At 31.5% G+C, this 52,561-nt stretch carries 39 protein-coding genes and 1 pseudogene; 14 read left to right on the forward strand and 26 right to left on the reverse strand.

The window, feature by feature from the left end; all coding sequences use genetic code 11:
- Positions 1-57: 57 nt before the first annotated feature.
- From ACPDHL_RS12265 to ACPDHL_RS12280, 4 genes and pseudogenes are all read left to right on the forward strand, one after another.
- Positions 58-3,666: pseudogene (locus ACPDHL_RS12265) on the forward strand (hypothetical protein); the annotation flags it as partial.
- Between the two features lie 19 nt (positions 3,667-3,685).
- The gene (locus tag ACPDHL_RS12270) at positions 3,686-6,103 is read left to right on the forward strand and encodes a hypothetical protein (RefSeq protein WP_430533051.1); all 2,418 of its coding nucleotides are present in this window, start codon (positions 3,686-3,688) and stop codon (positions 6,101-6,103) included.
- A gap of 911 nt (positions 6,104-7,014) precedes the next feature.
- Positions 7,015-7,416 carry an SMI1/KNR4 family protein gene (locus ACPDHL_RS12275; protein ID WP_430533052.1) on the forward strand — a complete coding sequence of 134 codons (402 nt, stop codon included), beginning with the start codon at positions 7,015-7,017 and terminating at the stop codon, positions 7,414-7,416.
- A gap of 83 nt (positions 7,417-7,499) precedes the next feature.
- Positions 7,500-7,988 carry a DUF6998 domain-containing protein gene (locus ACPDHL_RS12280; RefSeq protein WP_430533053.1) on the forward strand — a complete coding sequence of 163 codons (489 nt, stop codon included), beginning with the start codon at positions 7,500-7,502 and terminating at the stop codon, positions 7,986-7,988.
- Between the two features lie 50 nt (positions 7,989-8,038).
- Here ACPDHL_RS12280 and ACPDHL_RS12285 read toward each other — a convergent pair whose 3' ends face one another.
- The 20 genes from ACPDHL_RS12285 to ACPDHL_RS12380 all read right to left on the reverse strand — a co-directional run bounded on the left by ACPDHL_RS12285 (position 8,039) and on the right by ACPDHL_RS12380 (position 30,744).
- Entirely contained in the window at positions 8,039-9,277 is a 1,239-nt protein-coding gene (locus tag ACPDHL_RS12285) for an McrC family protein (RefSeq protein ID WP_430533054.1), read from the reverse strand.
- 7 nt (positions 9,278-9,284) lie between these two features.
- On the reverse strand, positions 9,285-11,858 hold the full coding sequence (locus ACPDHL_RS12290; protein ID WP_430533055.1) for an AAA family ATPase: 2,574 nt from the start codon (positions 11,856-11,858) through the stop codon (positions 9,285-9,287).
- Positions 11,859-12,860: 1,002 nt separating this feature from the next.
- Positions 12,861-13,388, reverse strand: coding sequence for a hypothetical protein (locus ACPDHL_RS12295; RefSeq protein ID WP_430533056.1), 528 nt, complete (start codon positions 13,386-13,388; stop codon positions 12,861-12,863).
- Positions 13,389-13,414: 26 nt separating this feature from the next.
- Positions 13,415-14,035, reverse strand: coding sequence for a hypothetical protein (locus tag ACPDHL_RS12300; RefSeq protein ID WP_430533057.1), 621 nt, complete (start codon positions 14,033-14,035; stop codon positions 13,415-13,417).
- 6 nt (positions 14,036-14,041) lie between these two features.
- A complete protein-coding gene (locus ACPDHL_RS12305; protein WP_430533058.1) occupies positions 14,042-14,782 on the reverse strand; it encodes a hypothetical protein in 741 nt (246 codons plus the stop codon).
- A gap of 46 nt (positions 14,783-14,828) precedes the next feature.
- The gene (locus ACPDHL_RS12310) at positions 14,829-16,355 is read right to left on the reverse strand and encodes a DndE family protein (RefSeq protein WP_430533059.1); all 1,527 of its coding nucleotides are present in this window, start codon (positions 16,353-16,355) and stop codon (positions 14,829-14,831) included.
- Positions 16,356-16,366: 11 nt separating this feature from the next.
- Positions 16,367-18,346 (reverse strand): DNA sulfur modification protein DndD, encoded by a 1,980-nt coding sequence (gene dndD, locus ACPDHL_RS12315; protein ID WP_430533060.1) that lies wholly within the window; start codon positions 18,344-18,346, stop codon positions 16,367-16,369.
- Between the two features lie 6 nt (positions 18,347-18,352).
- Positions 18,353-19,060 (reverse strand): HNH endonuclease, encoded by a 708-nt coding sequence (locus ACPDHL_RS12320; RefSeq protein WP_430533061.1) that lies wholly within the window; start codon positions 19,058-19,060, stop codon positions 18,353-18,355.
- Positions 19,044-20,354: an AAA family ATPase gene (locus ACPDHL_RS12325; RefSeq protein ID WP_430533062.1), complete on the reverse strand. Its 1,311-nt coding sequence runs from the start codon at positions 20,352-20,354 to the stop codon at positions 19,044-19,046. The genes ACPDHL_RS12320 and ACPDHL_RS12325 overlap by 17 nt, the downstream gene beginning before the upstream one ends.
- Positions 20,341-20,526 carry a DNA modification system-associated small protein gene (locus tag ACPDHL_RS12330; protein ID WP_430533063.1) on the reverse strand — a complete coding sequence of 62 codons (186 nt, stop codon included), beginning with the start codon at positions 20,524-20,526 and terminating at the stop codon, positions 20,341-20,343. Before ACPDHL_RS12330 ends, ACPDHL_RS12325 begins: the two co-directional genes overlap by 14 nt.
- A 5-nt stretch (positions 20,527-20,531) precedes the next feature.
- Positions 20,532-21,905 (reverse strand): hypothetical protein, encoded by a 1,374-nt coding sequence (locus ACPDHL_RS12335; protein ID WP_430533064.1) that lies wholly within the window; start codon positions 21,903-21,905, stop codon positions 20,532-20,534.
- A gap of 12 nt (positions 21,906-21,917) precedes the next feature.
- Positions 21,918-24,644 (reverse strand): restriction endonuclease subunit M, encoded by a 2,727-nt coding sequence (locus ACPDHL_RS12340; protein ID WP_430533065.1) that lies wholly within the window; start codon positions 24,642-24,644, stop codon positions 21,918-21,920.
- A gap of 4 nt (positions 24,645-24,648) precedes the next feature.
- The gene (locus ACPDHL_RS12345) at positions 24,649-24,846 is read right to left on the reverse strand and encodes a helix-turn-helix transcriptional regulator (protein WP_430533066.1); all 198 of its coding nucleotides are present in this window, start codon (positions 24,844-24,846) and stop codon (positions 24,649-24,651) included.
- A 157-nt stretch (positions 24,847-25,003) separates the two neighbouring features.
- Positions 25,004-25,597 carry a hypothetical protein gene (locus ACPDHL_RS12350; protein WP_430533067.1) on the reverse strand — a complete coding sequence of 198 codons (594 nt, stop codon included), beginning with the start codon at positions 25,595-25,597 and terminating at the stop codon, positions 25,004-25,006.
- 303 nt (positions 25,598-25,900) lie between these two features.
- Complete coding sequence (locus tag ACPDHL_RS12355) at positions 25,901-26,698, reverse strand: hypothetical protein (protein WP_430533068.1); 798 nt, start codon at positions 26,696-26,698, stop codon at positions 25,901-25,903.
- A gap of 143 nt (positions 26,699-26,841) precedes the next feature.
- Positions 26,842-27,618, reverse strand: coding sequence for a hypothetical protein (locus ACPDHL_RS12360; protein ID WP_430533069.1), 777 nt, complete (start codon positions 27,616-27,618; stop codon positions 26,842-26,844).
- A 27-nt stretch (positions 27,619-27,645) separates the two neighbouring features.
- On the reverse strand, positions 27,646-28,839 hold the full coding sequence (locus ACPDHL_RS12365) for a hypothetical protein (protein ID WP_430533070.1): 1,194 nt from the start codon (positions 28,837-28,839) through the stop codon (positions 27,646-27,648).
- 326 nt (positions 28,840-29,165) lie between these two features.
- Positions 29,166-29,468 (reverse strand): IceA2 protein, encoded by a 303-nt coding sequence (locus tag ACPDHL_RS12370; protein WP_430533071.1) that lies wholly within the window; start codon positions 29,466-29,468, stop codon positions 29,166-29,168.
- 68 nt (positions 29,469-29,536) lie between these two features.
- Positions 29,537-30,439 (reverse strand): helix-turn-helix transcriptional regulator, encoded by a 903-nt coding sequence (locus ACPDHL_RS12375; protein ID WP_430533072.1) that lies wholly within the window; start codon positions 30,437-30,439, stop codon positions 29,537-29,539.
- Positions 30,440-30,528: 89 nt separating this feature from the next.
- Entirely contained in the window at positions 30,529-30,744 is a 216-nt protein-coding gene (locus ACPDHL_RS12380; protein ID WP_430530170.1) for a hypothetical protein, read from the reverse strand.
- Positions 30,745-30,881: 137 nt separating this feature from the next.
- Between ACPDHL_RS12380 and ACPDHL_RS12385 the strand changes: the two genes are divergently transcribed.
- Together ACPDHL_RS12385 and ACPDHL_RS12390 are read left to right on the forward strand one after the other, a co-directional pair.
- On the forward strand, positions 30,882-31,238 hold the full coding sequence (locus tag ACPDHL_RS12385; RefSeq protein ID WP_430533073.1) for a DUF2493 domain-containing protein: 357 nt from the start codon (positions 30,882-30,884) through the stop codon (positions 31,236-31,238).
- A gap of 131 nt (positions 31,239-31,369) precedes the next feature.
- Entirely contained in the window at positions 31,370-31,582 is a 213-nt protein-coding gene (locus ACPDHL_RS12390) for a DUF6140 family protein (RefSeq protein ID WP_430533074.1), read from the forward strand.
- A 122-nt stretch (positions 31,583-31,704) separates the two neighbouring features.
- On the opposite strand, the gene ACPDHL_RS12395 is transcribed toward ACPDHL_RS12390, so the two are convergent.
- Both ACPDHL_RS12395 and ACPDHL_RS12400 read right to left on the reverse strand, forming a co-directional pair.
- On the reverse strand, positions 31,705-33,822 hold the full coding sequence (locus ACPDHL_RS12395) for a hypothetical protein (protein WP_430533075.1): 2,118 nt from the start codon (positions 33,820-33,822) through the stop codon (positions 31,705-31,707).
- Positions 33,823-34,045: 223 nt separating this feature from the next.
- Positions 34,046-34,891 carry an RteC domain-containing protein gene (locus tag ACPDHL_RS12400; RefSeq protein ID WP_430533076.1) on the reverse strand — a complete coding sequence of 282 codons (846 nt, stop codon included), beginning with the start codon at positions 34,889-34,891 and terminating at the stop codon, positions 34,046-34,048.
- A gap of 183 nt (positions 34,892-35,074) precedes the next feature.
- Between ACPDHL_RS12400 and ACPDHL_RS12405 the strand changes: the two genes are divergently transcribed.
- The 6 genes from ACPDHL_RS12405 (at position 35,075) to ACPDHL_RS12430 (ending at position 39,293) form a co-directional block, all read left to right on the forward strand.
- The gene (locus ACPDHL_RS12405; RefSeq protein WP_155092812.1) at positions 35,075-35,395 is read left to right on the forward strand and encodes a hypothetical protein; all 321 of its coding nucleotides are present in this window, start codon (positions 35,075-35,077) and stop codon (positions 35,393-35,395) included.
- Positions 35,392-36,030 carry a hypothetical protein gene (locus tag ACPDHL_RS12410; protein ID WP_430533077.1) on the forward strand — a complete coding sequence of 213 codons (639 nt, stop codon included), beginning with the start codon at positions 35,392-35,394 and terminating at the stop codon, positions 36,028-36,030. The genes ACPDHL_RS12405 and ACPDHL_RS12410 overlap by 4 nt, the downstream gene beginning before the upstream one ends.
- Positions 36,015-36,761 (forward strand): sensor histidine kinase, encoded by a 747-nt coding sequence (locus tag ACPDHL_RS12415; RefSeq protein WP_430533078.1) that lies wholly within the window; start codon positions 36,015-36,017, stop codon positions 36,759-36,761. The genes ACPDHL_RS12410 and ACPDHL_RS12415 overlap by 16 nt, the downstream gene beginning before the upstream one ends.
- On the forward strand, positions 36,758-37,402 hold the full coding sequence (locus ACPDHL_RS12420; RefSeq protein ID WP_060873512.1) for a response regulator transcription factor: 645 nt from the start codon (positions 36,758-36,760) through the stop codon (positions 37,400-37,402). Before ACPDHL_RS12415 ends, ACPDHL_RS12420 begins: the two co-directional genes overlap by 4 nt.
- A 73-nt stretch (positions 37,403-37,475) precedes the next feature.
- Complete coding sequence (locus ACPDHL_RS12425) at positions 37,476-38,948, forward strand: MauE/DoxX family redox-associated membrane protein (protein WP_430533079.1); 1,473 nt, start codon at positions 37,476-37,478, stop codon at positions 38,946-38,948.
- Between the two features lie 51 nt (positions 38,949-38,999).
- Positions 39,000-39,293, forward strand: a complete 294-nt coding sequence (locus ACPDHL_RS12430) for a DUF6520 family protein (protein ID WP_283829013.1) — start codon at positions 39,000-39,002, stop codon at positions 39,291-39,293.
- A gap of 80 nt (positions 39,294-39,373) precedes the next feature.
- Here ACPDHL_RS12430 and ACPDHL_RS12435 read toward each other — a convergent pair whose 3' ends face one another.
- From ACPDHL_RS12435 to ACPDHL_RS12445, 3 genes are all read right to left on the reverse strand, one after another.
- Positions 39,374-41,965, reverse strand: a complete 2,592-nt coding sequence (locus ACPDHL_RS12435) for an alpha/beta hydrolase family protein (RefSeq protein WP_430533080.1) — start codon at positions 41,963-41,965, stop codon at positions 39,374-39,376.
- Positions 41,955-43,253: a RagB/SusD family nutrient uptake outer membrane protein gene (locus tag ACPDHL_RS12440; RefSeq protein WP_430533081.1), complete on the reverse strand. Its 1,299-nt coding sequence runs from the start codon at positions 43,251-43,253 to the stop codon at positions 41,955-41,957. Before ACPDHL_RS12440 ends, ACPDHL_RS12435 begins: the two co-directional genes overlap by 11 nt.
- Before the next feature lie 78 nt (positions 43,254-43,331).
- Positions 43,332-46,400 (reverse strand): SusC/RagA family TonB-linked outer membrane protein, encoded by a 3,069-nt coding sequence (locus ACPDHL_RS12445; RefSeq protein WP_430533085.1) that lies wholly within the window; start codon positions 46,398-46,400, stop codon positions 43,332-43,334.
- A 1,205-nt stretch (positions 46,401-47,605) separates the two neighbouring features.
- Here ACPDHL_RS12445 and ACPDHL_RS12450 point away from each other — a divergent pair.
- On the forward strand, positions 47,606-47,899 hold the full coding sequence (locus ACPDHL_RS12450) for a helix-turn-helix domain-containing protein (RefSeq protein ID WP_430533082.1): 294 nt from the start codon (positions 47,606-47,608) through the stop codon (positions 47,897-47,899).
- Between the two features lie 35 nt (positions 47,900-47,934).
- Here ACPDHL_RS12450 and ACPDHL_RS12455 read toward each other — a convergent pair whose 3' ends face one another.
- Positions 47,935-48,231, reverse strand: coding sequence for a hypothetical protein (locus ACPDHL_RS12455; protein ID WP_430533083.1), 297 nt, complete (start codon positions 48,229-48,231; stop codon positions 47,935-47,937).
- A 605-nt stretch (positions 48,232-48,836) separates the two neighbouring features.
- On the opposite strand from ACPDHL_RS12455, the gene ACPDHL_RS12460 reads away from it, so the two are divergent.
- Positions 48,837-51,881 carry an AAA domain-containing protein gene (locus ACPDHL_RS12460; protein ID WP_430533084.1) on the forward strand — a complete coding sequence of 1,015 codons (3,045 nt, stop codon included), beginning with the start codon at positions 48,837-48,839 and terminating at the stop codon, positions 51,879-51,881.
- Positions 51,882-52,561: the final 680 nt, after the last annotated feature.

A 52,561-nucleotide genomic window follows, 5' to 3' on the forward strand; every position in this document is an offset into this window, starting at 1 on the left:
CAATACACTTATACCAATGAAGCAGGTGTAGCAGTTGTGATTGACGTACAAGCAGATGTGATCAACAACTTTGAAGAGATCATCAACCAAACAGATGTACAGGAAATCATCAACAACATTATTAAAAATGTAGGGGGTAACGTTCACTATGACGGAAATTCCTTTACGTATGTCAATGAAGATGGAGATACAGTTACCTTGGATATGTCAACGATTATCAAAGCTAACGAAACCATTACTACTTTAGTAAAAGATCCATCAGGTAACGGACAATACACCTATACCAATGAAGCAGGTGTAGCAGTTGTGATTGATGTTCAGGCTGATGTGATCAACAACTTCGAAGACATTATTAATAATACGAATGTTCAAGAAATTTTAAATCAATACCTTACAGAGAATGCGGGTAACGTACATTATGACGGAAATTCCTTTACCTATGTCAATGAAGATGGAGATACGGTTACCTTGGATATGTCCACAATCATTAAGGCCAATGAAACTATTACCACGTTAGTTAAGGATCCATCAGGTAACGGACAATACACCTATACCAATGAAGCAGGTGTAGCGGTTGTGATAGATGTACAAGCAGATGTGATCAACAACTTTGAAGACATCATCAACCAAACAGATGTACAGGAAATCATCAACAACATCATTAAAAATGTAGGAGGAAATGTTCACTATGACGGAAATTCCTTTACGTATGTCAACGAAGATGGAGATACAGTTACCTTGGATATGTCAACGATTATCAAGGCGAATGAAACTATCACTACTTTAGTAAAAGATCCATCAGGCAACGGACAATACACCTATACCAATGAGGCAGGTGTAGCAGTTGTGATAGATGTACAAGCGGATGTTATCAACAACTTTGAAGACATCATCAACCAAACAGATGTACAGGAAATCATCAACAACATTATTAAAAACGTAGGGGGTAACGTTCACTATGACGGAAATTCCTTTACGTATGTTAATGAAGATGGGGATACTGTTACCTTGGATATGTCAACAATAATTAAGGCGAATGAAACGATTACCACCTTAGTTAAAGATCCATCAGGCAACGGACAATACACCTATACCAATGAAGCAGGTGTAGCAGTTGTGATTGATGTTCAGGCGGATGTGATCAACAATTTTGAAGAGATCATCAACCAAACCGACGTTCAAGAGATCATCAACAATATTATTAAAAACGTAGGAGGAAATGTTCACTATGACGGAAATTCCTTTACGTATGTCAATGAAGATGGAGATACAGTTACCTTGGATATGTCAACGATTATCAAGGCGAATGAAACTATCACTACTTTAGTAAAAGATCCATCAGGCAACGGACAATACACCTATACCAATGAGGCAGGTGTAGCAGTTGTGATAGATGTACAAGCGGATGTTATCAACAACTTTGAAGACATCATCAACCAAACAGATGTACAGGAAATCATCAATAATATCATTAAAAACGTAGGAGGAAATGTTCACTATGACGGAAATTCCTTTACGTATGTCAATGAAGATGGAGATACGGTAACCTTGGATATGTCAACGATTATCAAGGCGAATGAAACTATCACTACTTTAGTAAAAGATCCATCAGGCAACGGACAATACACTTATACCAATGAAGCAGGTGTAGCAGTTGTGATTGACGTACAAGCAGATGTGATCAACAACTTTGAAGATATCATCAACCAAACCGATGTACAGGAAATCATCAATAATATCATTAAAAACGTAGGAGGAAACGTTCACTATGACGGAAATTCCTTTACGTATGTCAATGAAGATGGAGATACGGTAACCTTGGATATGTCAACGATTATCAAGGCGAATGAAACTATCACTACTTTAGTAAAAGATCCATCAGGTAACGGACAATACACCTATACCAATGAGGCGGGTGTAGCTGTAGTAATTGATGTTCAGGCTGATGTGATCAACAACTTCGAAGACATTATTAATAATACGAATGTTCAAGAAATTTTAAATCAATACCTTACAGAGAATGCGGGTAACGTACATTATGACGGAAATTCCTTTACGTATGTCAATGAAGATGGAGATACAGTAACCTTGGATATGTCAACGATTATCAAGGCGAATGAAACCATCACTACTTTAGTAAAAGATCCATCAGGTAACGGACAATATACCTATACTAATGAAGCAGGTGTAGCAGTTGTGATAGATGTACAAGCAGATGTGATCAACAACTTTGAAGATATCATCAACCAAACAGATGTACAGGAAATCATCAACAACATTATTAAAAACGTAGGAGGTAACGTTCACTATGACGGAAATTCCTTTACGTATGTCAATGAAGATGGAGATACAGTAACCTTGGATATGTCAACGATTATCAAGGCGAATGAAACCATCACTACTTTAGTAAAAGATCCATCAGGTAACGGACAATACACCTATACCAATGAGGCAGGTGTAGCAGTTGTGATAGATGTACAAGCAGATGTGATCAACAACTTTGAAGATATCATCAACCAAACAGATGTACAGGAAATCATCAACAACATTATTAAAAACGTAGGGGGTAACGTTCACTATGACGGAAATTCCTTTACGTATGTCAATGAAGATGGAGATACAGTTACCTTGGATATGTCTACAATCATTAAGGCTAATGAAACAGTAACAACCCTAGCAAATGCAAATGGAGTTCTGACGTATACGAATGAGGCTAATGTCCCAGTAGTAGTAGATATTCCTGCTTTAGTTAAGTCTAGTGAAACGTTAACGGTTCTTGAAAATATAGTAACGCAAGAGAGCGAGGAGAGTGGAGAAATTGTTGATATTTATACGCTAACCTACAAAGATGAAGCGGGAGATCTACATCCAATCGATATTAAAGTGTTAGTGAAAGGAACAGAGACAGTAACTACCTTGGTTTATGATCCAATGGAGCATGTATTAACCTATAAAAATGAAAAAGGGGAAGTTACTAACTTAAAATTAACAGATTTAGTTGGTGATGGAGAATCGTTAACTAAGTTGGAATTTGATGCAGCGACCAATTCTTTATTATATACAGATGAGGATGGAATTATTCATACGATTGAAATCGAATCAATTAATAAACATCCTTGGTTGGATTCCTCAACACATAATGTCGCTACTAGTAGTACAGCTGATATTTATACTAAAGGATGGGTTGGAATTGGCTTTACTGAACCATCTGGCGCTCCTAATGAGAAGTTAAGAGTAAATGGAAGTATCACAGCTGTAAATAGTTACTATGCAGATTATGTGTTTGAAAAATATTTTGATGGATATTCGTCTTTAAAATATGATTATAATTTTAAAGGTTTAGATGCTGTTGAAGATTTTATTAAAGAAAATCGTCACTTACCTGGGATAACGCCTATTCATGAATTGAGTAAATCAGAGGACGGCTATTCTTTTAATGTTTCAGAATTATCAATTCAACTTTTAGAAAAAACAGAAGAATTGTATTTGCATATTATTGAGCAAAATAAAGAATTAGAGGAAAAGGAGTCAAGAATTAAAGAATTAGAGCAAGTTAACCAAAATGTTCAGAAAAAAGTAGAGCAATTAGAGCAAGTTAACCAAAATGTTCAACAAAAAGTAGAGCAATTAGAGAAAATGCTTCTAGACTTCATGCACAAAAACTAACTTTTTAAAATTATTAATTATGCGTTATAATAATACGATATACAAGGGAATGAAAGATATAATTTCATTACTACTGATCCTTTTTATAGGTATCTTTTCCAGTATGGCCCAAACTAATATGACTAAAATTAAAGATGGTACTATTTCTGGATCCGCTGCTATACCTGGTTTGGGAGTAATACTTGAACTAGAAAGTGTTAATAAAGGATTTTTGACTCCAAGATTGACCACACAACAAAGAGATGCAATTGCAGTTGCCAATAGAACTGATGGTTTATTGATTTACAATAAAACAACAGGCTGTTTTAACTATTGGAGTGAAGTACAAGATACCTGGTTGAGTTTATGTGGTACGCCGCCTCCAGCTGTATTTGAAATTAGTTCAATACAATGTTCAGAGATAACGGTAAATGGAACATTTAAACAAGGAGAATATTTGAAACCTTCAAATTATTTGACTATACCTGTAACAGTAACACAAGCAGGTACCTATGATATTTTAGCTGCAACAAATAATGGTTATTATTTTTCAACTAAAGGAACTTTCCCAACCTCAGGAACATATACTTTGATTGCAGAAGGAGTAGGAACTCCTAATGTGGGCTATAATGTTGGTGAGAATGGAGATTTATTGACTATCTCATTAAACAATAAGCCTAGTACATGTGTTACTAAGTATGTTTTTGTAGACAAAGCAAGTGTTAGCTACGAAATAGATTGTAATGGTGCAATAGTTCAAGGTGACTATATGATCGGTAGATCGTTAGATGGGAATAATAAGATTGTTTTAGAGGTTGACGTGCAATCAGTAGGATATTGGAGTATATCAACTAATACAGTCAATGGTTATTCATTTAGAGGATCTGGGACATTTACGCAAATTGGAGGTCCTCAAACCATAGAATTATTGGGAACTGGAACACCAATAGTTTCAGGCTCAAATTCATTTAATTTGACTTCAAATTCTGATGCTGGTACAAGTACAAGTTGTACGGGTGTTCAAGTTGTAGTACAAGCTATTAAGTATACCGTAGACTGTTCTCAAGCAATTGTTGCTGGAGTGTATAAACAAGATGAAGCTATGACAGCTTCTAATACAGTAACGATAAAGGCTAATGTACAAGCAACTGGTGAAACCACAATTCGTACAAATACTGTGGGCGGTATTTATTTCACTTCAGGGCCACTTTCTTTTGATTCACTAGGTGAGAGGGATGTTGTATTAACAGCTGTTGGAACACCAACTACTCCGGGTGTAAATACCTTTACTTTAGATGCATCACCAGGTATGGTTGCTACTTGTGGATTTGATGTTACAATAACAGGACAACCTGTAGCTTATAGTTTAACTTGTTCTACTATAGTGGTAAATGGAACGTATGCTCCTAATATAGCCATGAATGCTACGAATACAATGACATTAAGTGTAAACGTTCAATATCCAGGTGCTTATACTATATCTACCAATACAGTAAATGGAGTGACGTTCTCAGCAAGCGGTACATTTACTTTGAGCGGTACACAAGATGTAACATTACAAGCTTCAGGTACAGGTCTAACAGGAGGTACTCATCGATTTACAATTACATCAAATAGTAGTTTAGGAAGTAATACATGTAATAAAAATGTAGAGTTTGTTTATCGCAAAATAAATGTCCTTGGATTAGGAGGTGGTACCTATCAACCTGGAACGGCTAGTAATACGCAAAGTACAAGAGCTATATTACAATCACCTGCGAATTTTGGACCTACAGGAAAAGTTCAAGTAGATGGTATTACGATTGTTAATGGAGGTACAGGACAAGGAGCTACATTGAGAAATAACATCAATAATAATAAAATTGACGTAATTGTAATTGGTTATAATTACTTACCATCAGCAGCATCGATTGCCATTTTAGAAGACTTTGTTAAAAATAAGAAAGGTGTATTGATTCACTCTCAAGAGAATGATGCTACAGGGGCTAGAAATTTAATTAATGCAATAGCAAACTCTGCAACTACTGCTGTATCAGGAACTGGAACCACCTATATTAATCCAATTTTAAATATAGATAATATATTGCTAAATGGGCCTTTTGGAGACATTCGAAATAAAGCAGGAGGAAGTGATGTGAATAATTCTTATTACGTAACAGGTTTTTCGAATGAATATACTAGCTTTTCTCATCAACAAGGTAATACTTCTCGTTCTTGGTTGATTAAGCACAATACACTAGGATATATTTATGTTGGTGATTCTGGATGGACCTCTGGTGATGCTACTAATAGTTCGACAACTATTTGGCCAGCTGCTATGACAGCAGGAGGATTGCCAATCTCTAAAGCATATAATGGAGGTACTTTGGTTTATAATAGTATTTTATACGCTAATATTATGACTTGGGCTATCCAATATGTACAAGAGAATACAAATGTAGATTATATAGTTCCATAGTGGATATAATGAAGAACAATTAAAAAAATAAGCTTGATTTAATCAAGCTTATTTTTTTTGTATTAAATAAATCATTATAGTGCTAAATCCTCTTGCGTAAGCTTTAATTCTTTTCGCTTTTGTTTTACAAATACTTGTATTGAGTCCATATCTATACCTTTTTAGGTATAAATATAAAAAAAAGAAACAATACCCTTTCAGGTATAGTTTGTGTTAAATTTAATGTTTTATACCCGATAGGTGGTATTTTATGAATTAAATAGAACGTGTTTTTCCTTCAAATAGTCCATTAAGATACTAATCCTATTAATTTTTCAAGAATTGTCCATGATTATTCAAATGACAACAAAGGTTTTATTAGTTGGAAAGGCCTATTAGAAGAGCGATTGACCTAAGGATGTCCAAATTTTAGTGCTATAAATAAGTATATTTGATGCCTAATATGACCTCTAACTACTTTTTTTATAATCCCTTCCTATTTCTTGGTATTTTTGAATGATGATAAGTTTTACACAAGCAAAAGAGATAATTGTTTATCTGATAATAGATAGGAGTGTATTTTGCTTTTTTTTAATCGTTTCATCGAGTAAAATGTTAAACCTCGCGATACAATAATTTACATCCTAGCATTCATAGGGGGTTACACCGATTTTGCTTGCTTTTACACAACACTTTTTTCAAAATAATTCAAACGAAAATCAACTATGTTTTTTTAACAGATTTATCGGAGGGAATGGGGGAGTTTGGTGGATATACTGTAATGAATAGTTTTCTTTTTTTATGACATTTTATCTAATAAATTTAAGTCAAAGTTCCTTTTACCTCATTCTAGATTAGAAAGAAATTACATCAAAAATACTTTGCTATATTTACAAGTGAGTAAATAACCATTCATTAAAAAAATAAAGATTATGCCTTTTCCAATTGAATCTAAATATATTATACAAACAGAAGACGAATTAGGTGTTTTGTTTCCCAATCGTTTTAAAGCAAAAATGATGCAAGAGAATGGGGGAGAGCTATCAACCAAAGAGGATGATTGGCAGCTATATCCTTTTTTTGATCGATTGGATAAAAAAAGAATGAGTCGTACGTGTAATCATATTGGTTTAGAAACGGAACAAGCCAAAGAGTGGCGCAATTTTCCGGCTAATGCAATAGCTATTGCTTCCAATGGGAGTGGAGATCATCTAATCCTACTACCAGAAACTGATAATGAAAAACAACTGAGTGAGGTGATTTATGCTTGGTGGCATGAGGAAGGGATTCCGAAACAAGTGGCAGATAGTATTGAGGATTTACTTAATGAATAAAAAAGGAGTTTTTGTTTGTCTTTTCTATTTATGAAGCAGAATAATTAGTTTTAATTGTAATTATAGTTGTACTTTTCAAAAGAATGAAAAAAACAACGTTAAATATGAGTATTGAATTTAAACAGCTTGCTGCGCTTTGGAAAAAATATAATAAGACAAGTACTGCATTAGTTGAGGCGATGGGAGGGACTGCGAATGAAGTGGGAGAATTTGCAGAACTTTTAGTTGCGAATTATTATAAAGGTAGACAATTATCAGCTTCATGTAAAAGTGCAGATGTAGAGACGAAAGAAGGAAAACTTATTCAGGTTAAATCTAGAAAACTAGATAAAATTAAATCTACTAGTTTAAACGTATTTAGAAGTTGGGATTTTGATTTATTAGTTGTTGTGATATTTGATAAGCAGGGAGGGATACTTAAAGCAATTGAGTTAAATGTAGCAGATGCTAAATCCTTATCAAAAAGTAATAAACATCAAAATGGGCATATTCTAACGACGAATAAGAACTTGCTTGAACATGTTAATGTTATTGATTTAACTAAAGCCTTTAAATCATTAATAAAAGGATAAAAAGAACGTCGTATATTCAATGCACACGATGATTGGGTTCTTAAGTAGAATTAGACACCAAGATAAGTTTGTATATTTTTGACAATCTCCTCCTGCCAAGTTTGAATTGTATCACCTGTAGCAATTTGCATCATGCTACATTCTTTATCTGATAGTTCATCTTGGATAGCTGAATTAAAATAGTTTCCTTTTCTAATTAGGTGCTTATCTGAAGGATATAGTAAAACTACCTTATTGGCTCGATAAAAACGATGATAGACGTACATTTGACGTAAATCTTCAGAGGAAGGGTTCGACTGGTTTATATTCTTCCATTTGGTGTCGAGGACAATGATTTCTTTTGATTCATCGTGCTGTATTACAATATCAGGTCGTAGGGTAGAGGAATAACCTTCAATAGGTTTCCAAAACTTTTTGGATACTTGAGCGGAAACCTGATGTGTTTTTAGTTTCTTTTTTAGCGTTACAAAAATAAATTGCTCCCATAGCTTATTCATGTCAAACATGAGGGCTAAAACATTATTTCTTCCTTTGACCACATCAGGATGATAATTGAGAAGTAATAGTTTAGCAATTTCAATTGCTTTTTCATAAGGCTTATTTTTGCGGTCAAAAACAAGCTTATCAAAAGTTGGTGCCTTGATTTTGCAATCCTTCATTTCAGGAAAGTTCAGCATTAGAGAAGCGATCCTGCCCTTCAATGCAGGGTTTGTATTGGTATTAGCTAGTAATTTGATCGTTTTAAAGAGAATTTCATGTAAAATATGTTCCGTTGAATATAGGGTGTGTCTGACATAAAAACGCTCCTTATGTACAAGATTCTGAGCGATGTGTTTTGAAAATTGTAAAGACCCTTTTAAAGTCGTTTGATTTCCTTCATATTTGCGATATTTTTTAATTAACCCTCTGTGAATCAAGTATTCTACCTCGGAAATAAATAGTTCGAAATACAGCTCTAAAATTGAATTTGACTTCAGTTTTAGAGTGCTAGACCCCGTTGTTTTTACATCAAATCCCCAAACCGTTTTGATCATTCCGATTAACAGGTTTCTCCATTTCTCTTCTCCCGATTGATCGGCTTTAGGTAGAACCTCAATTGTTGTTTTTCCAACTTGAATGACCCCAACATGTTCATTGAATTGCACACCGTTTCGAATTAGTTTAAAGAACGGAGTGCCATCGCCATGATACAATTCCAAAGCATCATGCAATGCTTTTTCGGCTGTATTGTTTAAATTAAATACGCGCTTTTCATGTTCAAAAACGATGATTTTATTTTCTTTATTCACGGTGTAATTAGTTCATTAGTGAGTTAATAGCTTCTCCAAATGCTTCCGTATTATTTTTGTGATCGATTATCTTATAAGATTCTCTTTCTTCAAATTGTGAATAATCCCCTGAATCTGCAGAATTGAATTTGGCAAAAACAGATTCATTTTTAATTGCTTCAACAAATCCATCGCCCAAGACCAATCCAATTTTTCCATAATCGCCAAAGAAGTACTCTTGAAGCAAAGGAATAATGTTTTTATAGAAAGAAGCTATAATCGTTGTTTCATCTTTGTTGATAAAATAAGCATGGCCAATGAGGTGATCGCGATCTAATAATTTTTCGATTCTCTTATTGAGCGTTTTTAATATTTCGGAAGCAGTATAACCATACAGGTCTTGTTGCAATTCTTTTAAATCATATTTTGGAGGCATTTCTTCGAAAACAAAACGTCTACGTAAGGCAGTATCTAGTGCTTCCACACTTCGATCTGCAGTATTCATGGTTCCTATAATATAGAGATTAGAAGGCACTCCAAAAGGCTCTTTTGAATAGGGGAGAGTAACTTTTATTTCTTCATCATTGCCTAAACGTTTATCTTCTTCGATTAAGGTAATTAGTTCTCCGAAAATATGAGAAACATTACCACGATTGATTTCATCAATGATTAAGACATATGGATTTTGTGGCAATGAGTGATCTGTTGCTAGTGATTTTTTTCCACCATTAATTTTATTGTTGATGTAATTCAATACAGCCCAATAAGCTGTAGAATTTGAACCACCGATTACAGCTCTGAATTCTTTGTCTATGTTTCGTACAACAGATAGGTCAGGGAAGGCCTTTTGTAATTTTTCTGCACGAGAATAAGAAACGGTATATTCTTTTGCATCATCAGAATAAATGGGCTTTAGAATTAAATTTCCTTTATCTGAAATACCAACTATTTTCAAACCTAGATTTTTGGTTTGAATAGGCAAGAATAATTGCTCGTTAAGCTCAAATTGTTGATTGGCTTCTAAAACAAGGTCGTTAAATGCATCATCAAAAGTATAGACAACTAATTCCTCAGATTTTTTAAAATGAGGTTGTAGTGCCTGTTTTGAGATCGTTTTAAATATACCATCTTTTACGTCATAAATAACGCTTTTTCCTCCTTCTTCATTTTCTTCTATAACGGGTTTAATTCCTTCAATAAAATCCTCGTAGGTCATACTTTGATGAAAAGTAGTGAATACAATTTGTCCTTTGTCTACTAATCTTTTGTATTCCTCTTTGAGTTTATTTCTGTTTTGGGTTAAGTCAAATTCTGGGTTAGCAATTGCAATGGCTTTATTGATGGTATGGTACGTTTTTCCTGTACCAGGAGGGCCATAAAGTATTTGGTTTAAAGGGTGTTGTGTGTTTTTAGCCATCTTATATTTTTCTGTAATTTCTAGTTTAATTTTGGTGTTTTGAATCAAAAAATCTCGAATATCTTGACCTATGATTTTATCGAACTCAATAAAACTCTGTATCATTTCGTGTATGCTTTCTACAGAAGTGATTTCTTCTTCCTCTAATGAAAAAGATTTATGATAGCGGATGGATTGAAAATAATTTTTTTGATTAGGTTTGTTTGCCCAATCAATCCAAAGAATTGTCTGTTCATCATACTTTTTATCAAGTAAATGAGTGTATAATTCCTTTAAAAGTGCTGTTATTTCTTTCGGTTGATCTTCATTCTCTAAATGTAAATCGACGTAAATCGTAGATTTCTCACAATAAAGTTCATAGTGTATATAATTGCTGCCAATAAGACCGAATTTATCTTGTATACGTTGAAAATTCTTGTCGTGATTACTTCCTACAGTTATTGGAAAACCATGATTTTGATTTAATTGTTCATTAAATACTGTTTTAACTTCAGCAAATAATTCGTAATTACTATTGTCTTTCTCCAGCATGATATATAAAAAATCTTGCGTTAGTAGATTATAACTAGGATCGGTATAGCTTCCTTCTGGTAAATTTTTCTTTATGAGCTCATGTAGATCCTTATCACTTTTGATGAATTTATTCTTTATAAGTTCTGCTAATTCTAGGTAATGAAGATATTTTTTATTCTTGGGAGCACTTTTTATTCCCAGGAGTTTACATAATCTCGAATAGAAAGAATATTTATAAAGAAAATAGGTTTCAGGATATTTAAAGCTCAATAAGAGTGACATAGTTCTTTCATCGTGATGGTGCGCTAGATTAGGTATTAATTCGCGATATAGCGCTAAGATGTCCTTATCAAAGGTTTTGATTCTCTCTTGTAAACTTTTTTGTTCATCATAAAAAGCAAGTAGAATGCTAGCATATTGTTCTTTTCGATCTTGTCTTAGATGTTTCATGACAGCTAAGGCATTATAGTATAATAAATTACTGTAGTTTAAAGAAGCAAGTTCATCTACAATGGTTTGTGAATTTAAATTTGGAAGACCTTTTTGTTTTTCGAATAAAAACCATTTGTCTTTTTCTTCATTTAATCCGCCATTTTGGAGGTGAATTTTATACTTATCCAGTAATGCAGTAAGTTCTGGTCGCTTGTTTTCTATTATTTGCTGTAAATCCATTACAAATACGTTTTCCTAATCTTTTTGTTGGTGGTGATCGTTGATTGATGCATCTTGTTAAACTAAAATCTTATAAGCTAAGTTTTTCGTCAAAGTGCATTTCTTTTCTAATCGAAATAAACTATTATTTAATTGTATTCAAATAATAGTTTGTCAATTTTTATAAAAAGTAAATATACGAAAGCATAGGATAAGAATGTAATGGATGATGGTGAGTTAGATCTTTTTTTGAGTAAATGTGCTTTAGAAATCTTGGAGTAGCTATTAGCGTAATTGATGGTATTGAATGATAATAATAGAGGGGGAAATAGATGTAGGTTATTCTATTTTGGGGTTTCAAATTTATTAGCTTTCTAGCTAGGGGGTAGTAGCCGTTCTTCAGTTTTGATTTTTAATTCATAAGTAATTGAATTTATGAATGGTACGAAATAAAGCGGATAAGGGAAAGTGCTAATGCGTTATTTTATTCAAAAAAATGAAAGAGGAATGGGGGAGTAGAAGTATGGAACGATATGACTCAAGGGGATGAAGATAGTTTTCATCGGTTAATTCTCTTTTATAAATCTTTAGGTTTTACCCGTACCTTACTTGATAACTAAACTGGTGACATGGGGAACAATAACAATGTATTTTGACTATTGTACGCAAGACTGGAAAGCAGGGGAGATTTAGCAAATCCTTACTACAATCTATCAAAAACACAAAGCCAAGGAGGACTTTTTCATACTCTTGGCTTTAATATTTATAGGTTTAATCTTCAAATTGAAATTCTGGTGTAAAAGGGAAAGTTTTTTGTTTATCGATATAATATCTTACATTCCTTTGTTTATTTATTAGGAGTTGAAAAGGATTGTGTGATGTGAATGTGGTGAGAGTTAATATCGTTTTTTTATCTCTTTATCTACTATTGATAATAACTTTAATAAAAGTTGGTTTAAATCATAAGTAAAGGTTAACGACTAATATATGACAGTTTCTAAAAGTGTAATAGGTAAGATTATGTTATAATTTATCAGCAATATATTCCATAAAACCATAGTAAGACTTTCTAGAATTTTCATTTTGATTTTCGTTTTCAAATATTTTTTTTACTTGTCTTAAATTTATATTAGCTATTATTCCATACTCCCATGCTCTCCAAATTTCGGGCGGTAATCTCTTGTTTTTATACCATAAGTATTCTTCACTGCATAGATTAAAGTAGTCAATTATAAGTAATATGTCTTTTTGATTAATTTCTTTTCCGTCATTTAGACGTAGATCATTAAATAATTTATTTAATTTAGTATCATACCGTGAATTAAAATGATTAAATAACTCAAGGAATAATTTATCATCATCATAGTTTTGTTTAATCATTCCTATATAAATGGTTAATAGAGCGACTGTAATAGCAGATGCTATTTTTTGATCCAAAATTTTAATGTAAAAAATTAAAAACACTATTAAAAGAATAATTGCAGCCCAGAATATTCTTCCAGGGTTTCTTGATATAAAACTTAATGTTTTATTTTTAATTTTATTAATCATAACCAATATTTTTCACTTTCTTATTCCTATAGCCCATTTTTAATTACAATGGAATCGATCTTTTTATTAGTACATTTCTGTATGAAATCTTCAAGATTAGTTCTTATATCTTCTTTAGTTAAAAAACTATTTAGATTATAAGCAGAAGCATAAATATACTCTGATGTATTAATGATACCATCGTACTCATTGCTATGAGTGCTATATATAGCTTCAAATTCTAAGTCTTCTTTTGTATCTTTATTTTTAAACCAATTATTCTTACCTATACAGAATATAACTTTAGACACTGATTGATTTACATCGCCAAATTGGTCAATATCCAATTTGGTTTTCTTTGAAGTGTCATAGAAACCTGTATCTGATATTGTTATTATAGAAAAACTAATATTTGTTTCTGTATTAACTCCAAAGTGGAATTCATAATTATACATTGGTAACCAGTCCCAAGCCCATTTATTTAATCGCGCTCTAGTCTTATCAGTTGCAATATTACTAAATTGAGTGTGTCCAGATATATAACTGTGTCCTTCTAGAATTGAGTCAATATATTTCATGATATCTTTTACTCTATCTATGTATATATAAAGATTACGGAACGATTTTCTGCTATCTAATAAAAAGTTATTTAAGTGTTCTTGATTCATAGTGTTTTATATTAATTTAAAAGATGACAATTTGTAATCCTTAACTCGATACTCTGAATAAGTTATATCTATAAAATGCTTTAAACGATATATTTTATGTATTTCAAAATATTCTATAACATCATTTAAGATTCGAAGTGTAGCGTGATTGTTATAATCATTGATACTCTCTAATGTATACTTATGATTTAAACATGCTTTTAGGAGTGTCTTCCATTGTAATTGTGTAACCGTAAACTCACATTGATAATTATTAGGAAGTGATTTTTTTGTAAAACTACTTATCTCTATAGGTACTTTTTTATCTTCAGAAACTCCTCCTAAAGCTATAAAAATAACATCTTTATTGTTATTCACATCACAATATTCATTTTGATAGGAGATTAACTCCTGTTTCCATTGTTGCTCATTTTGTCTTCCTCCATCAGCCTTCTTAGCCTCTATTATAATATGGTAATTAGAAGTTTGTATAAAAACATCTGGTTCTACAAAATTTGTATTATCAGTGTATTCCGAAGACCACGAAGGCCAAAAGATAAAATCTTCAATAGGTTCCTCTATAGACATAATACTGTATCCAATAGCTTGGTTTAAGATAGTCCATAATGTGGTATGTGGTAGATACAAGAGTGTACCTACCACAGAAGAAGTTAATGAATCCTCAGAGCTTTCAAACAAAGTATTCCATTGTATCTCTGTTCCTTTAAAATTACGTCCTGCTTTCTTATTCTTTATTGCTTGCAGCATTTTTTTAAATTTTTAGCTAATCGTAAAACACCTATAAACAAGAAATCTAATAATTCTTATAAAATGCTTCACCTGAAAATTTGGAATATTCTTCAGTGTTTGAATTACTTCTGCATATAACTTGGAAAGGCTCTAATCTTGCTACTTCAGTTTGAAGGTCTTTAGCTGTCTTAGGGCTACAACCCAAAATGTCTTGTAATGCTTTGGCACTTGCTCCCTCGCATTGGAAAATATATGAGAACTCTAATAATTCTTGGAAATTAAAGAATTTTTGTTGGTAATCTTGTGGCGATTGAGATGCAAAGAATACTACAATACCTTTCGATCTACCCTCTCTAATAATTTTTTCCAAGAATATATTCTTTTGACCTAAGTAATTATGTGCTTCATCAATTACTAAAATTGTACGAATCGTTCTTCTACCGTCTTTTATTTCACTATCAGGTAATGAAGCCATTTCTTTATACAATCTTTCAATGATTAAGTAACCTACCAATTCTTTTAAAACAGGCATTTTATGTAAATCAATAATCATAGTTCGATTACTCACTTTCTCTAAAGGAGGAATTGAAGAACCGTGCGACCAGAATAGATTAAAATTGGCTAAATCTCTTAGAATTTCAATTAAAGTATCGTCTTTCTTACCTTCTTCTTCGTATGATGCTAGAGCAATTTGAAGAATATCATTAAAATCAGGGAAAGGATTTGATTGCTTTTCTCTTGCTTGATAACCTGCCATTATTGTTTCGGTTAAAGTTCCCTTTTGTACAGGACCAAACTTAGCATTGATCGAAGCAAAACTTTCAGCCTTTTCTCTTGCTGATAATTGAATATCTTGATCTGAATAAGAATTTAATAGGAATGGATTAATAGGTAATGTTTCCGTTCCTTGCATTAATTTGTAAGTGCGAGACTTCGTTACATCTACAAATGTTTGATTATCCACTACATCCCCTTTGTAATCAAAGAATATGAAATTGGTTTGATAATCTGATTGTACTCTAATATCAGCTAAAAGCTTTAATAAGAATTGAGTTTTACCAACCCCTGGTTTACCCATTATGGCTAAATGAGAGTTTGCGTGTTTTGTTGTATCATTTAAATTAAGAATCAATTCTTGATTATTTAAAACAGTTCTTCCAATAAAAATATCTAAGTCTTTTGCTTTTACCTTCTTGTTACTTGACATTTTTATTGTAGAAACTAATTCTAAGTACCAACGATTGATATCTTCACCATTCTTAGTGAATAATTCCCAAAGTAAAATTGCACCATCATCAATGTGATTTTTAATGATTGATTTATTACTGTATAAATCGTTTTCTTCAATATTCGTTATACTGTAGGTATGTTTGATTATAGTTTTAATGAACAATTCATCATTACCAAAAAATGATGTGCGTTTCATTTCACCTCCAGAAAAGTTTGAGCTATTTGCTATCTCTTTACCCTTTAGAGAAATGGAATATGTAAAAGCAATACGAGCAATTGTTGCCTTATCTAATTTTGAAAACGCTCTTAACGAACTAATTATTTCATCTGTTTTTAGTGCTGTATATAATCTATCTGCCATAGCTTTTAATTTTACCAGAAATACCCCTGGTTAACTGTTGTAATTTGATTAATCGGACTAAACTCTAATCTTGCTGCACCTGTTAAATTAGGTTTTAATTGATTAAAGTAATTACTATCAATTTCCGTATCGGTAGATAAAATAATTACTTGAGAAGCAGCGTTAGGAAAATAATTGTTGATGATGTTATCACGATGCACACTATCCAAACGAGATAATGGTGTATCAATTATAATAGGTAACTTTATTTCAGAAGTTTGAGCTAATCCCCATAAAAGAGAAATTGCAAAAATCTCCTTTTCTCCCGCAGATAAACCTGATTTTTTAATGGCAGAATTGTTTCTATCTGTAATGGTAATTTCGAATGTTTTTTGATTTATTGTTAATTCTTTCAATAATGAAGATTTGCTTGAAAGTAGCTTATACATTTCAAACGTTTTGTTTTGTAAACTTTCAATCTTATTACGTCTAAGTTTGGCTACATACGACATTAATAATTTTGATATTGTATCACACTCTTCGATGAATAAAGCTCTATCTCTCGACACTCCGTGCTTATCGTATAATTTAGAAAGTTCTAATTCGATATCATTGATTCTCTTTTGAATGAAAACCATATCATCTTTAGCATTCGATAGTTTAACAGCAATACGTCCAATTTGTGTATTGCAACTTTCAATAGTATTCTGTAATTCTTCGAATGTTTCTTTATCAACGGTATTCGTTAATGAAGCAGAAGTATATTCTAAATTTTTAAACTCAAGTTCTAATTCTTCTTTTTCTTGAATTAAATTGGTTAAATCTAAGACATCACTTTGTTCAATTTCTTCAATTTTATTAAGCACCTTTGCTGTATCATTATTCGATAAATTATGAATTAATGTTACATCATCTTGTTGATTACTTTCAAAGACATTTAATAATCTATTCTTTAATTGCGCTTTTTGGTCCTCATTTAATTTTACCTCTGTAATTGGAAAAGGTTCATTGAATTGAATGATAATTTTTTCAATTAATTGAGATGCATTTTCTGAAACCGCACTGTTTTTATTATAATTAGCCTCAATTTCTAATTCAGATTTTATCGCATCAAATAAATTGGCTCCTAAAGCAAAAGGAAGAAAATCTTCCGTAAGATTTTTAATCGTTAAATCTAATTGAGAAATTTTAGAAGATAATTGTATCTTTCTTTTTTCCTGTTGTTTGATGTGTTCTGAATTAACAGGATCGATATTGAAAATAGCTTTGAATTGATTTTGAGCATCATCTTTTTGTTCTTTGAAAATGTTCAACTCTTCTTCTAACTCTATAATCTCTTTATTTTTATTTTCGAGGTTTTTGTTTTCTTTCTTTAGTTCACTTTCTTTGAAAGCAATATCTTCATCTGAAATATCTACAAAGCCTTTCTTTTCCTCTTGTCTTAGCGTCACAATATCTTGCGTTAATTGCGTCACGAAATTAATTCCTAAAGCAGCTTCTAATGATGATTTAAGTTTTAATTCGGTGTAATTATCTCCAGCAATTTCTTGAATTTTTTCACCATCAAAAAAGAAAAATTGAGTAATCGGTTTTGGAATAGTGGTATTGATATAGTCTTGCCACAAATCTTTATTTTGGACTGAAACTCTTTTACCATCTTTTACCACAACTAATTTCTCTGATAAATCTTTAGATTTTGGAGTAGCTGTAGATCCTGCGGACCAAGATCTATTCACGATAATATTTTCATTTTCCTCTGTTTCAAATTCTAATTCGATTGAAACAAAAGCATTTCCTTTTTCAAGCTCTTTGGTGTTGATGCAGTTGTAAATTTCATCTAATTTAGCACCGTATAAACAAATGTTTATCGCCTCTAAAAGTGAAGTTTTACCAGCACCATTCATTCCTCCAATTAGGAAAATAGATTTTCCTTCCTCGTTGTGCGGAAAGTTAAGTACCGTTGGGTATTGGAATGATTTATAGTTTTCTATGGTTAGTTTAATAAATTTCATAATGTGTTAGATTTGGCCGTTAGGTCTAACTACTCTTGTGGTTGTATCTGGTTGATATTCAAAATATGTATTAAATCTTTCTTTCCAGAAATTAATTAATTCTTCTACAACTAAAGGATAATATTCATATACTTGTAACCATAATGATGGAAATCCAATTTTACTTTCTCTACATATACTCCTAATCATTCTGTCTATTGAAATTTGATCAGGATTTGTTTTTAAAAATTCAACAAAATCATTATAACTTTCCATAGCAGTAAACATCACTTCTGTTCTTACAACCCATCTGGTATCAGCCTCAGTAGGTGTATTAACACTATTTGGATATTTATCTAATCCTGTTAGTCTAATTAGATTATTCGCTATGGTTTTTACATTTTGTGGTAAACTATCTTTTACTACTACAGGTTGAAATAAAGAATACTCGAATAATAAATCAGTATTATCTATATCAGGCCAAAAGTAATTTCTTCTATCTTGGTTGTGGTTAGATTTATTTGTATTGCAATATTTACAAGATAATAAAAAATTATCCCATTCTAATTTATCTCCACCGTTTGCAACAGGTTCTATATGTTCAACTTCAATCATATTATTTGTTCCCATTTCACAGTAAGAACAATAATAACCTAATCTTGTAGTTAAATAAGCGCGAGCTTCTTTATAAGAATTGAAATCTCTTGGTTTTAATCCTTTATTTACTGCTCTCATTTTTATTCTTTAGATATTCTTGTATAACTTTCTTTTTATCAATGATTGCCATATAAGCTGAATCGTTTGCAAAAACATCAAATACATTGTCAAATTGTTTTTGTAATTCATCTGTAATATTATCATTTAAAGCTGCTTCGAAATATTTAGGAGCAATTTTATACAATTCTTGACGTTTTGTACTCCATTGCGGATTCTCAACTTTTTGATGCATTTCTGCAATATCTTCGATACTCATATTTACACCACTATTATTTTCACGAATTTGGTTATCTCTAATAATCAATAACTCATTTTCTTCTGTCGCTTGAATAATAAATGGAGAATGGGTTGTACAGATGAATTGTATTTTAGGGAAAGTCTTTTTTAAAGCTTCTACAATTCTACGTTGCCATTCAGGGTGAAGGTGTAAATCTAATTCATCGATTAAAACGATACCTTCTGTCTCTAATAAGGCTCTTTCTCTTAAATGTGGGTTAAGTGTAACCGCTTTATAAGCTATATCTGAAATAAGCGCAAAGAAATTACGCGTACCATCACTTAAATAAGTAAAAGGTAATATCCTACCATCTGTTAACTCAACTTTTAATCCTTGAGGTTTGTCTGGATCAAACTCGAAGTAAAAGTTTCTACAGTTTGGTATATTATTGATTACAGCTTCTTGCACTAAATTTAAAGCAATGTCTTCAGTACGTTTTTGAATACGCGAAAGTTCTTTTGCTTTAAACCATTTGTGAAATTGTTTATAAGTCGATTTAGATTCTAAACATTTATCATACGCACGGAATCGTGAAGCAATGTGAACTTTTGGTTCATCTACTTTTTTAGATTCCACATCTCTTGCCTCATCAAACAAACGACCTGTAGCATAATAGGCTAATAGTGGTAAGTTTACATTTTCACCTGAAGTTATAATATGTTGTAGATCACTTGCGTAATCTTGAACTTCTTTTGCATCTTTTGTAGTTGTACGACTATTACCTAATCCATTTAAAGCTCTGCTCCAACATAAATCAACCCCATTAATATTACCACAAGCAGAAACTTCTACAGGAAACTGATATTCTTCGGAATATTCGTAAGTCGCTATACGCACGTCATTTTTGTAAATACCTCTTGCATAGACATTTCTAATGCCAAGAAAATAAGATGACATTGCTACAGTTAAAGCCTGAAGTAATGCCGTTTTACCGCTTCCGTTATCTCCAATAATAAGGTTGAAATGAGGTTGCAAATCAACTTTTAAATCAGTATAGCCTCTGAAGTTTTTGATATGTAGTTTATTTATTTTCATTTTTTAAATCAGATTTAATGATTTCTTTTAATGCTTCGTAAATACCAATTCTACGGTCTTTGAATTGGTATTCTTTGACCGTAGCTAATAACTGATTTACTTTTTCGAAAGAAATTTTATATTCTTGGCAAAGCTGTTCTAAAAGTTCTTTGTCTGTTTGGTTTGTGCTCATCTTATTTAGTTTTGATTCGCTTGATTTTCTATTAAGTCTACCACTTGTTTTTTAGCTTCTTCTAAAAGTTGAATGGATAGTTTCTTGCAATTTATAGAATTACGAACTAATTCTGTAATTGATGAATGAAAACCTTCTGAAACATAAGGAATATAGATATTAGAAATATTTTTATTTGTTATATGACCTACTGTTGAAGCAATAGTCATATCTCGTAATAATTGTGATTGTCCTATTCTACTATTAATTATAAAACTAACATACTCAGAAGATAATGGACTAATGTCCTTTTTAACCAAATGAGCAACTCTTTGATTAATTAATAAATCATCTTCTAAAATACTTGAATAAAAGTAATTTACACCATCCATGCCTACTACAATGTCATTAGGCTTACCTTTTGGCGAGTTTATATTTTTTGTGTAACTATATGGTAAAGATGTTAAATTTTTAGTTATAATAAATGTAGGTTTAATATCTCTGATTCTTACAACTAAATCTTCGGAATTATCATTAATGAATTTAGCACTATTCCAAGGATAACCATTTTTAATAAAAAAAACATCTTTTACTCTATAATGGGAAAATGTTTTTATCTTTTTTAATATTGATTTTACTTCAGGATTATAATATTCAGCATCAAGTCTTCTACCATTAATAACTTCTTGGAATGAACTTATGTAATTAGTAGAATCTATAATTGAATCATCTAACTCAATATTAAACTCTTTATCTAAAATAATATTAGCCTGTTTTAATGATTGTAAAGATTGATTTTGAAGTTCAAAAGATCTCCTTAATAAATCACCAATTTCTTTCTGATACTTAAGTAAAAATTCAGGAATAATGAATTTTGAAATGTCATATGGATAAATCTCTATTTGTCCACTTGAACCCCTAAAGTTTTGATCAAATTGTTGTGCCCCAAATTTTGTATTTAAAAATACAGTCATAAAATAAGGATCTATTTCTGAATTTCTTAGAATTGTAATATGTCCATCACAATATGCTTTTTCGTCATATGGCCAAATACTTACTCTACCTAATGTACCAACACCTGTCGAAGTTATTAATATATCATCTTTTTTAACCTGACCTCTAATATTTGAATCAAAGAATTTTTGATCCACATACTCTTGACGTGTTTCATTAAAAGACATTTTTCCTACATTAACACTTCTCAAAACTTTTATTGAACCACATTGTGAATATGCAGGTTGAGAGCCACGTTTAATATACTTGAATAACCTATTAAATTTTAAGACTTCCCCCGTAGAATTTAATAAATTGATATTTTCAATATAATCTTTTCTATAATACTCAGCATCAAATCTATCAGACTTAATTTCTGAGTATTTTATATCATTAAAAATCGCCATAATTTAAATATTTTACCAGAAATCAAATTTTTGTTCACGAGCATATTTGATGAAAGCTTCTGCTATAGCTTGGTTATCATCTGAAATAATATCAGGGTCTGTTAATAAATCATCACGATTTAGTTCATAATTCACCAAATCTTGTTTGATGCGCGGATTACCAAATTCATCTTCGATAATATTCCCTTCCTCATCTAATAGATACTCATATTCACCACTGTTATTTTTACCACTATTTTCGCTTACTGCCATAAAAATAGGGTAATCCAATTTTTTGGCTACTTCGGCATCTATGTAACGGTCTCTTAGTTTTTTAATCGCATCTGGGTTATTTACAATCAGTTGTAACTTTCCTTTGTTCGTTAAGGTTAGTTTTTCTTCTTCTTTTGTTGGAATAGCTTGCTCCAACGACTTAATTTGAGCTTTAAGGGTTTTTGCTTTTTCTTTCTGATTGTCTTTTAATTCTTTAATTGCAATTTTATTTGCCTCTTTTGTTGGCTTGATGTAAGCGTTAAAATCTTTAGCAGAACCTGTCCACACATTTTTCTCTAATGCAATTTCTTGTTCTTGTGTTTCTTTTAAAATCTCTAACTTTTCATCTAAAGAACCTAAATCAGTTTTTGCTTTTACCAAACTTGATTTTAAATCATTTATTTCTTGATCTAAAGCCTCTAATTTATCCTCTAATGAAAGTTCTTCTTGTTCTTCTTGTTCTTCTTCAGTTTCTTCTTCTTCGGCAGATTCTTTCGTTTCTTTCTGTTCAGGTTCTGGAAATTCTTCTAATAACAATTCTAAAATTTCTTCAGGAATATTTTCTTCTTCAATTTCAATGACAGAAGTAAATTGAGCTAATAAATTATCAATTTGTTTTTCGTAATCAGGTGTTTGTTTTTCAACTTCTTCCTGAATTTGTTTAATTTCTTCTAACTGTTCATCTGTGTATTTCTGAATGACTAAAACAGATGTTTTTGTACCTGTATGCGGTTTAAATGAATTAACGTGCAAACCTACTACAGCTAACAAACGAGCTTCTCTTAAAATCCACTCTCTGATGAATGCTAAAGAAGAGTTGTTGAATTTACCCTGAGGTAATACTATAGCTGCTCTACCACCAGGGCGTAACCATTTGACAATACGCTCGATGAATAATACATCACGTTCTTCTTTTGCTGTTTTATCTTTTGCCCTTTTTAAGGCAGGTTTTGCTAACTCGTAGTGAGCTAACATTTTTTTATCTTTCATTTCCCCTGCAAACGGTGGATTTGCTAAGATGACATCAAAATTCATTTCATCGAAATATTCCCACGCTTTGTCCTCGTCTTTAAACGTTTCGTGTTCAGGAATAACAACATTTAATAATTTCGACTTGCTTAATGAATTCATTAAGTTTTGCCCTGATTTTGTATTGTACCACGTACGCGGATCAATACTACTAACATCAGGACCAAAGATATTGGTATGTCCGTCACCAGCGATTAACATTAGAGCACGTGAAGTTTTGGCTGCACGAGCTTCAAAATCTATTCCCCATAAATATTTACCCGCGTATTTGTGCTTGCGGTTTTCTTGTTCATCGGCTGTTTGTGCAGGTAATGCCCATTCCATTGCGTGTAAAAGGAAGCCTGCCGATCCACAACTTGGATCCAATACATACTCATCATCTTTTGGATTCAGCATACGTACACACATTTCGATTACGTGACGTGGTGTAAAGAATTGACCTTTTTTCTTTTTCGCTTCTGTAGGGATTAAATACTCAAATGCGTCATCCATAATACGAAGATTAGACCCCATTAAACGAACAGGTTCTACAGGACCGATACAAATTTGTAAATGGTCTTTTCTCAATTTTATATTTTCTCCTTCTTCAAAAACTCCTGGCCATTCTTTGCACGCTTTTTTGAATAAGTCGTTTATCGTATCGTAGGTGATGTCTGGGTCTTCGAATTTTTTGAAGTGAACTTCTTTACCAGGTCTATTTCTTCTGTTTTCATTCGCTTCTTTTTCATCCCATATTTTAGCGAAGATGATTTTGAAGATTTCATTAAATTCATCAACACCAGAATCAGCTAAAACCAGTTCTTCTAAATCTTGAACAATTTTCTTGAAGTTGAATGAAGTTTTTAATTGAGCTAATGTTCTTTTAATTTCTAAAACATCTTTCTCCGTTTCATTTACTTTTGGAATTTCAGATAATGTATCTAATTCTTTTCCTTGTGGTTTGAAAACAATTAATCGATCCGTACCATTTGACCAAACACCAATAGGATTACCTTTCGCACCTAAATATGATTTTAATTGTTCAATTCCTTCTTTACGCTTTGGTTTTTTAATCTCAAAAAGAATCTTAACCGTTTGCTTGTCTGACTTTGTGTAAACCGCAATATCTGCGTGTTTTGTATTTACTTCCGTTCCAAACTGTACAGGAACTTCTAATTCTATTTGATCAGGAGAATATCCGTAATAGTTAATTAATTTATACACCCATAATTGGCGTACAATTTCTTCAGGATTTGATTTACCATCTTCCGTATGAATTAGCATTTCTTCCTTTGCAGAATAGAAAGGAGCTAATGGTTTTACATAAAATAATTTTTTTCCTGATTGTTTCCCTGTACCATCTTTTGAGATGATCGTAAGCATTTCGTAAATTGGTTTTCCTAATCCTTCAAATTCGGTTAAATCATATTTAACTTGAGGATCACGGAATATTTTATCAATTAATTGTGCGTTAGTCATTTTATTATTTTGTGGAATTCAACAATTCTTTAATATCTATATTTAAAAGTGTTGCTATTTGCAAGAAAGTTTCCATTGAAGGTTGTACTTCATTTGTACACCATCTCGAAATTGTCACCTCACTTTTTCCTAATTGTTGTGCTAACCATTTACTGGTTTTATTTTTCTCAGCCAGAACAACTTTTAATCGGTTGATTTTCATGGTATGTTATTTGATTAACATTAGATGTTAAATATAGTGGGAATTTAGGGATTGACAAAAAGAAGTGAGTTATATTTCTTTTTAGGAATACCGCTCTGTTAAGAGGGGAGAAAACGAATACTTTTAACCTAGAAGGTATTATTTGTGACAGTTTATTTTAATAGTTCAAATAGTCATCCAAGTCTTCATCCTCATATTCATCCGGATTTTCAAGTTCTTCGTAATAGTACAGCATGTGGTTATAAGCATCTTCTAGTTCATCATAACTTATAGGATAACTTACATGTTGAATATTACTAGGTTCTTCTAAACTCAAGAAAACAATAAATTCATCAAAAAACATAATCCTTAAAGGATCAGTCGAACTTTTCATAAAATAGCCTAATAAGTCTGTTTCGTACTCTTGTTCGACATAGTAAAAACAGGTGTCTGTATTATAGTTCGCAATCTCTTCCGTAACTTTTCTAGTAAAATGTTTATCATGGATAGCAAGAGGAACTAAACCTGTGATATTTCTTTCTTGTTTTTCTATTCCTCTGATGATATTGCTACGTAGGAAATAAGGGTAAACTACACCACCATGATTTTTCAAACCTAGTGATTTTAGTTCAGGATTAGTTTGCTTTCGTTCTTTTAGTTTTTTTCTAGCTTCTTGAATTCTTTCATAAAAATCTGGGGTCAAATCAAGAACGTAAACGCAAGGTTGTTCAGTTTTACTACCAACGACTACTTTACTACTTTTTTGTGTCATATGTTGTTTTTTTAATGTATAATTTATTCTTCCTACTATAGAATGAGAGAGATGCTATAGTCTATAAGTAGGTTTAATGTAAATCTTTTTTCTCTCTCATGATGGTTTGTAACTTCTACAATTCACAGCCTAATCCCTTTTACTCATTTTTTATAAAGTTGTAAAAGAGTATTTAAAGCCAATCACCAGTAAAAAATGAAGCAAATTGTTCAGGTTTAGTTGAAGTAAAGATGTTTAACATGGCATTAAATCTTTAAGTGTAGTAGTTAGAAAAGGTGTACTTTTTTGTATATAAGCTATTGATTAAACAAACAGTTTTAGGATAAGTAAAATATAGTTTCCATTAGGTATAAGTAAAAGAATAGGCTCTGCTGTTTCTACCATATCTTTGAAGGTTACAGATTGCAGCAATGAGGACATATTGTGGTTGAGTTCTTCATTGACTTCTATCACGCCCATTTCTTTTTTCATTCCTTCTTTTGCATTTTCTAATAGTACCAATAGAGCAATAATCACAGATAGGGCAATAAATTCTTTGCTTCCCTTTTTCTGTTTATCAGTAAATCCCTCTAAAAGAGTAATTAATACAACAAGATCTAGGGTATTAATCAAACTATGGAATTTAGGTGTAAGTTCTAAATTATCATACTTTTTGCCTACTTCTTTGGTAAAGTGCACCAGTGAATCTGCCGTTGAACTAGAGAAGGAAACAGTTGCCACTGTTGCAGCATTCATTTTCTCAGCTGTAAAGTTCCAAGAAGTAGCAGCTGTATCTTTTATACGCTCTAACAAAGCCCCAGTTGAGTCTGTCACCTGTGTAAATAAACTTTTATCCTGTTCTAGTTCCTGAATAGAACTAAGCTCTTGTGTAACTGTTATTTCTTCTGTGGTAGTTTGTGTAATCATCACTTCCATATCCGAAGCGATTACCTCAAAAGCTTCTATATCAATAATCTCAACAGGCTCATTGCCCCAAATGTTGTTTTTTAATTGTTCAAAAAATCCAATAGGTTTTGCCTCAATGGAAGGATTTTTTTCTTGATGTTCTTTTTCATCTTTTTTAAACCAATTGGAAGCGGTGTTGCGTAGTGAATTCTTCATATTGACCTTTAGGTTTTAGATCTTTATTCTGTTTGGATAAGGTGTTAACAAGATAGGCTTTTTTTGTAAAGTTATTTAGATCCTCTTTATAAAAATAAGAACTGAAGATCACCTTCAGTTCTTATAATTGAAAAGTTGTGTCCTTATTCATTTATTAAATAAACATGTTCGATGAATTCAAATTTGAATTGAGAGGCTTTGTCAATGAACTCTTCCTCTTGGACGGGAATAATGATGCTCATTGTTTCTTTATTTTTCTTCAAATTACCTATTTCATGCGCATCGACGTACTTTAAAATACTAACTGATGCATCGAATTGATTGTAACACAAAAGAAATCCCTCTGCGTTCTCTTTGTTTATATTAAAGTTCCATATTTTACCGCTAATTTTTGCAATATTGCAGATTTTACCTTCTAAATAGTGTATTTGCTGCATTAATGCTTTTTTAATTGTGTTTACATTTAATTCTTGATTATCAGGTATTTGTATTGTAATTAACTGATCTGTTTCTTGATCACAGGCCTCATCAACAGTTCTGTTTTTTCGATCATAGGCGCTATGATGTTGTCTGCAAAGCATGATAAGAGATTCGTCTAATGGGTGATGTGCAGCTTCATAATGAATTAGGAATTCGCTTAAACACACCTCATATTCGCCTTCTATTTGAGGAAAGTTTTGTTTTAAAATAGCAGCGATGATCGACTTTCTATCTTTTGCTAGGTGTGAAAAGTGTGCAGCATCTAGGCTTTTGTGTTTTCCACACTTTTCCGCTGTAATTGTGTGTTCACCTAGTTTGTGGTTTTGACAACTAGCTTGTGATTTTTTCTTGAGTGCTTTACCAAGTTTAGTTACAATTTTATTGGTTGCAGGGCCTATAAATTGTTCAAATTCTTCTAGGGTTCCAATGAATTTTGCCATGATTGTTTTGTTTTAATTATATATAAATTAGTTGTTGTGATAATATGCTAGCTTTATAAACCAGTGTTCTAAAAATCTTCTTTGTTGTATGGACCAGAATTTGGATACATAAAATAACTGGTTACCATATAGCTTAAAAGGTTCAGCAAAGTATAGGTTTTTATTTCGTATGGCTGTTTGTTTAGTTGCTAGAATTGCCCTTTTATACCTAAAGGTTGTTTGACAAAAAGAGAAACTAAATAGCTCTAAAATATCATGAATCGATAAAAGATTTAATTCACCTATCTTATCAAAAATAGCCTTGACCATTTTTTGAGGTGCTAATGTTCTAAACTCCATTAGATCAGTAAGAATTATATCTGCCTGAATGGCGCTTGGATCACGATCACCTTTTAGGCGGTAGCGATACAAAAAGGCATGGTTTAGTAATAAGTCTACATCTATAGCACTTAGATGAGGTACTTTATTTGTTAAAGCCCTTTTTTCCAATCCCACTAGTTCCCTGTAATAATAAATTTGTTGAGGCAGTAAAGGGGTGTCTTCTAGGTCTAAGGATTGATGTAATAGGGAAGGGTAGCAAATAACATAGGTACCAATCAAATTGGTTTTCATTGTCTCATCTTCACCAAGACTCGTATTGGGTGATAGACCAATAATTCTGTAAACAGAAAAAGAAGATAAGCTAAATTGAACTTCTTCAAAATCATATCCCATACTACATACACTACCAACTTGATCTTGATAGATTCCCATGAAAATACCTGCTTCTTTGGAATTTAAAACAATTACTTTGGGTTGAATAATTTGCTCTAGTGCTGTTTTAGTAATTTGCAATTGATCGATTAAAAACATAATACCATCTAGTGTGCTTAAAAAGGTATTTAGCTCAGACTTGTTTGCATCTGTTCTATAATAAAACAAGTCCATATAGGTTAACCAAGGCGATAAATCTAAGTTTTCCTTTTCGTTTATCACTATTTTCGTAATAGCTCTTTGATAGGCATTCATGTTATTCTCATCACCTAGGTGATGTAACATGTTGTATTTGGTTGGTTTGCAGACCGATTTCGTCTGATAAATAGGTGCTATGCCTAAGACAAGAATATCTTTTTGTTGTTGGTTATCATAAAAACCATATCTTCTTTCTTTAATAAAAGCAGGAATATTTTTGTTGTTTTCATAGGCTTGCCAAACTGTGGCAATTTGCTCTTGTATATCCATTTTTTCTACTTTTTATTGAGTAAAAATAATCGTCTATAAAGACAAAATATGTCGTTTAATTAATTGATGTGTAAAAAAACCGATTAAGAGAATAATCGGTTTCTAGGCAACTTAGTTCTAAAAGAATAGAATAGGTGGGGACTTACCCTATATTAATACTTAAGCACCTGGTATACTTATATAGTTGTTTATCATAGCCTTGCTGCTGTATTATAAGGATAAAAATAGCTCGCATTTAGAACAGTAGATGACGTTGACATAAAATCCGACTACGTAAATCCGGATTTTAATTCTAACAAATAAATCTAAATAACAATTTCAATACACTAAATTGTGCGTATTAAAGAACCTGATTCTTTTCTTAATTCAACTTTTCCATTTGTTTTAGTAACTAGTATGTCTTTTCCACTAAAACGGGCATTGGTTGAATTATTAGTGGCAATAGTGCGAATAAGTGAACTTGATTCTTTGCGAAGCTCAACTTGTCCCTTATCTGTTGTAACGAGTATTAAACTTCCATCTTGGTTGATATCAGCATTGATAACGCCAGAAGATTTAATAGTTCGGATTAAAGAACCGTTGGGTTTTCTTAATTCGAGTTTGCCGTTTGTAATTTTAACGATGTTCATAAGCTTGTATTTTTTTGATTCAGTACAAAGATTATAATTGATTAAGACAGGCTGTGTCGCTTTACTTTTTATTCTTTTATTTGATACATTTTTGCAAGTAATTGTACTCTTTCACTTACTTGTTGTCTAAGCATTGCTGGTTCAATCACTTCACAGATAGGACCATGACGCATAATCTCTAAGAGAAAATCATGTGTAGGGTGTATAAACAGTTCTAACGTAAAATAGTTTTCATCCTCGGCAATAATACGCTGGGAGTGATGAAAAGGCAGTGATTTTACATACTCCTTTTGTTGGATGTCAAATCTGAGTATAATCTTTTCTGCAGTTTCATAGCGCTCAATACCAAAAGCATGCTGATAAGCCTTTTCGATATTGATTTTGGGACTTGATTCCCTTTGAGAGGTTATGACTAAATTAGCCACTCGTTCTAAACCAAAGTTTCTGAAATCTTTTACATCCAAATCATAGGCAACTAGATAAAATCGGTTTTGTGTTTCTTTGATTGCTTTTGGAACACAACGCCTTGCACTTGGTTCTTTTGAGAAACTAAGGTGATCAAAGGTGATGATAAGGTTGTTGTCAATAGCGTGAATAATACCGTTGAAATGCTCACTTCCCGATGATTTTCTCTTCTCTAGAAAAATGCTTTTTCCAACTTTTCTGTTTTGTTTTAAAGCTGAAATTAAATCAAAGGATTCTAGCGTACGTTGAATTGTTTCATCTTCCGCATGTTCATCGCTTTCAATTTTATAGGCCTCTATACTTCTATTAAAGCTAATTTCAATACCCCAAATAGAATCAATTTCTTTCAAATCCCTTTGCAAGGTTCGCTTGCTAATTTCGAGTTGGTAGCCAATTTGGTCTTGATTGTTGATTAAGTAATTTAGAATATCATCATAGGTACTCGGTCTTTTTCGAAGCAGTTCGATAATGAGTAAGTGACGTTTAATAAAATCTCGTTTTGCCATAAGTTCAGGTGTTCTTTAGTTACAATATCGGGTTAATATCACAACTTTGTCTTTAAATTATTTGAATACTTCTTTTTTATTAGGGAAACCTATTTTTTAGGTTCGTCCAAATGCAAATACACTTCTCCTAAATGATAGGTTTGAGTAGTATGAAGGAGTAGTTCATGTCCCATGGGTGTCATATCGATTTGAAGGCTGCTCCCAGAGAAGGTTTCATTTTCTAAATCCGATCGTCCGTTGTCCGATATAATTTGTTTTACTTTTTTGAGTTGTTTGTCATCAAGTTCAATAAATAAGAAGGCCATAGGTTTCTGTTTTTAAGATTCTTGTACAAATTTATAAAGCAATGACGACAAAACATGTCGTTATGTTATTTGTTTTAACGGACATGGTTTGTCTGGATTGAGGGATAGTTTTGTTTTTAATGATAAAAAGAAGTCGTATGAAATTAGCTATTATTGGAAGTCGCAGTTTTGAAGATTATGGGTTTGCTGTTGCTCACATTCAACAGTTCATGGCACAAGAAAAGGAAATACTTACCCATATTGTATCAGGGGGAGCAAAAGGAGCTGATCAGTTTGGGGCTCGTTTCGCTGAGCAAAATAAAGTTGAACTTTTACTTTTTAAACCCGATTGGAAACGATACGGTAAGCGAGCTGGTTTTATTCGCAATACTGACATCGTAGCCCATGCGGATTGTATTCTTGCTTTTTGGGATGGTCAATCTAAAGGCACGAAAGATTCCATTGATAAGGCTACTGCTTTGAATAAAAAAGTAGTTGTGGTGGATATTGCATAAAAAGGGAAAGTTAACACGAATAATAAAGGGCAAAGGCTTTTTTGGGGTTTACTCAAAAAAAAGAAGCCTTTGTCCTTTATTTATAGGAAGAGTAAAAGACTCATCCTACTTTCGAACTAAATTTTATAGGTATGCCTAGATATGTAGCAACGGTTATCCGAACTTTTACAAACGAACAAGTTTACTTGGAAAAGGGGATGCGAGTAGAGTTTGTCTCTTTTTCTCCGCCTTGGATGGATAATGGAAAAGTAGTGCAACAAGCCTTTATGCGGGTATATGGTATTGACTTTTCAAAGGGGGGCGGATGTAGTCCTGCTTTTATTGAAGTGGTAGAAATAAAATAGTTTTTTTTGACTTGCGCATTTTGACAGACAACCCCATTATGTTTGCTCTGTCACTGTAATACAAAAAAATGGATAACGTTAGAGTAATTATTAGCGCTATCCATTTTTAATTTTATGGATTTTTATCCATTGAACTTTTTAATTATTTGGAGCTTCATTTTAAAATATTGGTGTTCTGAAATCCCTAATCTATTTGCTAATCGAAGTAATATTCTCTCTTCTCTATCTGTGATTTCTCCATCTTCTAACATAAATTCTATTTCATCTAATAGTTCTTTTTCTTCAGCAGAGTAATTGTTTAGTGATTTTGTAAGTTCTAAAGCACGTGATTCAGTTATATTTAAGCGTTGGCGAAGTCTGTCTAAAATTCTAAGATCCCTTTCGGAAAACTCACCATCTGCTGCTAAAAAAATATATTCTTCTATATATTCATTTTCATTAGTTGAAACGGATAAAGCTGACGTATTGTTAGGTGAATTTAATATAATTTCTTTATCATCGAATTGTTCAATAGGTTTAAACTGCACGTTTACTTTCCATTCTGTTGAAGTACTGTTTTTTATTTCTAAATCAATATCTTTTTTTACGTTCACATTAGCTTGAGCTAAAAATAGTTTTAAATCTATTTTTAAATCATTAATTTCATTTGTATTAAGAATCTGATTTTGACTGGAAGACATGAATTCATTATGTTCTAATAAACTCCCCTCTAATCGTTGTTTTATCAAACGCTGCCAACTAGCCTCATTTGATAACCAGGTTAAATCATTTGGGACGTAAGGGTATTTGATAGGGTTGAACGTTTGGTTTTTTCCTATTCTCAAACTAATTTGACTTTCAGAGGATTCTTTTTGAGTATTTTTATTATCTACTTCTATACCATGTTTTAGTCCCGATAAACCTACATTGACATCGATTTGTCTATTGGAGTTGTTACTGTTACTATCACTATTAATATTTTCAATGGTTATTGATGTGGCTCCTAAACACTGTAATAGATAACAAAACTCATTGATTCGATCAATTAATAGTTCATTGTCATAATGTTGTATGGGAATGTATAAATTTTTATTAAATGGATGACCTATATAGGTCTCATTGTTTATAGGATGGTGTGCAGGAAAAGAAATAGCAGGTAGTTTATTACTTTGTAATACCGTTAATGTATCGGATTTAAATTTTTCATCCGTGTTAGAAATATAAATTACTTTTCGATCTTTATATGGCAATTGATTGAAGCTGTCTAAATATTTGTTGTATAATTGATTGGAGCGTTCTTCACTATAATACCCTGTACTTTCTTTATCTTCAAAATTTTTTAATCCTTCGTTAAAAAGTTGTAAAGCTTCATAATAATTACCTGTTTTCTCAATTAATGTTGATTTGAGCATTTTTGCTCTATCTACCCAATAGTTTATTTCTTGTTCTTTAGCTGTTTTTATTAACTCGTTTAGAGTTTCAATGGCTATAGTATCTTTGTCTAGCTTCCCAAGAACAAAGGCATAGTCGTATTGAAAAAATAAATAGTTTTTTAAGAAATCGTATTCTTCTAAAATGGTATATGCTTTATGATAATCTTTAGCATCAAGTGCTTCATTTATTTCCGCTTGGTAATCTTCAACTGACTTTTCAAAATCAAGATCAATATTGTCAATAGATTCTTTTATTTTTTGAAAGAAAGGTTCAATAGGATCATAATACGCGAAACATATTAAGCCAAAATATTTAGATCCTATTCCAATATATTCACAATTATCGTGGCGTTCTTGCCAAATTTTTTTGTTGTAGGAATCAGTTGTGTTAGCGATTTTATTTTTCCAATATTCTTTTTCATTAGCGATGTGTTCTTTGGTGTAAAAAAAGTAAATGGCATCACTTTTAATTTCTATACTATCTATATCGGCATAATAAATGTACTTTTTCCATTCATCTTCTTTTCCAGATCCATGTTTGTATTCTTCTTTGCAAAAGGACACTCGATTGTCTAGAAAAACGGTAGAATAAGTATAAGTGCGATCTGCGGTCCAAAAGTCGCCTGCTACAAACTGTTCATTGTAAAATAAAATTAATATATCTTCCTCATCACTTAGTTCATGTAGTTTTCTACACTCTATGTTATCAGTTTTGGATAAATTAAAATTTTGAAACGTCATAAATTGGGAGTTTTCAAAATTGGTTGATTTCTCCATAGAGTCATAAAAATGAGTATCTATAATTACCTGCTTGATTAAATCTTTCATTTTTTAAAAAAATTTTGCTATCCTTGTTTTACATTATCTCTTTTCTACAAACTTAATAGCTAGTATAATCAAGAGATGTCAGTGTTTCTTATGCTTTTCCTATTTCTAGATAAAAGTATTTATAAAGAATAAAGAAGTGATTTTTTTTTTGTTGAACTCCCTGTTTTATTTAGTGAAGAGTTTTTTTTAAAGCATATACTACTAGAAATATTAAATTTTTCGTTTAAATATCTCTATTCATATACTCCTCCAACACCTGTTTCAACTTATCCAAATAACAAGTTCTTGATTTAGCCCTTGTTTTCATCCGATGAAAAGCATGATGAATATCTCCTAAAGGAATCTGAAATAGTTCTTGAAAAACAGTAGCTATTTTTCTGATTTCTATTTTACCATTCCCAATAGAACCAGTTACATAAAGCGCATAGATAAGCTCAATAAGTGCATTTTGAGATTCAGACCAAAGTAAAGTAGAGGGCTTTACAATGTTTGATTTACCAGGATAAATCGTTTGCTTTTCTATAAAATCCAATTGATCTTTTAGATAGCTGTAGAACATATTATCAGCTATTATTTTAGCCACTTTAATATCATAATAGGTTGAGAATTCTAAATCGATTTTAAAAGCTACACTGCTTAAACCTTCTTTTAGATCAATGTTTCCCCTTCTAAAATAAAGATGGTCCTTGTCTGTTCGATTGTTTATGTAGTATCTATAAAAATTGGATTTACTAATGTACTTTTTGTTGTGATTTTTAAGCTGAACAAGCTTTTTAGAAAAGAACTTTTTGTCTAGGTGCATTTGTCTGTTAAGACTTGATTCTAATCGGTAGATTTTATTGTAATAGATTAGTTTACCAAGAATAGTGGGTTTCACCACTTTAAAAAAATAGATTTCTTCTTCAATGGGTAAGGTTGAACTAAGCAGATATGCGCTTAACTGATGTAAAATAAGCTGAAGGTTGTTTATAATTTGAATGATGTCTTCTGAAGGTAAAAGTAGATTTAAAGATTCTTCCTGAGTTTGAATGCTTGTAAGCAGGCTATTAAAGTAAGTTTGGTGCTTCATAATACTTGTATTTTTATTTGGTTATTATTTTGCACGATTTTCAAAAAAGGAAGTAAAACAAGGTAGAGGGGAAAGTACGTACTAGTCAATACGTATTATTACGTTTTAATGCTGCGGAAATTACGTATTGCGAATTTTGTTATTAATTCAGAGATTTATTTCATAATTTTAACATGTAGTATTATGAGTATCAGCAGTCAAAGTGGAAAGGTAATTACCTTAGAACAAGCAATAGAGTATACGCATACCTATCAAAGCGAGCACCCAGAAAAGACTAAATCCTTTTTTGTGGGACTAGATAAATTAAATCTGATATTATCACAAAACGATTGTATTGGTCTTCGAATTTATTTAGGTGAGGATCCAGATAGCTCACAAGCCAATATGGTTTTAGTGGGAGTGGATAGTAATCAAGAAGACTTAACTAAGGGGACTCTTTTAGAGGAACTCGTTCCATGTCCTAGAATCTGCCCCAAAAAAAGTGAATTAATAAAAAGAGAGTGATTTATCAAGTTCTAGTCTATATCGCCCTTACCCTTGGGTTGATTCCTTTAATCCTAGGTTTGTTTTGTAAAGACAGAGTTTTTACAAAACAATATCGGGGGTATTTACCGTTAATTGGACTTATGGCTTTGGCAAGTGGATATGAACTTGTTTGTAGTTATTTTCTAAAAATTAATAACGATTATTGGTTTCAAATTTATACACTGTTTGAGTTTTTAGTTATCTTTTACTTTTTTAAATTCATATTTAATCAAAGACTTAGTAGGTATTTAGTTGTCTATCTAAGTCTTTTTTTATTGGTGTATTTATATACCTTTTGGTTTGTATTTCCTGTTGATGTATTAAAAAGTAAATCAATTGGCAAGATAGGGGTGAGTGTGTTGGTTTTTGCTGGAACTTTTTATTGGCTAGGCCAATTGTTTAGCCGTCGTAGTGTTGTAAGGCTTTATAATACCCCTGCATTTTATTTTATTGTTGGGCTTTTTATGTATTACCTCAATACAATTTTCTTTTTTGTTTTAGTGCCACATGTTTATAGTTTGAATCTGTATTTATATGATTATTGGATTGTAAATGTGATCGCTACTTTGTTTTTTCGAATAATGATAATTCTAGGAGTATGGAAAATGATTTAACCTTGATGTTTTGGCTTGGTACTGCTATGACACTTTGCCTTTTTAGTTTAGTACTAGTTTTGATCTATATCTATCAAAAAGGAATGATACGTCAATTAGAGCAGCAGCAAAACGTAAGAATTCAGATTGAGCATCATCAGATGCGAGCTTTGTCTCAAGAGATACACGATGGAATCTGTAGTGATCTAGCAGCTGTATTAAAATACATGGAGCATCTAGACAGTAAGCAGGACAAAAATAAAGAGGAGTATTTAATCACTTCTTTGAAAGAAGCAGTTCAAAGTAGCTATCAAAATGCCCTTAATCTATGTTACAATCTATATCCTTCCGATATAGAAGAGTATAGAATTGTTGATATAATAAAACAATATGTTGGCAGAATTCAGAAAGTTGGTTTGATTCAAATTGATTTCACCACTAATAAACAGACGTTTGTTTTATCCAATACCCAAAAGATTGAACTCTATCGAAGTCTGCAGGAAATTGTCCAGAACATCTTAAAACACAGCAAAGCAACTAAGGTAACAATCGGGGCGTATTGGAATATAAATCACTTGTTTTTAAAGATAAAAGACGATGGAATTGCCTATGACTTTATGGCTTTGAGCAAGGAGAAAAAAGGGATAGGACTTGTAAATATCTTAACTCGAACACAACACATAAAGGCCATGTTTACTCACAAGAGTAAACAAGGGAAAAATGATATAAGTATTAAAATAGACAGATTATGAGTATTCGCATAGCCATAGCTGATGATCATGTAATGTATAGGGGAGGTTTTGCCTTATCACTGGATGCTATAAAAAATGTAGAATTAGTTGTAAGTGTATCTAACGGGCTGGAGCTTTTAGAGCATTTAAAAACACAAGAAGTAGATGTTGTTTTTTTGGATATCAGTATGCCTGTAATGGATGGGTTTACAACGGCAAAAGAGCTTAATTTACAATATCCACACATAAAGATTATCATTTTAAGTAGTTACACTAATATTGGACATATCAAGCGTATGATTGCTTGTAATGTATCGGGATACGTTTCCAAGGTAGCCAATACAGCTACTATAAAAAAAGCAATAAAAGTGGTGTGCAAAAAAGGCTATTATTACGATAAAGAAGTATATCACAAAATTCAAGAAAATCTAAATAATATTAGCCAAGGGACGACTTATTTCACTGAAAGAGAGCTGAGTATTATAAAGCTTTTTGCCTTACAATACAGCGCAAAACAAATTGCAGATACTTTGTGTTGTAGTACAAGAACAGTAGAGAAACACAAAGAAGCATTACTTGAAAAAACGAAAAGTTTTAGTTTTATAGGTGTTCTTATGTATGCCTTATCTAATGGATATCTTCTTCTGGAAGACATTGAATGATTTTATAGTAAAAATACGTATTGATTTGAATTATAGTGAATTGTAGTTTTGATTATCCCAAAATGCAACGACTATGAAAGCCAAATACGTCCTTATAATATCCTACTTCTATATTTTACTTTTTGTATATGCAGCCATAAGTAAGCTCATTACCTTTGAAGCCTTCCAGGTTCAACTAACACAGTCCCCACTGCTTAGCGCTTACGCCAATATCATTGCTTATTTAGTGCTAGGAGCCGAACTATTATTTGCTTTACTGCTTTGTACTAAAACAACAAGACTTTTAGGGCTTTATCTTAGTTATGGGCTTATGGTTGCATTTACCCTCTATATTTATTTGATATTAAACTACAGCGATTTCATCCCTTGTTCTTGTGGTGGAATACTTGAAAAAATGGGATGGACTGAGCATCTTTGGTTTAATATCATTGTAAGTCTACTGGCCTTAGTTGCTTTATTTTTTCATGATCAGAAAAGAAAACGATTTTATCTTGTATCAATCCTCATAACAATAGCTAATAGTTTACTTGTTATTCTACTTTTTCTCTCTTCTGAACATATTATAAAAAAAGAGAATCCTTTTATTAGGAGGTATTTGCCTCACGGCGTGGTAGAGGATGATACCCTAGATTTAAGCGTAAATACTTTTTATTTCTCAGGCTATAATAAAAACAAAGTTTATTTAGGTAATAGTGTATCTCCCCTTATTTTTATAAGTGTTGATTCACTTCTAAATAGAGAAGATTTCACTATTCAAATTGACTCTACACAATTTGGATATCGATATTTACGATTAAAGACTGATTATCCCAATTTCTATTTAGCAGATGGTTCAATTCCAATTGTCTATAAAGGGATGCTTAATTCCAATGAAAAGACCAAGACTACAGAAATATTCAGTTTTAGAGAAGCCTATTTTACCGATTATATCCCTTTAGATTCAACCTCTATTGCCATTAAAAGTCAAAGTAGTGAAGACTACAATAATATTTTAGGACTAATTAATACTAAGACTACTCCAAGAGTTTTTTTAAATTCAACTTTGCTAGAGAGTGATTCTGATGGAGTATTTGATAGCGATGGTATTTTTAGCTTTAGTAAAGAACACAAGACGTTGCTCTATACTTATTTTTATAAGAATAAATACATTTTGGTTAGTGAAACTTTGGATTTAATTAGTCAACGGCACACTATAGATACAACTAAAGCTGTAACTATAACTTCTTCTAAACTAAGTACAGGAGAAAACAAAATGACAACACCTATAAGCGCTATAAACAAAAAAGTAGTGGTTAAAAACAATCTCTTGTTTATTGTATCAAATTCTCTTGGACAAAACGAGTCCAAAGCTATCTGGAAACAAGCTAGTATTGTTGATATCTACGACTTTAAAAAAGACAATTATATAGCTAGTTTTTATATCTATCACCTAGGGGATAGCAAGCTTACTGATTTAATTGTCACAGACCATTATCTCTATGGTTTATTTGATCAAAAGCTTGTCCGTTATCGAATGGCCAAATCACTAACAGATAAGTTTGAGTAAAGTTTGGCTTCACTTTAAAAAATAAGCTATCAACCAATAAATTTTAGTAAGATGAAAAAGTTTTTTAAAACAGCAGTAATGCCAATTGCAGTATTTGTACTAGCTATTGGTGCAGCATTTGCAACTAATGCGATGAAAAACACATTAGCCGTAGTGCCAGGATATCAAAAGATTGATTCTAAGGGGCTTGTGTGTGAACAAAAAGATATGTGTGACACTCAAGGAGTAGAATTATGTACATGGTTTGATGGAAGCACAAATCATCCATTATATGGTAAAACGGTTGACCCTATTTCAGGGCAAACTGTATGTACATTACAATTGCGTAGAATACAAAAACCTTGATATAGGTAGGTTCAAAGAAGATGAGGGTGTCTAAATAGACGCCCTCATTTAATTTTTCAAATGTAATCTTAAGAATAGATTTAGTTTATAATTAATCTTTCTTCTTCGAAAGTAGTATAATATTTAATCCAACGTGTTTCCTTTGTATTTTTATTCTTTAAATAATAATCAAACCAGTTCATTATTCTTTTTGTAAGATCGGTTTGGTTTTCTTTTTTTAGAAGACCGTGTCCTTCATTTTTATAAAATAGGGCTATGTGAGGTACATTATATCTTAGCATTGCAATGAAGAATTCTTTTTGTTGTTCCCAGTGAATATTTTCATCCTTTTTACCTGTATAAGTAAGTAGGGGAGTTGTGATTTTATCTGCATATAGGATAGGAGAGTTTGAAAGAAATACTTCCTTATCTTGTTTAAAGGTTTTAGGCATCCTATATTGACCATTTTCAAATTGAAAAAAGAAAGGAGAAACAAAGTCTTCATTGTACGAGAAATAAGATTTCACAAGGTCGACATTACCAGATCCACTTACTGCTGCTTTAAATAAATTTGTTTGAGTTATAATAAAATTTGTCTCATATCCACCATGAGAAAAGCCAAATAAACCTAATTTTTCTTTGTCAATTGACTTTTCTTTCTCAAGTACTGTTTTTATACTTTCTTCTACACAATGCAGAGCTGATAATCCAGTTCCTTGCTCGATATCAATAATATCAGGAAAAAAGACAAAATAATTGTTTTCTTGAAAAAGTGTTGTGTTAAAACCATCATCATTCAAATTAGTAGGATAATTGAATTCTGTCTTACGGTGAAGTTGTATTGAGTAGATACGTGTAATCATAGGATACTTTTGGTTTGGATGATAGTTTTTTGGATAAAACAAAACGCCTTTTAAATTATTACCATATTGGTCCATGTAGGAAACTATTTTCTGTTTTTTCCAATTATAAAGTGATTGTGGCATTGTGTTTTTTGTAAGTAGATTAGTTTTTCTGTTTTGATAAATATAAACTGTTTTGGGTTTATTAAAGTTTTCTAGACAATAAGTAATTGTATTAAAATCACTACTGTACTTTACATCTGAAATTCGATCTTGCGTATTATCAATGATAGTGGTTTGCTTATTCTTATCAATCAATATAAGTGATTGAATCTGATCATTATTATTTAGTTTTTGAACTAGCAATATATCACTGTTATTTGAAATTGTTTGATGATGTAATTCACTGTTTGTATTAAAAAGGCCTTCAACAGTTGAATTTAGAATTCTATAATTGGTGTCTTTATCACTACCATCTAAAACTATTTTAAACTTTTTGTTTTTTGTATCGTATTGTATTAGATTAGAATTAGATTCAAAATAGAAAAACCTTTCATCTTTAGACCAAGTTCTCAGTTTAGATACTTCTAACACATTGTTACGACTTTTTAGGTTATAACTGTTTTCAATGATTTTATTTTTTGTATTATAAAAATACATTTCATCCTTTTTAATATATACAAAATAAGTTCCTCTTGGGGATAAGCTTGTTGTGTTAAAAGGAGATACTTGTTGTTTTGTAATGATAGTTAATGTATCATTTTGAAGGTCATAAAGACTTATGTCACGAGGTCTTGAAGACCATTGATGGGTGTAATCAAGATATTGATTAGAATCAAAAACCAGTAGTGTTTTCTCATTGATAGGAACAGCATCATGATCGTTTAATTTTTCGGGATGGCTAACCTTTTTATTATAGTAATCAAAAATAACAAAACCATTTGTTTTTAATTCATTAATATTGGCTTTGGAATTAGCAAGTACATTTCCTAAATATCGGTCGTTTGTACTCCAAATTTCAAGTTCTTGTGCATCGTAAGGAAGTTGACCAATAGAGTATAATTGAGTCATTTTAAAGCTACTACCACTTATAGCCTCTAAATCATTAAAATGGGTATCATCACCTAAAATTTGTTTTTCACCTTTATTATTGTTGTAATTAAAAAAAGTTAAATAGGGAAATTTATTATCACTCATTGTTGTTGGAAAAAGAAATACCACAGGATGTTTTTTACTCCAAATCGCATGTCTGATAGGGTGAGTTATTTCACGATTCCTACTTTTTTTTAAATTAGACAGATTGATTAGTTCAATTCCTTTTTCAAAATTGCTGTATTGAATAAGAAGAATTTTTTGATTATCACTTATGCTCGTAAAAGCAATGAGGTCTTTAGAACAGCTCCAAATTTCTTCTATTTTGGTTTGATTGACTTTGATTAATTTATAGGCATCAGTACTTAAATCAAGATAAAAAATAAGTCCGTATTCTTGAATGATTACAGGTTTATCTATAGTAGAAATAATATGCGTTTTTAAGGTACTACCATCAAATATTTCGAGTTCTTTTTTGTTACGATTATAACTTGTTAAAGAGTTGTCTTTAAATTTCTCATATAGGAAATTGGTTTGTTTACCGAGGATTTGTTTGCCATGATTATAAATAAATATACTATCTCTATTAGAATCGAATTTACAGTATTTACGTACAACAGCTAACTTACCACTATTAGAGAGGACTTCATTTCTAAGCTCACTATACTTTAGACTATCAGTACTTATTTGTGCCTTTAATGATAAAGTACCTAATAAAAAGAGTATAAGGTGATAGATAAAACAGATTCTAGTATTCATTTTGTGGATTTAGATTAGGATTGATAAGTAGTTCTTTTTCTGGATAGGGTAGTAAAGCATGTTTATCTTGCCAATTGGGTTTTGAACTTTTTAAAAGTGATAGTTTATTATTTCTTTTTAAATCAAAGAAACGTCTCGCATGCTCTAAGAAAAATTCCTTTTTACTTTCTTCTAGCATGGCTAGTAGCGTCTCTTCATTGCTTAAACTATTTGGTAAATTAGCTAACCCAGCTCTTTGTCTAATCTTGTTAAGATAAGCAATAGCCTCCTTTTCTCTGTTTTGATAAATAAGGGCTTCAGATAATATAAAGTAAGCCTCTTCTACTCTAAAAAGAACTGAACATTCATCTGTATTATTGATGTTATTTTTATACTTGTAATTGAAGCTTGTTGTTCCGTTATTAGAGTATTCTTTAATCCAAGAAAGTTTTCTAAGATCATTACTTTCAAATGAAGTAAGTAAAGAACTACTAAGTTTATAAAGCCAATCATCTACTAGCATGATATAGTTACTTGCTTCATAAGTTGCTGAGGTTGGATTATTATTACTTAACTGCCATAGCGTGCTTTTAGCTGTATTTTTAAAAACTAAGGATAAATCCGTCTCTAAACTGTATAAAGGATTATCTATGACACGTCTTGCATAGATTTCGGCTTTATCGTATTTTTTTTGAAGTAAATAGTTTTTAGCTAAAATAAGTTCAGCCACCGCTTTATTAAGGTAGTATTTATTAGAAGATCTATCATTATAAGTAAGAGTTTCTAAAGTGATAAGTAAATCTTTTTCCAAGTTGTTTAATACCTCTATAGGGACTATTTTTTTTATTGTAGTATTATACTTATAATCTGTAGAGGTTGTATAAGGGATTTCCCCGAAGAGTTGTGTTAATGCTTGATAGTACATTGCTCTTATGACGTATCCCTCAGCTAGAAGTTCCTTTTTTTCTTCTTCTGAAATTCCATTTGATATTGTTACACCATTTATAAAAGAGTTTATAGCATAAATATGGGCATAAGAAGTATTCCAGAAGGTTGCAAGTACAAGCCTTGTGGGATCTATATTGTTGTTGTAGAGTAGAGCACTATCATATGTTGGAGGTATTGATATAGGTTCTAACTCGTCTGTATATAAACCTAATTCAGAACCAATACCTTGACTATTTCCACTATAAATAGAAGTTTCTCTAAGATTTATATACAAATTAGTTAAAGCAGCAGTTGCACTTCGTTTATCTTTAAACAAATTCTCTGTACTGATTTGATCTGTTGGTAAGTCTATTTCAATCATTTTCTCACAAGACTGAAATATTTGTATGCTTATTAGCAATATGAATGTATATCGTAGTTGTTTCATAACTGTTTCAATTTAAAAAGTTAATTGTACACCAAAGGCGTATGTTTTAAGTGGAGGAAGATAACCATAGGCGGTAAACTCTGGATCTAGCCCATAATAGTTTGTGGTTGTCCAAAGGTTTTGTCCTTGAACGTATATTTTTAAAGATTCTATTTTTGGTAACTTTAAAACATAGGATAAAGAGATGTTTTTAAGTCTGATATAGGATGCATCTCCAATTACCATATTGCTATTTTTGTAAGTATTGAGTTGATTCATTATAGTAGAATTTACCCCTGTTGTAAATGCTCCATATTGACTATTTGGATTTGTAGGTGACCAGCTGTTAAGTACTTCTACAGGTTGATTGACAATAGAACCAGGTATAATTAAATTATAGTTGTAATTATAATTGGTTTGCTTTACAAATTGGAATAAAAAATCAAGACTAATATTTTTGTATATCAATGTATTTTGAATTCCACCATGATAATCAAGTTTTCTTTCTTTTATGTTTTGTCTATCATCAGCTGCTGTTATTTTTCCATCGTTATTGTAGTCTGTAAATGTATAGTACCCCGTTAATGGATCAATTCCTTCAAAATTGTATAATCGATTAACACTTGTACTTTTTCCTATAATGAACTGATTTGCATAAGTAGAACTCTCTAGGTTAGGGAAAGAAAGCAATGTGTTTTTGGGAAAAGAAATATTGAAGTTAGTTCTCCAAGTAAAATTTTTTGTTTTAATGTTTTCAGCGTTTAAACTAAACTCCCAACCTTTATTTTCAATTGTTGCCTTAAGATTATCTTGTATAAATGGAAATCCTGTAGTACCAGGCAGAGGAATTCCAACAAGTTGATTAGATGATGTATTTCTATACCAAGCAAGCTCAAATTGTAGTCTATCATTAAACAAAGCAACCTCTAGAGCTGTTTCCAACTTTTTAGTTTTTTCCCAACTAAAATTAGAATTATAAAGTCTTGAAGGACTAAGTCCAGTGAGATCATCATACTTGTTGATATTAAGTTCATAAGTGTCTAGATACTGATAATCCCCAATATTATCATTACCTGATGTTCCATAACTCGCTCGAAGTTTTCCAAAACTAAGCCATGAAGAGTCATTAATTAACTGTTCTTTTGAAAATACCCATGCCACACCTATTGCACCAAAATTTCCAAATTTATTATTGTTTCCAAATCGAGATGAACCGTCACGTCTAGCTGTAAGATTAAGCAAATACTTACTATTATAGTTTAGGTTTAACCTTCCAAAAACAGCGACATATTTGTATTCTAAATTTGATGATTGTGCAATTCCTTTAGCTTTAGCAGCACCAATATTTGAGATAAAATCATTAGTTTGAAAACCATATCCTACTAAATGCAAAGCACTAGTATTACTTTGTTGATATGTCATCCCAACAAGAGTGTTTACTGTTAATTTATCTTTGCTAAATGAGTAATTAATTTGAGGTTCAACTATATAGGACTTTTCATCTCTAAAAGTGTTTTCCGCAGTAGATTCCTCTGAAGTATAATTTCTCTTAGGATTATATATTGTATGAGGAGTAAGTCTTTTTTCCTGAGTATTAGTTCTATTGTAACCAGCATTTAGTTTTAAAAATGTATTTTTAAATAGTTCATAATTTAAATCAATATTTAAAACAAGGTTACTATTATCATTCTCATAGGTTTCAAACATTGATGATATAGGATTTGTATCTCCTGCAAAACTCCAATTTAAACTACCATCAGAATTATATAAGCTTGGTGCATTGGGTGAAAGCGTAAGTGCCTTAGTAGTTAGGTCTTCTGCTATAAGATTATTGCTTTGTAAAGCATAGTTAGTTGATGAATTGAGTTGAAATCTACTATCTTTACTTTTGTGATTTACATTGATAAGAAAAGCATTTCTTTTAAACCCTTTATCCGTTGGAAATACTGTGGTCTGGGTTGCTTGACCTACAGAACCAGAAAAGTGGGTTGTTTCACTTCCTCCATTTATTCCTAGTTGTATGTTTTGACTAAGTGCAGTTCCTCCAATAAGTTCTTTTTGCCAATCGGTGTATCGATTCCTATCCCAAATACCATTCATGTCATAGGCATTTGCCGGATAGGTTGTAATTTTATCGTTTTTAAAAGCTTCATCTCTCATTTTGTTAAACTGCTTAGTATTTAAGAGCTTCATTTTATTTGCAACTTTGCTAAACGATGTAGAAGAGGAGAGTGTAAAAGAAAGCTGTTCTGATTTATTTTTCTTAGTTGTTATAAGAACTACTCCATTTGCACCTCGCGAACCATAAATAGCTGTAGCATCAGCATCTTTTAATATTTCGATACTTTCTATATCCGTTGGATTTATAGCGTTTAGAATATTAGTTTCACTCATGGGAAGAATAGTTGTAGACAATGTTGAATTTGGAAGGTTACTAGTTGGAATCACTACTCCATCAATAACATAGAGTGGTGTATTACCATTTAGAGCACTGTTTTGATAATTGCGAAGACTATTTCGACCCCGAATCTGTATATCAAATCCTCCGCCAGCAACCCCCGTGTTTTGAGTAATACTAACACCAGCCATTCTACCTTGAATGGCTTGAAGTGGATTCAAAACCGGCTGAAACTCGATATCCTTTGCAGTCACTCTTGCAATGCTTCCCGTGCGCTCTCGATCCTTTACCGTATAGTATCCAGCGTTAACTACAATTTCTTCAAGGGTAGTATTATCCTCAAGTAGTTCAATATTTAAAACGGACCCCATACTACTTGAGTACACCATGGATCGCTCTTTGTAGCCGAGCATTGAAAACGTAATCCGATCTCCAACAGCTATATCAATCGTATATTTTCCATCAAGATCAGTAGCTACAGTTTTGTTTCCAACAGATACAATTACTCCACCAAGAACACCTTGAGCGTCCTTTACGGTTCCTGAGAGTTTTATAATTCTTTCTTGCTGCTTATCTTGCAATAGGTAAGAAGCACTAAAAAGCAAATGATTATCATTTGATACGGCATAAGTTGGATAGCTAATTAAAAAGCCAACAAGCATAGCTATCCTATAACCACAAGTGGTCAATATTTGAGTTTTCATAATTTTATAATTGATTTTGATACAACAAGCCTTTAAATCATCAAGATTCATATTGCCGTAGTACTTTGATCGGCCAGTTGTACCAAAAGGTTAGTTAATGGATAATTTGTAATAGATAATAAAAAACTATCTCCTTCACTCTAAGCACGTCTCCCAAAATGCAAAAGAGCAAGGAGATAGCCATGGACTTTTAGCATGGCTCAAAACTCCCTTTAAGCCACACAATTTTTTGTGAGTTTTTGTGCTTACCACTGGCTGACGTCTACATTATAACCAACCTAGATACACCAAGATAGTAAGCGGTTTTTTCCATAATAAAATAGTTTTAAGTGTGATTAATAATTAATAATAGAACAGTAGGAAAGTCTTATTTCATAGCATTTTTCCCTTACTAACTAATTAATTAATTAATTAATATTGCCTTATAACCGAATGGATGAACGAATTATATAGATGTGAATTAAAAGGCAATAGATATCCTGTACGCATCCAAAAACTGTTTTTGGACCTAGCGTAAAAAGTGTATTATGCTAACTAAATAGATAATAGGGTAGCTATCCAACATTAAACAAGTCATGCTAGATACAACTACAACAATGTGATTTAGTTAAACTAAAATTTAATCATAGGCTAAATGTGAGTTTAGTTACTAATTTGTTGTTTTAATAAAATGTAATAATTGATAAATTCTCGAATAGAACATTCGATAAGTCCATTAAGGATAGATAAGGTATTGCAAGCATTCATAAAATAACGAACACTAAACAAATCCACCTTTGTTTTAAAACCTCTATATACCAAATTGGGAGACGGTATTGATTAGAAGTCTGTAGTATTTTAAATATAAAGCGAAACTTAAAAATTTCAATAAAGTGAGAAGTAAATGACAAACCTATATAAAAAAGTTGGCATGGGTACTCACATTATTCGCATTAGAGGTACTGGCATACCATGCAACGAATAAGTGAGCCCATGCCTAGGTCATGGGCTAAGATACTTATTTTCTCGTTGCTAAAATGAAAAGTGCCAGTTTTCTAATGCGAGAAATAAATAAGCTTTAGCTTATATTTTATATGTCATTAAGACTTTGTTTATATCTGTTTCTGAATTAGATATAAAGCAAATATAGTAAAAAAACTAATGGAACGATATATCGTTCCATTAGTTTTTTATATAAATGAGAATTTTATAAAAAAGTTAAAGAGATGACAGAAAAAGAAAAGCTTGGTGAAGGAATTAGGAGAATTAGAGAGACAGTAAAAAGCTCAGATTACAATAAAGACTATATTTCTCAACAAGAGTTAGCAGATAAAAGCATAGATCTTACAAAAAATTATATTGGATTATTAGAGCGAGGGGTATCGAATCCTACATTGGACAAATTAATAATTTTAGCAAAAGGATTGGAAATGGAAAAAGTAACTATATTCAATGTCGAAATTGATGTAAACAAATATATTTCAGAATGGCAAGCTGCTAAAGAAGAAGTAAATGAATAATAATATTTATTAAAAAAAAGACTAAACATTTATATTTAGTTAGTTTCTATTTTTGAAGCTTTATCACTCATCTCTATCCTTTGCTTTTTATCTTCAATTCTTTCTTTTTCCAAAGAATGAAGATAAAATAAAAACAGACTAAAAAGAATTAATGCGTAAGCAAGCCATTTACCAATACGTTCTATAAACCGTATGAATAAAGAAGCTTCAAAGCTTGAGAAGCCTTCTAAACCTGCTACATTTCGACGATAAAATCTTCTTCTATTTATCCAATAAATCAGTCCGATTCCTGAGAGTAAAGACAAAATTCCTAGTATTAAAAAAATATACATATTATGTTGTTTAAGAAATATGATAATCTAGTAATCCTCTAAGTTATAAAATTTACATACTAATCGTGATTTATTTGTAATAAATGATAAAATAGAGTAATTGAAAAAATCTCGAATAGAATATTTAATAAACCCATTATAGATAGATAAGGCATTGTAAGTATTTAGCTAATAGACGAACACAATAAATCCTCCTTTATTTTGAAACTCTTTGTTGTCTACTGAGAGACTGTACAGATAGAGGTTTGTAGTATTTCAAAGCAAGGTGAAGCATATTCATTTCAATGAATTAAAATGCTATAATTCTCTTGAATAACTCAGTACCAAGTGCAGAATTATCTCAATTCGTCACCTTAAACTAAAATAAAAACATGTTTGACATTTCTACCTTTGGAAAGTCTTAATAAAGTTTTTACTTTTAGACTGCGAATCTTTTAAAGAAAAAAACAATCTTAACACAAAAAAATAATGTTTTTAAGTTAAGTAGATGCTAAAGATTCTGCTAGTTTATTTGATTAAGTTATTATTAAAATTGTAATTCTTCTTTCGGAATATTACGCAATTGAGAGGTGTAATGTACTTAAAGAAATTAAGGACAGACAGATTTGAGACAAAATGATATATTAAAATACTGGAGAGATGTAGAGATATTTGATCTTCCTAGCTTTAATAAAGATTCCATACCATTACAAAATGGTGATTTACCTTGGTTAAAAGCTAAAAGAGAGCCTAAAAAGAATTATCAATGGAGATACACTTTGTTTTTTGGAAAGATAGATAATAGTCTTATTATTGATCAGTTAAATACCTTGCTTAAGACAGAAAGCACTGATTGGGAAGAGCCAACAAAAGGATTTAGCTGTTTATCTGCTTTAATAATAAATCAACAAGGTTATATAGAACAAGATAGTTATGTATTAGCTAGTTATGTATTAGGCATAGATGCTCTTAAAAGAAATAAGGAGTTATCTACTATTTCTTTAGAGCTAACTAAAGTAAAGCAAGATTTTTTAGAAAGATACAATATATCAGAATCTCAGGTTGAACAAACCCATTTAAGCTCAAGAGATAAGGTAGTTCATTGGGATCATTTAAAAACAGAAATTGTTTATTTATCGAATTTAGCCCCTTGGTATGATGATGAGATTAAGGTTTTTGTATTAACTGAGGAAGTTTATAAAGATAGCGAACCTGTGGTTGGATTTTTAAATAGTTTTTATCTAGATGATTTAAATTATTTGATTAATTTAAAAACAAGTGATTTTAGTAGTTGTTTAAAGCAATATTTAACCTTGGAACCTAAAGTAGAGAGCCGATCTGATTTGATAGAGAATAAAGAAGTTCTTTTTGATTCTATTAGTCCCGCTTTATTAACTATGGGAAGATGGCCATCTAAAACGGAATACGGGCTTTATACAGCTCAAAGTGGCGCAGTCAATACTATCTTTTCCAACCTTGAGCATGAAGAGGGGATACAAGGGGTGAATGGACCTCCTGGAACGGGGAAAACAACATTACTATTAGACGTAATTGCTGAGGTTATTGTAAAAAGAGCTCAAGTTATATCTGAACTTGGTTCTACTAAGATTTTTGAACCAGGGTATACTAAAATTAAGAAAGAGACTGATTATGATTTATATACTTATGGACTCAATTCTAAACTTCAACAGAACTTTGGAATAGTTGTGGCAAGTAATAATAATGCTGCCGTAGAGAATATAAGTAAAGAACTACCTGCTAAGGCTAAGATTGATACTTGTGTATTTGAACATGCTAGTTATTTTTCTCAGTGCGCTACAGAACTAATTCAAGAACAAAGCTGGGGGGTTTTAGCTGCACCGCTTGGAAATAGTAGAAATAGGGTTAGATTTAGAGAAGCTTTTTGGAAATCAAACAAAGAAGAGGATTCTTTTGGTTTTGAGGCTTTGCTTTACAGTATATACAAGAATGATGATAAATCAGAGATATATTTACATGAGTTTGAAAAAGAAAACAAAAAGTTTAAACACCTAATACAATTATTTAAGGATTTTCAACGTGATTCAAGTTATTTTCACGAATTATTGCCAAAATACCTGAATAACGTAAAGTTAAAAGAGAAGTATTTAAGTCAATTAAAAAAACTTGAATATACGTTATCTTGTTTAGTACAAGAGAAAGATAATCTTTTAGACAAGAAAGTCAGGGCTGAAAAAAATGCAAATACAATTAAGACTAGTGTAGAGTTATTAATGGCTAGTAAACCTAGTTTTTTCTTTTTTCAAAAACTATTAAAAACGAAGAACTATAGATTATGGAAAATCCAGGCAGAGGAAATATTTAGTCAATTAAAAGAGATTAATAATCAGTTAAGGGATTTAGATAACTTGTTTAATATTTGTCAAGATAAAATAAAGGATATAAATTTTAAACAGAACGATATTAAGATACATCTTGTAAAATTGAAGGAGTTTTTTAATGATTATGACGAATTAAAAAAGACACTTAACCATGAGTATGAAATTGATACTAAAAATATTTTTGACAAAGTATTTTATAAAAAAAGCATAACAGATCTTCATCTTTTAAACCCTTATCATTCAAAAAAAATTGCTCAATTGAGAAGTGAAATATTTTTATCAGCCCTAAAGCTTCATGAAAATGCGATTCTTGCCAATGCAAAGAATATTAGAAATAATCTTAATGCTTATTTTCAAATGACGCAGGGAGTGATTAAAACGAATGATAGAATGACTCAAAATCTTTGGGATACCTTTTTTTTATGTGTACCAGTGATTTCTACAACTTTAGCCTCTGCAAGTAGATTATTTTCAAGTTTGAATAAACAACAAATAGGTTGGTTACTTTTAGATGAAGCGGGACAAGCGACACCACAATCTGCCGTAGGGTTAATGCATAGGTCTAAACGCTGTGTAATAGTAGGAGATCCCTTACAAGTTGAACCAGTAGTTACAATGCCAATAGCTCTTTTAAAGAGATTAAGACAAGAGTACCATATTCCAGTAGATTGGTCTTGTGCTAAGGTATCTGTACAGCAATTAGCTGATAGGGTTTCGAAACTTGGTACTTATATGAGAATAGGGGATTCTGATATAAATATATGGACAGGTTTCCCACTTAGAACCCATAGAAGATGTGATGATCCTATGTTTGCAATAGCGAATAAAATAGCTTATAGTGGCCAAATGGTTAAAGCAATAAATGAAAATTCAAAAGAAGAATTTCTAGGTGCATCGTGTTGGTTTAATATAAATAAGGAAGTTAGACTTGAGAACAAACATGTAATTGTTCGAGAAATAGATTTTTTACAAGAAAAAATTAATCAGTTGAGAAAATCTGGATTTAGGGAAGATATCTATGTTATCTCTCCATTTAAATCGATAGCAATGTATTGTGAGACAATTTTTAAATATGACAATAAGGTATATTGTGGGACAATACATAAGTTTCAGGGTAAAGAAGCAGATGTTGTTTTTTTAGTATTAGGGAGCAACCCAAAATCAACAGGTGCTAGAAACTGGGCAAGTGAGAAACCAAATATGCTAAACGTAGCTCTTACAAGAGCTAAAAAGCGATTTTATGTTATTGGAAATAAAAAATTATGGGCTACTTGTGATTATTTTAATGTAATGGCTAGTATTTTGAAATAATATGCAGTAATCAAAAGAGTTGATAATCTTTTGATTACTGTATTATAATTAACAATTGAAAAAAGCACTGCTTGACAAAACAGTGCTTTTTTAATTGCTTTTAATCACCTTTCTTATGTTTATGAGGCTTAAGTGAAGGTGTATTTCCAGGAGTATCTTTATTGTCTCTCTGACGTCTGTCAGGTTTACCTGTTGAAATAGCAATTCTTTTTGGTCCAGGTTTGATTCCCATATCCTAATAAGTTTAAAAAGAATTAATTACTGCTAATTTAGCTAAAAAATAGCTATTCTAAAATACTGTTTTGCTAATATTTATAGCAAAATAATTTGTTTTGATTTTAGATTTCATTACTAATTAATAATCCACCCATTGGCAGAGCTTGGCAGATTTATCTTGCCAAGCTTTGTTGTTTTGTAATGTTAGCTAACAAATTTAATTAACCCATTAAATTCTAACATTATGAATATAGATCGCACAGAATTCCTTTTATGGATGGAACGTATTATGACGCGCTTCGATCATTTGTCAGAACATATAAAAGACCTCCCTATAAAAACTCAAGCTATAGATGGAGAAGAGCTTTTAGACAGCCAAGATGTAATTGGATATTCCGTTTCGATTTGTGCCAGTGATTTCGGAGTACTTGTGCCAGTGATTTCGGTCAAACTGTGCCAGTGAT

This window comes from Myroides sp. C15-4 (genome assembly GCF_050522745.1).
Lineage (GTDB): Bacteria > Bacteroidota > Bacteroidia > Flavobacteriales > Flavobacteriaceae > Flavobacterium.

Bases quoted from the DNA above. Each gene is read 5' to 3' on its own strand.
- ACPDHL_RS12270 (WP_430533051.1), top strand. From the start codon at position 3,686: ATGCGTTATAATAATACGATATACAAGGGAATGAAAGATATAATTTCA.
- ACPDHL_RS12275 (WP_430533052.1), top strand. From the start codon at position 7,015: ATGCCTTTTCCAATTGAATCTAAATATATTATACAAACAGAAGACGAA.
- ACPDHL_RS12280 (WP_430533053.1), top strand. From the start codon at position 7,500: ATGAAAAAAACAACGTTAAATATGAGTATTGAATTTAAACAGCTTGCT.
- ACPDHL_RS12290 (WP_430533055.1), bottom strand. From the start codon at position 11,858: ATGGATTTACAGCAAATAATAGAAAACAAGCGACCAGAACTTACTGCA.
- ACPDHL_RS12295 (WP_430533056.1), bottom strand. From the start codon at position 13,388: ATGATTAATAAAATTAAAAATAAAACATTAAGTTTTATATCAAGAAAC.
- ACPDHL_RS12300 (WP_430533057.1), bottom strand. From the start codon at position 14,035: ATGAATCAAGAACACTTAAATAACTTTTTATTAGATAGCAGAAAATCG.
- ACPDHL_RS12305 (WP_430533058.1), bottom strand. From the start codon at position 14,782: ATGCTGCAAGCAATAAAGAATAAGAAAGCAGGACGTAATTTTAAAGGA.
- ACPDHL_RS12310 (WP_430533059.1), bottom strand. From the start codon at position 16,355: ATGGCAGATAGATTATATACAGCACTAAAAACAGATGAAATAATTAGT.
- dndD (WP_430533060.1), bottom strand. From the start codon at position 18,346: ATGAAATTTATTAAACTAACCATAGAAAACTATAAATCATTCCAATAC.
- ACPDHL_RS12320 (WP_430533061.1), bottom strand. From the start codon at position 19,060: ATGAGAGCAGTAAATAAAGGATTAAAACCAAGAGATTTCAATTCTTAT.
- ACPDHL_RS12325 (WP_430533062.1), bottom strand. From the start codon at position 20,354: ATGAAAATAAATAAACTACATATCAAAAACTTCAGAGGCTATACTGAT.
- ACPDHL_RS12330 (WP_430533063.1), bottom strand. From the start codon at position 20,526: ATGAGCACAAACCAAACAGACAAAGAACTTTTAGAACAGCTTTGCCAA.
- ACPDHL_RS12335 (WP_430533064.1), bottom strand. From the start codon at position 21,905: ATGGCGATTTTTAATGATATAAAATACTCAGAAATTAAGTCTGATAGA.
- ACPDHL_RS12340 (WP_430533065.1), bottom strand. From the start codon at position 24,644: ATGACTAACGCACAATTAATTGATAAAATATTCCGTGATCCTCAAGTT.
- ACPDHL_RS12345 (WP_430533066.1), bottom strand. From the start codon at position 24,846: ATGAAAATCAACCGATTAAAAGTTGTTCTGGCTGAGAAAAATAAAACC.
- ACPDHL_RS12350 (WP_430533067.1), bottom strand. From the start codon at position 25,597: ATGACACAAAAAAGTAGTAAAGTAGTCGTTGGTAGTAAAACTGAACAA.
- ACPDHL_RS12355 (WP_430533068.1), bottom strand. From the start codon at position 26,698: ATGAAGAATTCACTACGCAACACCGCTTCCAATTGGTTTAAAAAAGAT.
- ACPDHL_RS12360 (WP_430533069.1), bottom strand. From the start codon at position 27,618: ATGGCAAAATTCATTGGAACCCTAGAAGAATTTGAACAATTTATAGGC.
- ACPDHL_RS12365 (WP_430533070.1), bottom strand. From the start codon at position 28,839: ATGGATATACAAGAGCAAATTGCCACAGTTTGGCAAGCCTATGAAAAC.
- ACPDHL_RS12370 (WP_430533071.1), bottom strand. From the start codon at position 29,468: ATGAACATCGTTAAAATTACAAACGGCAAACTCGAATTAAGAAAACCC.
- ACPDHL_RS12375 (WP_430533072.1), bottom strand. From the start codon at position 30,439: ATGGCAAAACGAGATTTTATTAAACGTCACTTACTCATTATCGAACTG.
- ACPDHL_RS12380 (WP_430530170.1), bottom strand. From the start codon at position 30,744: ATGGCCTTCTTATTTATTGAACTTGATGACAAACAACTCAAAAAAGTA.
- ACPDHL_RS12385 (WP_430533073.1), top strand. From the start codon at position 30,882: ATGAAATTAGCTATTATTGGAAGTCGCAGTTTTGAAGATTATGGGTTT.
- ACPDHL_RS12390 (WP_430533074.1), top strand. From the start codon at position 31,370: ATGCCTAGATATGTAGCAACGGTTATCCGAACTTTTACAAACGAACAA.
- ACPDHL_RS12395 (WP_430533075.1), bottom strand. From the start codon at position 33,822: ATGAAAGATTTAATCAAGCAGGTAATTATAGATACTCATTTTTATGAC.
- ACPDHL_RS12400 (WP_430533076.1), bottom strand. From the start codon at position 34,891: ATGAAGCACCAAACTTACTTTAATAGCCTGCTTACAAGCATTCAAACT.
- ACPDHL_RS12405 (WP_155092812.1), top strand. From the start codon at position 35,075: ATGAGTATCAGCAGTCAAAGTGGAAAGGTAATTACCTTAGAACAAGCA.
- ACPDHL_RS12415 (WP_430533078.1), top strand. From the start codon at position 36,015: ATGGAAAATGATTTAACCTTGATGTTTTGGCTTGGTACTGCTATGACA.
- ACPDHL_RS12420 (WP_060873512.1), top strand. From the start codon at position 36,758: ATGAGTATTCGCATAGCCATAGCTGATGATCATGTAATGTATAGGGGA.
- ACPDHL_RS12425 (WP_430533079.1), top strand. From the start codon at position 37,476: ATGAAAGCCAAATACGTCCTTATAATATCCTACTTCTATATTTTACTT.
- ACPDHL_RS12430 (WP_283829013.1), top strand. From the start codon at position 39,000: ATGAAAAAGTTTTTTAAAACAGCAGTAATGCCAATTGCAGTATTTGTA.
- ACPDHL_RS12435 (WP_430533080.1), bottom strand. From the start codon at position 41,965: ATGAATACTAGAATCTGTTTTATCTATCACCTTATACTCTTTTTATTA.
- ACPDHL_RS12440 (WP_430533081.1), bottom strand. From the start codon at position 43,253: ATGATTGAAATAGACTTACCAACAGATCAAATCAGTACAGAGAATTTG.
- ACPDHL_RS12445 (WP_430533085.1), bottom strand. From the start codon at position 46,400: ATGAAAACTCAAATATTGACCACTTGTGGTTATAGGATAGCTATGCTT.
- ACPDHL_RS12450 (WP_430533082.1), top strand. From the start codon at position 47,606: ATGACAGAAAAAGAAAAGCTTGGTGAAGGAATTAGGAGAATTAGAGAG.
- ACPDHL_RS12455 (WP_430533083.1), bottom strand. From the start codon at position 48,231: ATGTATATTTTTTTAATACTAGGAATTTTGTCTTTACTCTCAGGAATC.